This is a genomic window from Stenotrophomonas sp. GD04024, assembly GCF_029837545.1.
Classification (GTDB): Bacteria; Pseudomonadota; Gammaproteobacteria; order Xanthomonadales; family Xanthomonadaceae; genus Stenotrophomonas; species Stenotrophomonas forensis.
The window spans coordinates 54,607-100,781 of sequence record NZ_JAOEDV010000006.1 but is presented as its reverse complement, the minus strand read 5'-3'; the positions used below and the strand labels follow the sequence as shown (position 1 = coordinate 100,781).

Genomic DNA, 46,175 nt, shown 5'->3' with positions numbered 1-46,175 from the left:
GCCCATGGGTCAGCGCAGCCAACTCGGTACCCAGCCGGAAGGCGTCTTGGGGAGATTCGTACTGACGCAGGCGCCAGGCGAACAGGCCGACCGGCGCAACCCGCATGACGCCGCCGCAGCCCTTGCTGTCGTTGCGGGCCGGCTCCCCCAGGGAGTTCATCGCCCGCAGGGCCGATAGGCAGGTGTTGCCCGGTGCGCGACGGCTGTGCAGCTGACGCTGCTGAAACAGCCAGCCAGGCTCATCGGTGCCGAAGTCGATGTCGCATGTCGGGCGTTCGCCTTGGGTTTGCAGCCAGCGCAAATAGGCGTGCGCCGTTACCCCGGAATAGGTCGTGATGCCTTTGAAGCAGCCGCGCACCCAGCCTCGGATCAGGCCCTCGGCGGTGAACAAGGTCATCTGCGTGTCGTCGGTGATCGTCCCAAGACCACCATAAGCCGCTGCATATTGGGTGATTCCCTTCGGGCCGAAGCGACGCAGAATCTCGGCCCGCTTCATGAACTCAACCGGTGCGCCCAGCGCATCGCCGACTGCACCACCTAGCAGGCAGCCCAGAAACCGCCCCTGGGCCGTGCGTTTTAGCTGGCGCTTGCTGCGCCAGGCCGGAGGTGCCGGCGTCTCGGATCGTTCCGCCGCGCCCGCATCGGCAACAGGCTCCTCGTCCTCATTGCCGGACAATGTGTAGTAGACGCCCAACTCTGCGACTACGCGGGCGACGGGTCGGGCGACGAGGTCCAGCTGCTTGCGCCACTCGGGCACATCGGAGCCGTCCCAACTGATGCCCAGGCCTTTCTCCCAGTAGGACAGGTAGGCCTCGCCCCGGTCGGCAGCGTAGTAGTTGCCGTTGCCGGCGGAGCAGTCGAGCGCGTACTCCCAGTTGTTCTCGCGCATGCAGACACCGTGCTCAGGGTGAGGCACTTGCCCCAGCCCGATCAGGTATTCCGCGCTCTTGGCGTCCAACGGGCGAAACACCGCCACCCGCAAGCGTCCGTCGTCCCGAGCGGTGATGGCAGCGATCAGAGCATCGCCACGTTGGATGGTGACCAGTTTGCCGCCGAGGTCCACGGGCTCGACCTCGAGCCACCAGTGGTCCCCGGCCGCTGAAATGACATCGCGGGCATCGTCGGGCGCCAACAGCTCGGCAAGCCGATCCATTGCGGGTTCGACCTGCTGCCATTCGGCCTCCCCATCCCGGCTACGCTGCTGCAGACCGTGCAGCATCACAGCCAGCGGCAGGTCCCCGTTTTCGAGCAGGGCCGACTTCAGATCGGTCGCTGGGACGGGGTACGGGATGTCCGGCAACCCGTACTGCGCCAGCGTCTCTGGCTTGAGGTGAAGCTCTGCGAAATTTTGCATGGCGCCCGTACCGATCCTTTTATCGCTGCGCCGCTTGTGGTTATCACAATACGACGGACACACAAATCAAAATAGAGTCATGGACAGATTCTAGGGCAGGCCATATACTTTCCGCAATAACCCGTACAAGCATTCGCTAACCCGAACGAGCCAGCCAGGATGTCGAACGAACAGCTTGCAGATCTAACCCAGCCACAACGCGACCGGCTCGCGTTTGTGGAGTTGCGCGTGCGCTTCATCGGGGAGATACGCCGCCAGGACTTGGTCACGCGGTTTGGCATCCAGTCCGCCGCCGCATCCAGGGATCTGGCGCTGTACAAGGAGTTAGCCCCGGGCAACATCGATTACGACTCCAAGGGCAAGTCCTACGTCCTGGGGCCGGACTTCCGGCCGGTCTTCGACTTCCCCCCGGAGCGGGTGCTGTCGTGGCTGACCCAGGGCTTTGGCGACGGCGAGCCGATGCGACTCAAGGTGTGGGTGGCTAGCGAAAGCCCCTCACGGCTTACACACCCGGATCTCGATGTGCTGGCCAGCGTGACCCGGGCGATCCATCAGGGGTGTCCGCTCCGCGTCGAGTACTACTCAATATCTAGCGGCTGTACTGAGCGGGAAGTCGTCCCCTTTGCGCTGATCGACAACGGCCTGCGCTGGCATGTCCGCGCCTTTGACCGGAAGTCTCAGGAGTTCCGGGATTTCGTCATCACCCGGATCAAGAACCCTGTCGTGCTCAAGGGGCAGCCAGTTGCAGCCCATGAGATGAGCGATCAAGACATCCAGTGGACGCGGATCGTCGAACTGGAGTTGGTGCCGCACCCGGATCAGCCCCGGCCGGAGATCACCGAAATGGATTACGGCATGCGCGACGGCGTGCTGCGGATGAAGCTGCGCGCTGCCACGGCTGGATACATCCTGCGCAAATGGAGTGTGGACTGCTCCCCGGATCACAGCTTGCGCGGATACGAATTTCGGCTCTGGTTGAGGGACCACCTAGCGCTTTACGGCGTCAAGAATGCGGTGTTAGCGCCGGGCTATGCAGCACCGGGGCGAGAGTTGGATGGAGGTCAGGGTTGATCTCCGCCTACCACGCCAAGTACTACGCCCACGAGCTGACGCGGCGACACGCCGCCGATGGCGTTGATCGCCTCTCCCAATCGCTGTTCGATGCCAGCGTCGATCTGAACCCGCATCAGATCGAGGCGGCGCTGTTCGCACTTCGGAACCCGTTGCAGGAAGGCGTGCTGCTGGCCGACGAGGTTGGGTTGGGCAAAACCATTGAAGCCGCGCTGGTGGTTTGCCAGTACTGGGCTGAGCGCCGTCGTCGGCTGCTAGTCATATGCCCGGCTAGCCTGCGCAAGCAATGGGCGCAGGAGCTGCACGACAAGTTCGCCGTGCCCACTACCGTGGTGGATGCCGTTTCTCTGCGCAAGCAGTCCGCCGGCGACATGCTCGCCACCCTGCAGCGGCAGGTTGGCAAGGCGGTCGTCATCATGTCCTATCAGTTTGCCGCCAAGCTGGAAGCCGAGCTGCGTGCAGTTCCTTGGGATGTAGTGGTCATCGACGAAGCGCACAAGCTGCGCAATGCGCACCGCGCCAGCAACCGCACCGGGCAGGCGCTCAAGCGTGCGCTGCAAGGCCGCAAGAAGCTTCTGCTCACTGCCACGCCGTTGCAGAACTCGCTGATGGAGCTGTACGGCCTGTCGACGCTGATCGACGAACACATGTTCGGCGACGAAGCTGCCTTCCGCAAGCAATTCATGAACAGCGGAACGGGGCTTGACGAACTGCGTGAGCGCCTTGCCAGCTTCGCCAAACGGACACTGCGCCGTGACGTACTGGAGTACATCAAGTACACCGAGCGCAAGGCACTCACCCAGCCATTCAACCCGACTGACGACGAGCAGGCGCTATACGAGCGCATCTCGGCCTTTCTGCAAAAGGAAGACTCCTACGCCCTGCCCAAGCAGCAGCGCCACCTCACGGCACTGATCCTGCGCAAGCTGCTGGCCTCCAGTGCGCCTGCCGTCGCGGCCACGTTGGTCACCATCCGCGAGCGCCTGCAAAACCTGCTGGCGGCAGGCGCGACGGAAGACGACGGCACGGAACTGGTCGAACAGCTCATTGCCGAGGACGACTTGGAGCAGGACTCCCTGGAGGAGGAAGCCGGCGAGGCAGAAGAAAACGCCGAAGTCCCGACGCCTGCGCCAGCGGAAGACGACAAGACGGGCGCTGTAAAAGATGCGCATGCCGTCCGCGCCGCCATCAGCGCCGAGATCGCGGAGCTGACTGCGTTCATCGATGCTGCCCAAGCCCTGCAAACCGACACCAAGGCACAGGCGTTACTCAAGGCGCTCAAACTGGGCTTCGGCAAGATGGCCGAGCTGGGCGCGCCACGCAAAGCCATCATCTTCACGGAATCCCGGCGCACGCAGGAGTACCTGCACCGCTTCCTCTCGGCCAACGGTTACGCAGGCAAGCTGGTGCTGTTCAGTGGCACCAACACCCACGAGGAATCCATCGCCATTTATCAGCGCTGGCTGGAGGAGCACAAAGGCACGGACCGCGTCACCGGCTCGCCGCAGGTGGATCGCCGCACCGCGTTGATCGACCACTTCCGCAAGGACGATGGCACCGGCGCGGAAATCATGATCGCCACCGAAGCGGCTGCCGAAGGCGTCAACCTGCAGTTCTGCGCGCTGATCATCAACTACGACCTGCCGTGGAACCCGCAACGCGTCGAGCAGCGCATTGGCCGCTGCCACCGCTACGGCCAGCGTTTCGATGTGGTGGTCATCAACTTCCTCAACACCCGCAACCAGGCCGACCAGCGCGTGCTGGAACTGCTCACCGAGAAATTCAACCTGTTTTCCGGCGTGTTCGGGGCGAGCGATGAAGTGCTGGGCCGTGTCGAGGGCGGCATCGACTTCGAGAAGCGTGTGCTCCAGATCTACGACACCTGCCGTCAGCCCGAGCGGATCGAAGCCGCCTTCAACGCCCTGCAAGCCGAGCTGGAAGAAGTCATCGCCGACCGCATCAAAGACACCCAATCCCAGCTGCTGGAGAACTTCGACCAGGACGTTCACGACCGCCTCAAACTGCGCCTTCAGGACGCCGAAGCGCGGCTGGACAAGCTGGGGCGCTGGTTCTGGGGTGTCACCTGCTTTGCATTGGACGGCCGCGCGCGCTTCGACGAGCAGTCCTACGCGTTTTCTCTGAGCACGCCGCCAACTGGAATCGCCACAGGTCGCTATCAGCTCATTCGCGGTGCGGCGCAGCCCGACATGCTGGCGCACGCCTACCGCCTCAGCCACCCGCTGGGGGAATGGAGCATTGATGCCAGCCTGAACGCGGCCACGCCCGTCGCCACATTGAAGCTCGACTACGGCAAATACGGCGCACGCATTTCCGTGGTCGAGAACCTGCGCGGCAAGTCCGGCTGGCTGACGCTGGCCCGGCTGGAAGTCACCGCATTCGAGACCACCGAGGCGCTGCTGTTCTCTGGCAGCACTGACGATGGTCAGGTGCTGGATCAGGAAGCCTGCGAAAAGCTGATGGCCATTCCAGCAGCAGGCAAACCCACTCCTTTGAGCACCAATGTGCCCGAGACACTGCTGGCCAACAGCCAGCGCGCAGTCGCTGCCACCATCGCCCAGGTACTGGAAGCCAACCAGCGCCTCTTCAATGAAGAACGGGACAAACTGGAACGCTGGGCCGACGACAAGCTGCTGGCCGCCGAGGAAGCCCTGAAGAACACCAAGGCGCGCATTGCACAGTTGAAGCGTGACGCCCGCAAGGCCGCCACCTTGCAGGAGCAGGACGGCATCCAGCGCGAACTGTCTGAGCTGGAGCGCAAGCAACGCCGTCTGCGGCAGGAGATCTTCGCCGTCGAGGACGAAATCATCGCCAAGCGCGACGAATTGATTGCCTCGCTCCAGCAGCGACTGCAAGAAAAGACATCCAGCGAAACCCTGTTCAGCATCCGCTGGCAGGTATCGTGAAATCAGCATCAGAAATTGCGAGATCAGGGAACGCCATGACCCACGCACACAACCAGAAATTCCAGGAACTCGTCGCCAAGCTGCGCGAGATCTTCCAGATCGACCGCCCGGAACTCGACTTCGGCATCTACCGCATCCTCAATGCGCGCGCGGGCGAGATCAACGACTACCTGCAAAACCGACTGGCCGAGAAGGTCGAGACTGCGCTCAGCAGTGGCAACGAGGCCCAGCGCCAGCAAGTGGCACGTGAGCTGAAGGAAAAAGAAGCCCAGTATCAGGCCGATGGCATTGATCCCGGCACGGTGCCCAAGGTGAAGGAGTTGCGCGAAAAGCTGGCGCAGTACACGGCGGGAGCTTCCGAACATGAAAGCGCCGTGTTTTCGCACCTGCTCACCTTCTTCTCGCGCTATTACGAGCAAGGCGACTTCATCAGCCAGCGCCGCTACAAGGGCGATACCTACGCCATTCCCTATGCGGGCGAGGAGGTGATGCTGTACTGGGCCAACAAGGATCAGTACTACACCAAGAGCGGCGAGAACTTCAGCAATTACCGCTTCAAGCTCGATGATGGCCGCAGCGTGCATTTCCGCCTCTCCGCCGCCGACACCGCCAAGGACAACCGCAAGGACAACGACAAGGAACGCCGCTTCGTGCTGGCGCAGCACAAGACCGTCACCCGCGTGGATGAAAACGGCGACGAATACGAAGAAGACATCCTGCCTGTGGAGGAAATCGCCACGGCCGATGGCCAGACCGAACTGGTGATCCGCTTCGAGTACGCCGCCCAGCCCAAAGGCACCAAGCAGGAGGCGCTGGTCACCAAGGCCGTGGAGACTGTGTTGGCCGATGCGGCGGTGAAGGCCCGCTGGCTGGCCCTGGGCAACCGTGCGCCGACGGAAAAGAATCCGCAGCGTAGCCTGCTGGAAAAGCACCTGACGAACTACACCACCAAGAACACGGCGGATTACTTCATCCACAAGGATCTGGGTGGTTTCCTCCGGCGCGAGCTGGACTTCTATGTCAAGAACGAAGTCATGCACCTGGATGATGTGCAGAACGCCGGCGCGTTTGCGGACATCGAAAAGAACCTGCGCATGATCCAGTGCCTGCGCAGCATCGCGCTGGAGCTGATCACTTTCTTGGCCCAGTTGGAAGACTTCCAGAAGAAGCTGTGGCTGAAAAAGAAGTTCGTTGTCTCCAGTCACTACTGCATCACGCTGGATCGGGTACCGGAAGCGCTGTGGCCGGAAGTGGTAGCGAACGCGCAGCAATGGGCGCGGTGGAAACTGCTGGGCGTTTGGGATGGCGATGCGCCGGGGACGGTGGAGGACTTGAAGGCTGCGCAGTATCGGATGGTGGATACGGCACTATTCAATGACGACTTTAAGCATCGCCTTTTGGCAAATATCGACGATATCGAAACAGGCCTCGGCGGCGTCGTCATCAATGGGGATAACTTCCAGGCGCTCAATTTAGCGAAGTATCGTTACCGGGCGAGCATAGATTTCACCTATATTGATCCACCCTACAACACTGTCCATTCGAAGATCGCGTACAAGAACCAGTTCGAGCACTCAAGCTGGTTGGCTTTGATTTCCAACACGTTGCCATTCACTCGCGATCTTTTCGGAGAAGTTTATTCGTTTGGATTCGCCATTGACGATTACGAATATAACAATGCCTTTCACTGTTTGAAGGGGCATTTCACTGAATGCGATGTCTCGACCATCGTGATCAATCACCATCCACAAGGATCGGGTGGAAGGCTGTCACGGACGCACGAATACTACATCGTCGCCTCTCCAAAAGATGCTCCGCAATACCTTGGTTTTCCGAAAGAGGACGAGACCGAGGACAGGCAGTTCATGCGGAGTGGAACGGCTGACAACAACTACCGCGCGCCGCGTGGCGGGGGAGTTGGTCGTTGGCGTAGCTTCTACGCTCTTCTCGTTGATCCATCTACCAAGAAGGTTGTAGGAGCAGAGCCGCCGCCGCCACTTGGAACCGATTATCCAACCGGGCCAACGGCGGAAGGATTACAAAGAATCTATCCAATCAATACCACGGGTGAGGAGCGCGTTTGGCGGTCATCCTACGAAACCGGCAAGGTGCGTGCAGCAAACGGCGAGTTGATCGTTACTGACCGTGGCGCTGTGAAACAGCTGATCGATCATCAGGACAAGCGGGAGACACTATTCAGTAATTGGATCGGTGCAGACTTCAATGCAGGCACTAATGGCACTAACGTCTTGGATAGTCTCGGGCTCGGTGGAATTTTTGATTACCCGAAGTCAGTCAAAACCCTTGAGCAATCTTTTTGGATGCAGTCATTCGGAAAGGCAAACTTTACTGTTCTCGATTACTTCGCAGGCTCAGGAACAACTGCACATGCAACAATTTCTCTAAATCGCCAGGACAACGAATCGCGCAAGTACGTTCTAGTCGAGCAAGGTGAGTATTTCGAGACCGTTCTCAAGCCAAGAATTCAGAAAGTCGTCTTTTCAGCTGATTGGGCTGGCGGCAAACCGACTTCGTCAGAGGCAGGCATTTCGCATTGCTTCAAAGCAATCAAACTCGAAAGCTACGAAGACACCCTGAACAACCTGCAACTGCGCCGTACGTCCGCGCAGGGCGATCTGCTGAACACTCTGCCGCAGCAGGCCAAGGACGACTACCTACTTAACTATCTGCTGGACGTGGAAAGCCGTGGCTCGCTCCTGTCGGTGGATGACTTCAAAAAGCCCTTCGACTACACGCTCAACGTGGCCGTAGATTCGGCGGGCGCGTTCGAGCCGCGCAAGATCGATCTGGTCGAAACCTTCAATTTCCTGATCGGCCTGCGCGTCAAGCACATCGACGCCCAGCCGCAGCGCGGCTTTGTCACCGTTACCGGCACGCTACCCAGCGGTGAAAGCTGCCTCGTGCTGTGGCGCGATTGCGATGTGCTGGACTACGAAGGCATCAGCAAGCTCTGTGACAAGCTGGCCATCAACCCGGCGGACAACGAGTTCGACGTGGTCTACATCAATGGCGACCACAACATTCCCACCGTGCTGACGCAGACGGCCGAGGAAGGCGGCGCCACCCGCGTGCTCAAGCTGCGCCAGATCGAGCCGGAGTTTCTGGAGCGCATGTTCTCCGTGGAGGACATCTGATGGCACGGCCACGCAAGACCCCTGTCGCTGGTTCGGGCGCAAGCGGCGCAGCCGGTTCCACTCGCGGCGGCAAGAAGCGCAGCTTCCATCGGGAATTGGTGCTCAACCGCTGGGTGCTGGGCTTCTTTCAGGGCGGCACGCTGGCGGCACTCAAGATGCGCTTGGGCGATGACCGCTTTGAGGGAATCGACGAGGACGGCCAGACCAAGTTCTTCCACGAACTGATCCGAGGCTTGTTCGATCCCAACAAGGTGCCCGAGGCCGACCTGCGGCGCTACGACTTGAACGTCGTCGCCCACTGGCAGGCTATCACCGCCCAGCGCAACAAGCTGGAAGGCCACGAACTGCAGATGAAGTACTTCCAGTACCTCTCGCTGCTGTTCACCGAGCTGTATCTGGACTGGTACTTCAACCACCGTCAGGACTTGCTCGACGGCCTGAACGAGGAAATGACGCGCTACCGCGCCGAGACGGGCGCGGAACCGTTCCGCGATTTCGAAGCGGACGACCTCAACAAGATCGCCTTCTGGAATGCCACCGGCAGCGGCAAGACCCTGCTGCTGCACGTCAACATCCGCCAGTACCTGCACTACTTCCAGGCGGGGCGCAGCGATCACTTTCCCGACAAGATCATCCTGCTCACGCCCAACGAAGGCTTGAGCGGTCAGCATCTGGAGGAGCTGCACCTGTCCGGCTTCGGGTTCGCGCAGTTCTTCAACAAGGCCCAGTCACCCGCGCGCGGCACCATCGAAATCATCGACATCAACAAGCTGGGCGACGAGATGGGCGACAAGACCGTCGCCGTGGATGCCTTCGAGGGCAACAACCTGGTGCTGGTGGACGAAGGCCACCGTGGTACGGGCACGGCGGCGGGCGCGTGGATGGCGCGACGCGATGCACTGGTGCGAGGCGGTTTTGCCTTCGAGTACTCGGCCACCTTCGGACAGGCAGTGGCCAAAGGCTTTACGGTGGTGCAGGCCGAAGAAGACATCCAGAAGAAGCGCGCCAAGATGCTGTTCGAGACGACCAGCCTGAAGAAGCTGGACGAAGACCAAAAGGCGCAGTTGGCGCTGACGGAGGAGGACAAGCGCCGTGCGCGTGTTATCGCCACGCGCGAGATCTACGCCAAGTGCATCCTGTTCGATTACTCGTACAAGTTCTTCTATGAGGATGGCTACGGCAAAGAGTCGCTGATCCTCAACATGAATGGCGCCGCCTACGAGCAGGCGGACAACGCGCGCAAGTATTTCATCGCCTGCTTGCTGGCCTATTACCAGCAGCTTTGGCTGTGGAGCACTCACCGCTCGGCGCTTGCCGACTTCAACATCGATAAGCCGCTGTGGGTGTTCGTGGGCAACACCGTGTCAGGTGAGGAGTCGGACATCCTGGAAGTGATGAACTTCCTCGCCGACTTCCTGAACAGCGAAGCGCAGATCAAGCGCTGGCTGACCGACCTGATTGCGGACAAGGCGCAGATTCTGGACGCCAAGGGCAACAACATCTTCAGCGGGCGCTTCACGCCCCTGATGGACTTCGGCGGCCGCGTGGATGAGCTGTACGCCGACATCCTGCTGCGCGTGTTCAATGCCCCGGCCCGCCAGCGCTTGAAACTGGTCAACATCAAGAGCAGCAAGGGTGAGCTGGCGTTGCGGGTGGGCGATGCAGAGCCCTTCGGCCTGATCAACATCGGCGACGATGCGGGCTTTTTCGGCATGGCGGAAAACGCTGAGGCCTTCGACAGCGAGCGTGACGACTTTGGCGGCGCGCTGTTCGGCACGCTGAACAACAAGGACAGCCGCCTCAATGTGCTGATCGGCTCGCGCAAATTCACCGAAGGCTGGAGCAGTTGGCGCGTGTCCACGATGGGTCTGCTGAACATGGGCCAAGGGGAAGGCTCGCAGATCATCCAGTTGTTCGGACGCGGGGTGCGCCTCAAGGGCAAGGGCTTCTCGCTCAAGCGCACCCTGCCGCAAGACAGGCCCAAGGGCGTGCATCTGGACAAGCTGGAGGCGCTGAACATCTTCGGCGTGCGCGCCAGCTACATGGCCGCGTTCAAAGACTACCTGCGCGAGGAAGGCATCACGCCCAGCGATGAAGTGCTGGAACTGGACTTCCCAACGCGGGCCAACCTGCCCAAAGGCAAACTCAAGACCTTGGCGCTGAAGGATGGCTACAAGGACAACCAGAAACTCGGGTTCAAGCGCACGCACTTTCCGTGGCTGTACGAAATACCCGCGCAGTTCCAGGGCAAGATCAAGCCCCCCCATGTGGTACTCGACCTGTACCCGCGTGTCGAAGCGCTGTCCAGCAAGGACAAGGGCACAACCCCCACGACGGAAGCCCGCAACAGGGGCAAGCTGAATCAGACGCTGTTCCCGGCATTCAATTGGGATCGCATCTATCTGGCCTTGCAGGATTACAAGTTGCAGCGCAGCTGGAGCAACCTGCGGCTGGAACAGCAGAAGCTGATCGACTTCTGTGCGGACACGCAGGATTGGTACACGCTGTTCATCCCGGCGGCGGAACTGAACGTGACGACCTTCGCCGACATCCGCAAGCAGGAAGACATCCTGCTTCGACTGCTTACGGACTACACCGACCGCTTCTACAAGGCCCTGAAGACGGGCTACGAAGGCCAGTTCTACGACATCACCCACATCGATGAAGATCACGGGTCGATGCTCAAGCTGTACCAGTTCGAGATCGAGAACAGCGACGACGGTCTGGAGTATCAAGCGAAGCTGGAAGTGCTGAAGAAGCTGGTGGCGGACGGCAAGATCGGCGAGGCCAGCAAATGGAACGCACCACACATGGTCGCCATCAGCTTCGACCGCCACTTGTACTACCCACTGCTGGCATTGGAGGACAAGGATGCAGTGCCGCTGAAACTGCGTCCGCTGGCTTTTGACGCGCCGAGCGAATGGGAGTTTGTCCGCGATTTGGAGGCGTTCTACAACTCAAGCGAGGGCAAGGAAGCGATTGGCCCGCGCAGTCTGTACCTGCTGCGCAATGCGGATCGCGAAGAGAAGGGCCTGGGCTTCGCGTTAGCAGGCAACTTCTATCCGGACTTCCTGCTGTGGTTGGTGGACGATGCCAGCGGCAAGCAGTGGCTGACCTTTGTTGATCCGAAGGGGTTGCGCAATCTCGACCTGTCGCACCCCAAGCTGGGGCTCTACAAGGAAGTGAAGACGCTTGAAACTACGTTGGCATCGCAGGCCAAGGCGGGCGAAGCGCCGCTGGTCTTGAATGCCTTCGTACTGTCACCGACGAAATTCGCCGACCTGCTCAACGTCGGCGACCCAACAAAGAAGGCCGATCTGGAAAGCCGCAACGTGTTGTTCATGGAAGATGGTGCCAGCGCCTACCTGAAGAAGTTGTTCCGGGTGCTGGTCTGAGCGATTCGCTAGTTTCCAGCTTTGGCATTGAAGAACTTAGAGAAGACGAGATATGGCCCGCATCGAAAATCACAAATACAGCATCGAGGAAGCCTTCAGGGAGTGCTTCTACATCGTCCCGGACTACCAGCGCGAGTACGTCTGGACGGACAAGGAAGTGCATCAGCTACTGGAGGACATCGGCGAGCAGATCGATGCGGGCACCACGCGGGAATACTTCATCGGCACCGTGCTGGTGTCGCCGACCGAGCAGAAGAACCATTACGAGGTCATCGACGGCCAGCAGCGCTTGACGACGTTCTTCCTGCTACTGTGCGCGCTCAAGCATCTGTTCCAGGGCGAGCCACAGCGCCAGATGATCTCCGGGCTGATCTCGACCAGCTACGTGGACAGCGACGGCGAGGTGCGCACCACCCTGAAGCTGGAACCGCGTTACGAGAGCGCAGGCGAAGTGATGGCCAAACTGGTCGAGCTGGATGCAGAGCCACAGACCGTGCGCGCTGGCATCCAGTCTGCTGGCATCACCAGCTTCGGGTCGCTAGAGAACTTGGTCAATGCTTACAGTACGCTGTACCGCTATCTGAAGGACAACTACGACGACACGGCCAAGCTGAAGAAGTATTGGGGCTATCTGGCCAACAACGTGGTGTTCATCCAGATCTCCACCGACGTCAGCAGCGCGCTGAAGATTTTCGAGACCATCAACGAGCGCGGCGTCGGTCTGAACCCGATGGACTTGCTCAAGAACCTATTGTTCACGCAGGTCAAGCAGACCCAGTTCACCCAGCTCAAGGACGAGTGGAAGAAGATAACCAAGCCGCTGGAGAAGGAGAAGGAAAAACCGCTGCGATTCTTGCGCTACTTCCTGATGGCCAACTACGTCATCAAGAACGAGCGCGGTGATGCGGTGGTGCGCGAGGACGAGATCTACGACTGGTTCATCGCCAAGGACAACGCGGCGCTCTGCGATTACGCAGGCAAACCCTTCGAGTTCGTTCGCAAGGTGATTCGCAACGTCGAGCACTACTTGGCCTTCGCCAACGGGCTGGGGAATGACGGCAAGCCCAGTCTGGCGATGGACAGCCTCAAGCGGCTTGCCGGTGGGGCGTTCAGCTTGCACTACGTCCTGCTGCTGGCAGCCGCGAATTTCCCCAAGCCGCTGTTCGATCACTTCGTGGCGCAGCTTGAGAGCTTCCTCTTCTACTACATCTTCACCAAGACGCCGACCAAGGATCTGGAGCGGAGCTTCTCACAATGGGCCGACGAGCTGCGTGCGATTGCGGAGACAACTGATCCGGTGAAGCAGAAGGTTCAGCTCAACACCTTCGTGGCCGACCGTTTCGAGAAGAACATGGCGGGCAAGTCGCAGGAGCTCGCCGATGCCCTCAAGCGCTTCACGCTGTATTCGATGCAGCAGTACCGCACGCGCTACCTGCTGGCGCGGCTGACCCAGCACGTCGAGATGGCGTTCAGCGGCCTGAAGACTCCAGGCAGTCTGGAGCCATTCACCAAGCTGGAAATCGAGCACATCCTGCCCGACAACCCGAAGGCGGAACTGCGTGCGACGTGGGCAGCAGAGAACCCGAATGCGGTCTACGACGACTACAAGAATCGCCTCGGCAATCTGACCTTGCTGGAAAAACCGATCAACATCGTCGCGGGCAACGACTTCTACACTGCTAAGCAGGTCGAATACGGCAAGAGCGGCAACTACCTGACCCGCAGCTTGGTGGCGCTGACCGAGGTCGGACAAAATACTTCCATCTCGCGAATTAATGAGAAGCTGTCGGCGTTTCCTGTGTGGGATGCTTCATCCATCGAGAAGCGGCACGACATACTTTTGACGTTGGCTCGTGATGTTTGGAAAACTAGGCCTATCGAGATCTGACGAGCGAGCGCAATCATCAGGCAGCGCCCCCGCATCCTGTATGAAAAATGCCCGGCAAACGCCGGGCATTTTTGTTTGCTCTGTGACAATTACCGCCACGTAATGTTGCGCGATCGCGAGAACATCTTCATGCAATTGATAAACGTTGTCTTGCCGCCGCACAGCTCGATCAGGTCTCGTTGCTCCATGCGCAGAAGGGCGGCGCGCAGGCGGTTGCTGGGAATGGCAAGCAACAGGCCGATGGGCTCCGTGGGAACTTCCTTGTAGTCGGTTTCAAAGCGATAGATCTTCAAGTGCTCGATTACTGCTGCCACGTCGGCCTCCTGTTGGGGCAGGGGCGGCGGCGGGACGAACACGAGTTCGTACTGAGTGGCATGCCAAGAAACAAGCGCCCAAGCACGTTGGAGGCAGGAGTTTGAGACGTAGTGGGTCTCGCTTTCCCATACATGCAGCACCGCAGCCAGGCGGGCGGTCAGATTGAGCATCTTCGAGACGAAATCTGCGATATGCGCGAGTTGCCCGAACTTGAGATTGTTGGTGATGCGGCACAGCTCGTCCCAATAGCCCAGCGCGTCAGGTGCGAAGGCGAGTTCGATGGGGGCAATGCCACCGGCCTCCAGGTTATTCCGATGCAGGTCGTAAAGCTCCCTGAGCGCCTCGTGGAGATCGGAGATGGCCTCGTCATCCCCGCTGGTGGGAACGTACTGGTTGCCCATCGGCAACGATTGCGCAACGCAGACGAGAAAGCGCGAGAAGAAGCCGAGCTTGACGGCTTTGTGCTCGTTGTACTCGTTGCGCTTGCACTGAGGGCGGTACGGTGCAATAGCGGCGGACTGCGCCAGCAAGCCGAACGTCCCACGCGGATGGCTGGCGTAGAGATGCTTCTTCTTCTCGCGTCGGTACTCCAATGCCTTGCCGTCAATCAGATCGACCATGTCAGATACGTGACGCATCAGACTGGAGCTAAGCAGCTTGTCGCCTTCATCGGTGATGAAGTCAACGGCTTCGTACTCGCCGTCCAGCTGGTGGAGCAGGCTTTCCAGGTCAAGGTTGCTAGCCAGGCGTGGACGATGTTTTGGGTTCACCGAAGGCGTCCGGTTCAGCTCGGCCAGCGTGGCGAGGAATTCTTGCGCCGAATCGTTTTTCCGCAGGCAGCGCGCGATCTCCGCCTTCAGCAGCTTGACGTGGAATTTTGTTTCGTCCGAAGCCGCGTTCGCTTCGATCGTTGCGGCCTCGTACCGCGCGAAGCTTTCCTTGGCATGGTCCTTGAGCGGCCGGATCAGGAGCTCATGCACCGGACTCTTGCTCCCACCGACATCAGCGACGCACAGGGTGCTCACGCCAATCGGGATGGGCGTCCAGTTGGGCGGGATCACCGTGTAGAGGGGCGCCACTGCCGAGGACAGGATCGACAGCAGGTGCGTCCGCACCATGCTCGGACAGGCCTCCTGGACCTTGGCGCACACGGCGCGCGCGGCAGCTTCGGCCAGCGGCGGGAGCATGCTGAAATTGGGGTCCGGAGCTTGAAAGGTGTGGAACGGCCCGAGCATGTTCATGCTGCTGCCCCATCGCGACGACCGCTAAGCGCGGCTGCCATTGGGTGGATGTCTTGTTTCGTTACCGAGTCATCGCCCTCGTTGGCCGAAGCATCGAGTTCGGACTTGGCCAGACGCCCCCGCAACTCCTTGAGCTTCGCCGGATAGAACTTCTCTCGCAGGCCCAAGGAATTGATCAGTTCGATCAATTCCTTGTCGCTGATGCCATCCGCCTTGGCGGAAAGGATCTGCGGTTTGATGAGCGCCAGGAGACGCTCGATGTCCTTCTTGTCTTTAAGGGTCTGGTACGCCGCGATGAACTGCGCGGCCATTTCGTTAACGTTGCTGGGTGGCATGTGCTTCTCCTCCATTGGACTTGCCGGAATGGCGGTCCTGAGAAGGCATGCTGAGCAGATGCGGAGACGTTGAATAAGGAGCGGATTTCCCCGGAGTCGTCGAAAAACCGCGACGGAAATTCAGCCGAAGGCTGCGCGGCAGATCAGTGGCGGGGGAGGATTGCCAACACCCCTTTGGGTGAAGCCCCGTCTGCACGAGGTGGTGCCGTACTGCCTCCCCCCAGCTCCGCTGGCCGGTGCTGCACAACACCTCACAAGGGGCCCCAACCGTAGCCAATGCGCTGTGGCATACTGGATGGCATACTGGAGCGAGCAGAAAAGAAAAAAGCCCCTAGAAATCAGGGGCTTAGTTCAATTAACTGGCGGAGAGAGGGGGATTCGAACCCCCGAAGCGCGGTTTAGACGCTTACACACTTTCCAGGCGTGCTCCTTCAACCACTCGGACACCTCTCCGGATCCCTGCCATCGGCAAACGCCTCAGCAGGGGCGCAGATTCTAGCGGGCCGCGCGGCACTTCACAAGCACCCTGGTCAGGAACCTGCGAGGGGCGTGCCGGGGGCGAGGGGGCTGGACAGGCATGGCACAATGGAACATCCGATGGAAGACGGTGGCCTGATGTCCTATCTCGTGCTTGCCCGCAAGTGGCGTCCGAAGCGTTTTGCCGAGCTGGTGGGCCAGGAACACGTGGTCCGTGCGCTCAGCAATGCGCTGGACAGTGGCCGGGTCCACCATGCGTTCCTGTTCACCGGTACGCGTGGCGTGGGCAAGACCACCATCGCGCGCATCTTCGCCAAGTCGCTGAACTGCGAGCAGGGCACCAGCGCCGACCCGTGTGGCCAGTGCGCGGCCTGCCTGGACATCGACGCCGGCCGTTACATCGACCTGCTGGAGATCGACGCCGCGTCCAACACCGGCGTGGACGACGTGCGCGAGGTGATCGAGAACGCGCAGTACATGCCGTCGCGCGGCAAGTTCAAGGTCTACCTGATCGACGAAGTGCACATGCTGTCGAAGGCGGCGTTCAACGCGCTGCTGAAGACGCTGGAAGAGCCGCCGGAACACGTCAAGTTCCTGCTGGCCACCACCGATCCGCAGAAGCTGCCGGTGACCGTGCTCAGCCGCTGCCTGCAGTTCAATCTCAAGCGCCTGGACGAGGATCAGATCCAGGGCCAGATGACCCGCATCCTGGCGGCGGAAGACATCGAGGCCGACGACAGCGCGATCGTGCAGCTGGCCAAGGCCGCTGACGGCAGCCTGCGCGACGGCCTGTCGCTGCTGGACCAGGCGATCGCCTATGCCGGCGGCGCGCTGCGCGAGGACGTGGTGCGCACCATGCTGGGCACGGTCGACCGCACCCAGGTGGCGGCGATGCTTGATGCACTGGCCGAGGGCGATGGCCCGCGCCTTTTGCAGGTGGTGGCCGCGCTGGCCGAGTTCTCGCCGGACTGGAGTGGCGTGCTGGAAGCGCTGGCCGAAGGCCTGCACCGTATCCAGGTGCAGCAGCTGGTGCCGGGGGCGGCCGTTGCCGAAGGCCTGGATGCCACCGCCTTTGCCGAGCGCCTGCGCCCGGAAGTGGTGCAGCTCTGGTACCAGATGGCCTTGAACGGTCGTCGTGACCTGCCGCTGGCGCCGAGCCCGCGTGCCGGCTTCGAGATGGCGGTCCTGCGCATGCTGGCGTTCCGTCCGGCCGCCGCGGTACCGCCGGTACCGAAGTCGGTGGAAGGTGCCGCAGGAGGCAACGTTGCCGGTGGTGGCAGCGGCGCCGGGACCCACGATGCGACGCCGGCCGCTGCCGCCGCTTCGGCAGGCCCGGCCGCGACGGCACAGGTGGCTGCCCCAATGCAGGCCGCACCGCGCGAACCCGATCCCGAACCTGAGCCGGCCCCGCAACCGGAGCCGGACCCGACGCCGGAACCCGAGCCGGTGCCGGTGCAAGAGCCCGTGCCGCCGCCGCCGATGAAGGCCGACGTGGAAGCGCAGATGCCGCCGGCTGAGCCAGCGGCGAGCGACGACCTGCCGCCGTGGGCCACCGATGAGGCCGAGGCCCGCGACGAGGCGCTGGCGGTCGAGATGGCCGGCCCGGACGCGGCCATGGTGGCGCCCTGGCAGGAACCGCCAACCCCGGTGGCAGCGCCGGCTGAAGCGGAACCTGCCGAGCGGGAGCGTCCATTCCGCACCGAAGGCATCGTCATCGCCCCGGCCGAGCCGGCTACGGTGCGCGACGCCGCGCCGCTGGAAGGTGTCAGCGAACTGGCCAGCGCCGAGGACTGGCTGGATCTGGTCGCCAACAGCGGCCTCAGCGGCCCTTCGCGACAGCTGGCCGCCAACGCCGCCTTCATCAGCTGCCAGCACGGGACCTTGAAACTGGGCCTTTCGCCCGGATTTGAATACCTGCGCTCCGAGCGCGCGCTGGCTGCCCTGGGCGAGATGCTGCAGAAGGCTCTTGGCCAGGCGCCGAAGATCGTGGTCGAGACCGTGGAAACCGAACACGTTCCGGCCGAGACCCTGCACCAGCGGGCCGACCGCCAGCGTGGCGAGCGGCAGCAGGTGGCAGAGGCCGTTTTCATGGACGACCCGGAAGTGCAGGTGCTGATCCAACAGCACGGCGCGCGGGTTGTTTCCGATTCCATCCGTACTTTTGACGAGTAAGACACCATGCGCGGAAACATCGCCCAACTGATGCAGCAGGCCCAGAAGATGCAGGAGAACCTGCAGAAGGCCCAGGAAGAAATCGCCAAGATCGAAGTGACCGGCAGCGCCGGTGGCGGCATGGTCAGCGTGACCCTGACCGGCGCCAAGGAGTGCCGCAAGGTGCGCATCGACCCGTCGCTGGCCAGCGACCCGGAAATGCTGGAAGACCTGATCGCGGCCGCCTTCAACGACGCTTCGAACAAGATCGATGCCGAGTCGAAGTCGAAGATGGGGTCGGCCACCGCCGGCATGCAGCTGCCGCCGGGCATGAAGCTGCCGTTCTGATGCGTGATATGGCACCCGGTTATCGGGTGCCATCGACCGCGTAGAGTCGAGCTTGCTCGACTGCTTCAACCTCCAGTCGAGCATGGCTCGACTCTACAAAGCATGCCGCCGTGTCCGCACCCCTGCTTGAACAATTGATCGACGCACTGCGGGTGCTGCCTGGCGTGGGCCAGAAGACCGCGCAGCGCATGGCCTACCATCTGCTCGAACGCGAGCGCGAAGGTGGCCAGCGCCTGGCCGAGACCCTGGCGCTGGCGGTGGAGCGCATCGGCCACTGCGCGCAGTGCCGCGACTTCAGCGAAACCGAGCTGTGCCCGACCTGTGCCAACAGCAGCCGCGAACGCAGCCAGCTGTGCGTGGTCGAATCGCCGGCCGACCGCCTGGCCATCGAGAACGCAACGGGGTTCCGTGGCGTCTACTTCGTGCTGCAGGGCCGGTTGTCGCCGCTCGATGGCATCGGCCCGCGCGAACTGGGGCTGGAGCAGCTGGAGAACCGCCTGGCCGAAGGCGAGGTGCAGGAGTTGATCATCGCCACCAGCGCGACCGTTGAGGGAGAGGCCACCGCGCACTACCTGGCGCAGCTGGCACGCGCGCGCAAGGTGCAGCCCAGCCGCCTGGCACAGGGCCTGCCGCTCGGCGGCGAGCTTGAATACGTTGACCGCGGCACGCTGTCGCACGCGTTCGGAACGCGCAGCGAGTTCCGCGATTGAGCAGGCGCTGGGCATGGCCCGGCGCGGCCGGCCTACAATGCGGACGATATCCCCGCCGAGGCCGACCATGAGCACCGAAACCCTCTTCAGCAAGATCATCCGTCGCGAGATCCCGGCCACCATCGTCTACGAGGATGACGAGGTGCTGGGCTTCAAGGACATCGCGCCGCAGGCGCCGGTGCATGTGCTGTTCATTCCGAAGAACGAGATCATCCCGACCCTGGACGACCTGCAGCCGTCACAGGCGCACCTGATCGGAAAGCTGGCACTGGCCGCGGCCGGGTACGCGCGCCGCGAGGGTTTTGCCCAGGACGGCTACCGCATCGTGATGAACTGCCGCGAGCATGCCGGGCAGACCGTGTTCCACATCCACATGCATCTGCTGGCCGGTGGACCGCTGGGCCATTTCGGTTCGCCGGGGCGCTGAATCCCCCGTCCACGCCCTGCGTGGATGAAAAAAGGCCGCCCGAGGGCGGCCTTTTCCGTCATGCATGCCGGCTGGCGATCACCACCAGCCCCAACGGCCGTAGCCGCCCCAGTACGGGCCATACGGACCCGGGCCCCACGGACCATAGGGGTAGGGCACCACATCGACCTGGCGCTGTTCCGGCCACAGGTAGATCACGTCGGCCGACAGCTTCGGCAGGCGATAGTCGTAGTCGCCGATGCGGGTGTTCTGGTAGCCATCGATCTTGCCGATGAAGGTCACGTCGCGGCCGGCTTCAAACACGGCCGGGTCGTAGAAACCGGCGCGGCAGGCGATGAAGCGGCCGTCGCTGGCGTCGGACGAGGTGGTGTTCGGGCGGCCACTGGCGTTGAGCGGGCGCGAGATCATCTGGAAGCAGGTCTCGCCCTGGCCAGGCTTGGTTTCGATGATGCGACCGCCCCAACGGACCGGCGTGCCGACCTGCTGGGTGGCGACCGAGTCGCGGGGGGAGACCAGGCTGAATTGTCCCTGCAGCGGCTTGGGAGCCGTGGCGCAGGCCGACAGGGCCAGCGTGGCCACAGCGGTGAGGAGGAACTTGGTGTTCATGGGGAGGCTCCGGAAGTCGGGCGATGCCTGCGCAGGTCCCGCAATAATGAAGCGAGGTCGGTGCAAGTTCCAGCGTAACGCGCGTCGGCGAAACGCTGGCTGAGTGCGAGGAGAGCAGGGTCGGGCCGCTGGGCGTGTACCCGATGCGCCCAGTCCCGTGCGGTTTCATGCGGCTCCCGGGCCAGGCCGAGGCGCGCATAGCGCCGGCCCAAGCGGTGCCAGGCGCGCAGCAGCGGATCACGTTCGCGTTCGCCGCGGGCCAGCAGCCAGGCCATCCAGGCCAAGGCCAGCAACGCGGCGATCACGAAGCCGGCGGCCAGCTGACCGGGGCCCAGATCAGCCAGCCCGAACGGCTTGAGCAGCTGCTGCTGGCGGCGTGCGTCGAAGGACAGCACCAGATCGTTCCAGCCGCGGCGCAGCCAGTCGCCCATCTGCCCCAGTTCCAGCAGGCGCTGCTGCATCGGGTTGTCGGTGCCAGCCTGCAGGCGGTCGTCGAGGGTATCGAGGATGCGTTCGGGCGCCACCGCAGCGGTGGGGTCGACCCGCACCCAGCCGCGCTGCGGCAGCCACACCTCGGCCCACGCATGGGCATCCATCCGTCGCACGACCCAGTAATCGCCAAGGCGATTGCGGGTGCCGCCGGCGAATCCGGTGACCACCCGTGCAGGAATGCCGGCATTGCGCATCAGCACCACGAAGGCGGAACTGAAGTGCTCGCAGAAGCCGGCCTTGTAGCCGAACAGGAACTCGTCGACCGGGTCGCGCCCCGCCTGGGGCGTTTCCAGCGTGTAGGAGAAATCGGTGGTGATCCATTGCAGCGCGCGGCGGACGATGGCCGCGTCATCGTTGCCTGCGTCATGCCGCCATTGGCGTGCCAGGGTGGCGGTGCGTGGATTGAAGCCATCGGGCAACTGCAGCGCCGCGCGCCGCAGATACGGCGACAGGGTGCTGTCGAAGCGCCGTGGTGGCGCCGATTGCAGCCGCCAGCGGCTGAGCGAGGCCAGCGCTCGGTCGCTGCTCAGGCTCATGTCCGCATCCAGCGTGCTGCCTGCGGGCGCCTGGCCCGGCAGATCCAGCGCGACCAGCTGGCGACGGTCGGTCGGCTCGTAATCGATCTGGTAGTCCCAGCGCTGCGTGCCGGCCTCCACCACCGCGGGCGTCCGCCGCGCGCTGGCAGGGTCGCGCATCCAGCGTCGTCCATCGAATGCGGTCAGCACCGACCCACGCCAGTAGCGCTGCGCCGCTTCGGGTACGGCACCGAAGAACTGGACGCGAAGTGCGGGCGTGTCGTCGGCCATCAGGTCCAGCCACTGGCCCGGTTCCATGCTGTCGGACAGCCCCGGGGTGCCGACGGCGCGCTCGGGGACCCCCCACAGTGGCGTCGCCAGGCGCGGGAACAGCCAGAAGCAGGCCAGGGCCAGCGGCAGCCCGATCGCCAGCAGGCGACCCACGCCGCGCAACTGCCCGTACAACGGCACTCGGCCTGTATGGCCTTCATCCTGGGCCAGGCGTTGCAGGGCCAGCAGCGCGCTGATGCCTGCCAACGCCGCCAGCACGGTTGTCAGCGGTCCCTGGTCGAGCAGGAACGCCGCAAACGGCGAGAACAGCGCGAAGCCGAGCAGGCTGCGGGCATCGCGAAGGCTGCGCAGCTCGCTGGACTTGATCGCCAGCATCGCGGCCAGCAGGGCACAACCGGTATCGCGCCCGGGGCGCACCATGCCCATCTGCCAGACGATGGCGGCGAGCATGCCGAGCACCAGCAGCAGGCGTACCGGCATTGGCAGCACCTTCCGCCGTGACAGGAATGCAGTCACCACCGCTGTGGCTGCGATGACGCCGGCCAACAGCGGCGGCAGCTGCAGCAGCAACGGCAACAGCGCCAGCGCCGCGCTGGCCAGGGTCCAGCTGCGGGCAGTGCGATCGATCAGCGCAGGGGTCTCAGCCATGCGGCAACAACGCCAGTGCACGCAGGCACAGGTGGTGATGGCCGGCCCCCTGGCCAGGGCCGATCGCCGGATGTGCGGGCAGCAGCAGGGTGTAGCGCCGGCCCTCGCGCTCGGCCACATCAACCCAGCGCGCCAATCGCGCGATGCGGGCTTCGTGCCCCAGCGACGCCAGCGTGCGCCAGTCGAGGATCACTTCGATGCCGATCGGCTTTTCATACTCGCGTACCAGCAGGCTGTCGCGGCGCGCGGAGTGCTTCCATGAAATGCTGCGCGGCGCATCGCCTGCACGATAGGGACGCAGCTGGTGCAGTTCTTCGCCACTGGCATGGGCACGCGTGTGCAGTGGATCGTTGCCGCTCTCCGGCAACGCCGGGGCCAGCGCCTCGGCCAACGGATAGACCAGCAGCGGCTGTTCCGGCCACACCCACGACCAGGCCCGCACCAGCCCCAGTGGCTGGGTGGTGGACAGACGGATGCGCGGCAGTTCCAGCCATCCGCGGCGCTCACTGGGGACTTCCAGCTCGACCTCGCCACGCCCCTGTGCCGGCAGTGAGGTCCAGGCTTCGCTGTCACCCAGTTGCAGGTGCAGCCCATGCCGCGCACGCGGATCACGCAGCGACAGGTCCACGCGCAGGCGCAGCGGTTGCCCGGCCGCAACCGGTTCGGCCGAGATCGCATCGACCTGCACACCGGAGAGCTGCAGGTGCGCGGCGATGGCACTGGCGATCGCCGCGGCGGCCAGCAGCAGGGCCAGCAGCAGGGCCGGGTTGTTGTTGTAGTTCAACGCACCCAGCAGCATCGCGGCCAACAGGGTGGCCACGAACACCCCGAAGCGGGTAGGCAGCACATAGATGCGATGGCGGTCGAGCCGCTGCGGCAGCGATTCGGGCCGGCGCGGACGTGCCAGCAGCCGTAGTCGAGCCCAGCGTGTGGTCACCTTCAGTCCACCGCGACGGTCTGCAGGATCGCCCGCGCCAGTGCCGGTCCCGAACTGGACTCGGCCTCGGCCACCAGGCGATGCCCGGCCACCGCCACGAACAGCGTCTGCACATCCTCGGGGACCACATGGCTGCGGCCCAGCAGCAGCGCGTGCGCCTTGGCCGCGCGCAGCAGCGCCAGGCCGGCGCGCGGTGACAGGCCCACCCGTACGCCCGCGTGCTGGCGGCTGCGGGTCAGCAACGCCTGCACATAGTCGACCAGCGCGTCGCTGGCATGAATGTGGCCGACCGCCTCACGCAGCGCGCGGACCTGCGTGTCATCCAGCTTCGGTACCGCGCGCGCGATCAGGTCACGACGATCGGTTCCACGCAGCAGCTCGCGCTCCGCCTGGGCGTTGGGGTAGCCCATCGCCAGGCGCAGCAGGAATCGATCCAGCTGCGAATCGGGCAGCGGGAACGTGCCGGACAGGTCCACCGGGTTCTGCGTGGCGATCACGAAGAAGGGATCGGGCAGGGGATGGGTCTGTCCGTCCAGGGTGACCTGCTGTTCGGCCATGGCCTCCAGCAGCGCACTCTGCGTGCGCGGGGGCGCGCGGTTGATCTCGTCGGCCAGCAGCACATGGGTGAACACCGGTCCGGCGTGAAACTGGAACTGACGGCTGCCGGCCTCGTACACCGACACGCCCAGTACATCGGCCGGCAACAGGTCGGAGGTGAACTGCACGCGCTGGAAGGTGAGGCCGAGGCTGCTGGCCAGTGCATGCGCCAATGTGGTCTTGCCGAGCCCGGGCAGATCTTCGATGAGCAGATGCCCGCCGGAAAGCAGGGCGACAAACGCCAGCCTGACTTCCGGCACCTTGCCCAGCACCAGTGCGTTGACCTGATCCTGTGCCTCACGCAGGGCCTGACGCAATTGATCGGTTAGCATGCTGGGATTGGGGGACGAAGCTGGCATGATCGTCTCAGTTCTGAATTTCACTTGATTATCCATAGAGCAATGCAAGGCGAACAGCGCGCACGGGCAATTTTTCTCTGGTTGTGGACGCTGGTCACAGCGGCCAAGCTGGTGGTGGCTGCGCGCCTGCCATTGTTCGTCGACGAGGCGTTCTATTGGCAGGAAGGGCAGCATCTGGCTGCGGCCTATTCCGATCTGCCCGGGCTGACCGCATGGCTGGCACGGCTGGGCGTGGAGATCGGCGGCCATCACGTGCTGGCATTGCGACTGCCGTTCCTGGCCATCGGTGCGCTGCTGCCATTGCTGGTGGTGCGCACGGCCACGCGCTGGTTCGGCAACGTGGCGGGCTGGCAGGCGGGCAGCCTTACGCTGTTGATGCCGTTGTCGGCGACGCTGGGCCTGCTGGCGGTGCCGGATGTGCCGATGGCGCTGGCGGCGGTGATCTGCCTGCATGCCGGTGCGCGCCTGCTGCACAACGTGGATGCATCATCGGCGATGAAGCTGGCGCTGGGCCTGATGATCGGCGCCCTCAGCCACTACCGTTTCATCGGCGTCATCGGTGTCGGCTTCATTGCATTGCTGGCGCTGCCACAGGGCCGGCGCATGCTGGCCGATCCGCGCGTATGGGTTGCGTTGGCAGTGGGTGTACTGGCCTGGCTGCCGTTGCTGGCATGGAATGCCGACAATCACGATGCCGGCCTGAAGTTCCAGGTGGTCGAGCGGCATCCCTGGACGTTCGAGTGGAACGGGCTGTGGTTCCTGGTGATCCAGCCGATGCTGGTCACGCCGATCCTGTGCATGGCGATGTGGAAGGTGGCGCTGGCCGGTACCCGCAGCGGCGGCGGTACGCGCGTGCAATGGCGCTACTTCGGCCTGGTGGGCGGTGTATCCACGCTGGGCATTTTCCTGCTCGGCTTCTTCACCGACGTCGAGCGCATCAGTTTCCACTGGCCGCTGCCGGGTTACCTGGCGCTGCTGGTGGCGGTGCCGGTGGTGCTCAACGGCTGGCCACGCTGGCTGCGCCGCACCGGCTGGTGGCTGGCGGGCGCGGGCATGGTGCTGGCCTTTGGCTATTACCTGATGGCCTCCACGCCATCGCTGCGCGAGCAGCTGGCAGGCAGCAAGTACTACCCGCGCAATTTCGCAGGCTGGCAGCCGCTGGCCGCCGCCGTGCGCGAAGAACTGCAGCAGATGCCGGCGGGAACGCGCGTGCTGGCCGGCAACTTCAAGGTAGGGGCCGAACTGGGCTTCCAGCTGGGCGACGGTGACATTGAAGTGCTGCCGCACCCGCTCAACGACAAGCATGGGCGGACCGCGCAGCTTGCACAGTGGGACCTGCTGCACGCGGGTACACGCGCGGCGCCGATGCTGCTGGTGCTGTCGCCCAGCGATCAGCGCTACCGCGACCTGCTGGCGCGCTATCACGCCATCTGCGAACAGGTGGGGCCCTTGCCTGCACCGCGCGTGGTCAGCAGCGATCATGGATTCCAGCGCTTCCTGCTGTTCCGGTTGCCGCCGCAGCGTGCCTCGGGCGCATGCGTGACCCCGGCGATGGCGTGGCTGGATGCGCCTGCCAATGGCGAGAAAGTGTCCGGCACCCTCGCCATCCGCGGATGGGCCTTCAAGGATGGCGTCGGCCTGGCAGGTGTCGAGGTGCTGGTCGATGGACGCTCGATCGGAAGCGCGCGCTATGGCCGTGTCTTCGATGTTCGCCAGACCTGGCCGGACAGCACCGATCCGCAGCATCCGGCCGTGGGCTTTGATGCCACCCTGGACACGAGCACGCTGGCACCGGGCCGGCACTGGATGGGCCTGCGCCTGCACGGCCACGATGGCAGCGTGGAGGAATGGCAGGAGCAGCCGTTCGAGGTTCGTTGAGGCCCTGCTTTTGTAGAGTCGAGCCATGCTCGACTGCTCTTACCTGGCCTCCTGCCATCTACAGCAGAAGCAGTCGAGCATGGCTCGACTCTACAGGTCATGGCACTGCGAAACCTGCTTTGCGCAGCAACCCGCACAGTGCGATCAGCGGCAGGCCGACCAGCGCGGTCGGGTCGCGGTTGTCGATCGCCTCGAACAGGCTGATGCCCAGGCCTTCGCATTTGAAGCTGCCGGCGCAGTCCAGCGGCTGTTCGGCTGCGACGTAACGGGCGATCTCATCCTGTTCCAGCGCGCGGAAGCGCACTTCGGTCAGGTCGATGGCCGTGAAAGATTCTCCGGCGCGGCTGAGACAGATCGCGGTATGGAAGCGCACCGTCCGCCCGGACATCGCCGCCAGCTGCGCGCAGGCCGCCTCGACCGTGCCCGGCTTGCCCAGCGGCTGCCCGTTCAGGTCGGCCACCTGGTCCGAACCGATCACCCAGGCACCGGGATTCCGGGCGGCGACCTCGGCGGCCTTGGCGGCAGCCAGGCGTGTGGCCAGGGCCAGCGGCGCTTCACCGTTCAACGGGGTTTCATCCACGTCCGGGCGCGCGCAGTCGAAGGGCAGGCCCAGCCGTTGCAGCAGCTCGCGGCGGTAGCGGGAGGTGGAGGCCAGGACCAGTGGCATGCGACAATACCGGGGCAGGGCGGGGCAGTCTGGCCGCCCGCGCTGCCAGCGGCAAGGCCCGTATGGCAGGCATTTGACACCGGCCCTCCCGATCCTTAGTATTCAGCGGCTTATGTCCGCGAACGTGCCCGAAACGCTGGATGCCTGGCGGATGGTTGTAGCGCGAAGGCGCTTCGACGGTCAGGTGTCCCTGGCTGAATTGACCCGCCTGCAGGGGTTGGTCGCAGATACCGACGGCGAGTGTGCCTACTCGCTTGAGTTCGGTCGCGACGACGTCCTGCGGGTATCCTATGTGGAACTGACCATCGATACCGCGTTGCCGCTGACCTGTCAGCGCAGCATGCAGCGTTTCCTGTTGCCGGTGAAGATGACCCAGAGGCTTGGCCTGATCCGCGACGAGGACGAGGAATCGTCCCTGCCGGAGGAGTACGAGGCGCTGCTGGTGCCGGAAGACGGCCAGCTGCGTCCGCTGGACCTGGTCGAGGACGAGTTGGTGCTGGCAGTGCCGGTTGTACCGCTGTCGCCCGATGGCGAAGCAGTCGACAAGGACTGGGCGCCGAGCGAAGAAGAAACAAAGCAGGCCAACCCGTTTGCGGCGTTGGCAGCACTGAAGAAACAATAGCAGCCGGATTGTCGTCGGCGGCTGCGGCGAAAGCGAAAGTGTGCTGGGCGCTGGCGTCCTGCGCGACGATACGACGAAGCAAAACGAACCGAGTTTGGAGCAATCCCATGGCTGTCCAGAAATCCCGTGTCACCCCGTCCCGCCGCGGCATGCGTCGTGCCCATGACGCCCTGAGCGCCAAGCAGCTGTCGACCGACCCGACCACCGGCGAAGTGCACCTGCGTCACCACATCACTGCTGACGGTTTCTACCGCGGCAAGAAGGTCATCCAGACCAAGACCTCGGCCGTCGAAGAAGATTGATGTGCCGGGAAGGCCGCTGCCTGCGGGCAGCGGCCTTTGCCTTCTTTCCCGGGCGTGCCGGTGATCGGCGGCCCGCGCAACAGGAAACATGATGAGCAAGCGGATCTATTCGAGGATCGCGGGCACCGGTAGCTATTTGCCGGAAAAAGTCCTGACCAATGCCGACCTGGAAAAAATGGTCGAAACCTCGGATGAGTGGATCCAGTCGCGCACCGGAATTCGTGAACGGCACATCGCGGCCGAAGGCGAAACCACCAGCGACCTCGGCTACCAGGCCGCGTTGCGCGCACTTGAAGCGGCCGGTATCGACGCTTCGCAGCTCGACATGATCGTGGTCGGCACGACCACGCCTGACCTCATTTTCCCCTCCACCGCGTGCCTGATCCAGGCCAAGCTCGGTGTTGCAGGGTGCCCTGCCTTTGACGTCAATGCGGCCTGTTCTGGCTTTGTGTTCGCGTTGGGCGTGGCCGACAAGTTCATCCGTTCCGGCGACTGCAAGCACGTGCTGGTGATCGGCACCGAAACGTTGACCCGCATGGTCGACTGGAACGACCGCACCACCTGCGTGCTGTTCGGTGATGGCGCCGGTGCCGTCGTGCTCAAGGCCGACGAAGAGACCGGCATCCTCAGCACCCACCTGCATGCCGATGGCAGCAAGAAGGAGCTGCTGTGGAACCCGGTGGGTGTCTCGACCGGCTTCAAGGACGGCGCCAACGGTGGTGGCACGATCAACATGAAGGGCAACGACGTGTTCAAGTACGCCGTCAAGGCGCTGGACTCGGTCGTGGACGAAACCCTGGCCGCCAACGGCCTGGACAAGTCCGACCTGGATTGGCTGATTCCGCACCAGGCCAACCTGCGCATCATCGAAGCCACGGCCAAGCGCCTGGAGATGTCGATGGACCAGGTGGTGGTCACCGTCGACAAGCACGGCAACACCTCCTCCGGCTCGGTGCCGCTGGCGCTGGATGCGGCGGTGCGTTCGGGCAAGGTCGAGCGTGGCCAGCTGTTGCTGCTGGAAGCCTTCGGTGGCGGCTTCACGTGGGGTTCGGCCCTGCTGCGCTATTGATAGTGCAAGTTACGACAACGTGAAGCTTGTCGTTACGGCCCCTCTGGGGCCGTAACGCGTTGAGAGGAGTACCTGTCCATGGTTGAGCCCATCGTCATTGAAGGGCAGCGCGCCTGGCTGAAGCAGTACGGCAAGGGAAGCCGCGCACTGGCCCTGGGCCTGCTCAATTTCGTTGCCCGTCGTTTCCATCTGGACGCCTTGCGCCCGCCACCGCACCGCGGCGGTGATGCCGCACGCGAAACCGAAGCCCGTCGCCTGGCAGAACTGCACGCGCAGGGCGTGAACGTGCCTGACGTGCTGGGCACCGGCCATGCGGCGCTGGTGATCGGCGACAACGGAAGTTCGTTCAATACCTGCCTGCGCGAGGCCGATGAGGCCGGTCGCGACCGGCTGGTGATGGCGGCGATGCAGGCCATCGCCGAGGCGCATGCGCGCGGGGCCTATTTCGGCCAGCCGCTGCCACGCAACCTCACCTGGGATGGCCAGAAGGTGGGCTTCATCGACTTCGAGGAAGACCCGCTGGAAGTGATGGATCTGGCCGAGGCGCAGGCCCGCGACTGGCTGATGTTCGGCTATGGCGTGGCCAAGTACTACGCCGACCGCCCCGAGCAGCTGCAGGCGATGATGGCCGAGGCGATGGGCGACGCCCAGGCGCCGGTGCGCGAGCATGTGCATGCGGTCAGTGGCCGCCTGCACGGCCTGGCCCGGGTGTGCATGAAGCTGGGCCGTTCCGCGCGCGCGCTGGCCCATTCGATCTTCATCGCCCATGGCGCCAGTACCGCCGGCGTGCTGATGCTGGTGGGCCTGTGCGTGGATTTCCTCGCCGACGGCGACCTGGACGTCCTGCAGCTGTTCTGCTGAGTGATGCGTCCGCCGGGCCATGTCCGGCGGACTGTTGGCCGGTAGCTCCATACGCCTGCATACGCGCACGTACAGACGACACAGCGGATTCGCCCTTATCATGGCCCGCTTCGATTGCAACAAGCGGATGACCGCGTGACCGTATCCACCCTCGCTTTTGTCTTCCCCGGCCAGGGCTCGCAGTCTGTGGGCATGGTGGCCGAGCTGGCTGAACTGCACCCGCAGGTGCGTGAAGCCTTCACCGAGGCATCCGATGGTGCCGGCGTCGACCTGTGGGCGCTGTCCCAGGGTGGCCCGGAGGAAATGCTCAACCGTACCGAATACACCCAGCCGGCCCTGCTGGCCGCAAGCATCGGCGTGTGGCGCGCCTGGAACGCCGTGGGCGGTCCGCGCCCGTCGGTGCTGGCCGGCCATAGCCTGGGCGAATACACCGCGCTGGTCGCTGCCGGCGCACTGAGCCTGCATGACGGTGCGCACCTGGTGCGCCTGCGCGGCCAGCTGATGCAGGAAGCCGCGCCGGCCGGTGTCGGCGCCATGGCCGCCGTGCTGGGCGCCGAAGACCAGCTGGTGCTGGATGTCTGCGCCGAAGCCGCAGGCAGCCAGGTGGTGGTGCCGGCCAACTTCAATTCGCCGGGCCAGATCGTGATCGGCGGCGACGCTGATGCAGTCGACCGCGCGCTGGCACTGCTGGCCGAGAAGGGCGTGCGCAAGGCAGTCAAGCTGGCGGTCAGCGTGCCCTCGCACACCCCGCTGATGCGCGAAGCCGCCAACCGCCTGGCCGAAGTGATGGCCGGCCTGTCCTGGCAGGCACCGCAGCTGCCGGTGGTGCAGAACGTCGATGCCAAGGTGCATGACGGCGTCGACGCCATCCGCACCGCGCTGGTGCAGCAGCTGTACCAGCCGGTGCAGTGGACCGGCTGCGTGCAGGCGCTGGCCGCGCGCGGCATCACCCAGATCGCCGAGTGCGGCCCGGGCAAGGTGCTGACCGGCCTGGTCAAGCGCATCGACAAGGCCATCGACGGCCGTTCACTGGCCACTCCGGGCGACTTCGAAGCCGCCCGCGAGGCATGGTCGGCCTGACCCCCCTGTTCCTGCCGACCGTGCCGGTGGCCGCTGCAAGCGGCACGGGCGCGGCGGCCGTCCCAGCCTGAGGAAAACATCATGAGCAAGCCCCTGCAGGGTGAAATCGCACTGGTCACCGGCGCCAGCCGTGGCATTGGTGCCGCCATTGCCGATCTGCTGGCCGCCCAGGGCGCCACCGTCATCGGCACCGCCACCACCGAATCCGGCGCTGCGGCGATCGGCGAGCGCCTGGCTGCCCACGGTGGCCACGGCCGCGCGCTGAACGTGACCGACGCGGCGGCGCTGGACAGCGTGCTGGACGGCATCGCCAAGGAGTTCGGCCCGATCTCGATCCTGGTCAACAACGCCGGCATCACCCGCGACAACCTGCTGATGCGCATGAAGGACGAGGACTGGGCGTCGATCATCGACACCAACCTGACCAGCGTGTTCCGCACCAGCAAGGCGGTTATGCGCGGCATGATGAAGGCGCGCAAGGGCCGCATCATCAACATCGCATCGGTGGTGGGCGTGACCGGCAATGCTGGCCAGGCCAACTACGCGGCCGCCAAGGCCGGCATCATCGGCTTCAGCAAGTCGCTGGCCAAGGAAATCGGTTCGCGCGGTGTCACCGTCAATGTGGTCGCTCCCGGCTTCATCGACACCGACATGACCAAGGCGTTGCCGGAAGAAGCGCGTACCGCGCTGATCAACGACATCGCCCTCGAACGCCTGGGTTCGCCGGAAGACATCGCCCATGCGGTGGCCTTCCTGGCCGGCCCGGCTGCCGGTTACATCACCGGCGAAACCCTCCATGTGAACGGTGGCATGTACATGCCGTAAGCAAGGGGCGCAGGGATTGCGCCGCAAGTGGTTGATCTGCCGGGTTTTTTGCTGCGATGCAAGGCCGCGCCGGTTTCCACTACACTATCCCACGGCCATCGCCTTTGATGGCGACCACTTTTGAACCACAACTCCATCTGGAGCGAGATCCCATGAGCACCATCGAAGAACGCGTCAAGAAAATCGTCGTCGAACAGCTTGGCGTCAAGGAAGAAGAAGTCACCAACAGCGCATCGTTCGTCGATGACCTGGGCGCTGACTCGCTGGACACCGTCGAGCTGGTGATGGCCCTGGAAGAAGAATTCGAGTGCGAGATCCCGGACGAAGAAGCCGAGAAGATCAGCACCGTGCAGGCCGCCATCGACTACGTCAAGGCCCACGTCAAGGCCTGATGTCAGACGGCAGTGCGCGCGCGGGTTGATCCTCGCCGCGCACCGCACCCCATGGGGCCGCTGTTGCGGCCCCGTGTGTTTGGGCATCACATCGAAGCAAACCGAGTTACCCGTAGAAATCATCCGGGTCAGGAGAAACAGCAATGAAGCGTCGCGTCGTCGTAACCGGCCTGGGTATCGTCTCGCCGTTGGGCAATGATCTGGCCAGCAGCTGGGAGGGCATCACCCACGGTCGTTCGGGCATCGGTCCGCTGACCAACGTTGCTGATGCCTATCTGGACCGGTTCACCACCAAGATTGCAGGTGAGGTCAAGGGATTCGACATCACCGCCGACAATGAACTGTTCGGCAAGTTCCGGGTCAGTGGCAAGGATGCCAAGAAGATGGACCCGTTCATCCATTACGGCCTCGGCGCCTCGTTCATGGCCCTGCATGACTCGGGGCTGGAGATCACCGAGGCCAATGCCGATCGCATGGGCGCCATCGTCGGCGCCGGCATCGGCGGCCTGCTCGGCATCGAAGAGCAGACCATCGAGTTCCACGAGGGCAAGAAGATCTCGCCCTTCTATGTGCCCAAGACCATCATCAACATGCTGCCGGGCCAGCTGAGCATCATCACCGGCCTGAAGGGCCCGTCGTTCTCGGCGGTGTCGGCCTGCGCGACCTCGAACCATTCGATCGGTACCGCGATGCGCATGATCCAGTACGGCGATGCCGACGTGATGGTGGTGGGCGGTGCCGAGCGTGGCTCCTCGCCGACCGCCGTGGGCGGCTTCTGTGCGATGAAGGCCATGAGCACCCGCAACGACGCCCCGGAACAGGCCTCGCGCCCGTGGGACAAGGACCGTGACGGCTTCGTGCTGGGCGACGGTGCCGGCATCCTGATCCTGGAGGAGTACGAGCACGCCAAGGCCCGTGGCGCGAAGATCTACTGCGAACTGGCCGGTTTCGGTGCCAGCTCCGACGCGTACCACATGACCGCACCGAGCGAGAATGGCGAAGGCGCCGCGCGCTGCATGGTGATGGCGATGAAGGACGCCGGCGTGACCCCGGAACAGGTGGGCTACCTGAACGCACACGGCACCTCCACGCCGCTGGGCGACCTGGGCGAGACCATGGCGATGAAGACCGCCTTCGGCGACCACGCCTACAAGATGATGGTCAGCTCTACCAAGTCGATGACCGGCCACCTGCTCGGCGCCGCCGGCGGCGTGGAAGCGATCTTCTCGGTGATGGCGCTGCAGGACAATGTGATCCCGCCGACCATCAACCTGCAGCAGCCGGGCGAAGGTTGCGACCTGGACTACGTGCCGAACGAAGCACGCCAGGCCAAGGTCGACGTGGTGATGTCCAATGGCTTCGGCTTCGGCGGCACCAACGGCACGCTGATCTTCAAGCGCATCTGACCGAGTTGTAGAGTCGAGCCATGCTCGACTGAACGTGCGTCACGCACGAGGAGGCCGCCGCAAGGCGGCTTCCGTGCATCTGAATCCCTGAACTGGCCGCCATGACCCACGCACCGCTGATCCACCCGCTGCCGCACCCGATCGACCTGCTGGCCCTGCAGCAGCATGACCCGGTGCGCTTCCCGCTGTTGATGGAGTCCACCGCCTCGGGTACCGCCCAGGGCCGCTGGAGCCTGCTGCTGGCCGCACAGGGCGATGTCCTGCGCTTGGATGCCGATGGCCAGGTGCGTGATCAGCACGACGCCGTGCAGCCCGGTACGTTCCTGCAGGTGCTGGACCGCGCCTGGCAGGCCGAACGCCTGCCGCACGACGGCAGCCACAGCCTGCCGTTCCGTGGCGGCTGGGCGCTGATGCTGGACTACGAAGTGGCCAGCCAGATCGAACCGGTGCTGCCGGCGCGCGCGCGCGACGACGGCCGCCCGACCGCGCTGGCGCTGCGCTGCCTGGCGGCGGTGCTGCACGACCACCACAACGATGCCAGCTTCGTCATCGCAGAAGCCGGGGAGCAGGCGCTGCTGGATGCACTGGTGGCACAGGCCTTGGCCACGCTGCCCGAAGCCGGGCTGGGCTGGCAGCCGCCGCAGTCGGTGGGCGAGGATGCACCGCAGCGCTTCACCGACGGCGTACGCCGGGTGATCGAGTACCTGCGTGCCGGCGACGTGTTCCAGGTGAACCTGTCACGGCGCTGGAGCGCCCGGTTCGCCGCGCCGGTCAGTCCGCAGGTGCTGTACGCGCAGCTGCGCCGCGCCAACCCGGCACCGTTCGCCGGCCTGTTCAGCGCGCATGGCCGCCACGTGGTCAGTTCCTCGCCGGAGCGGCTGGTGTCGGTGCACGCCGGTCACGCGCAGACCCGGCCGATCGCCGGTACCCGTCCGCGGTTTGAAGGCGATGACGATGCCGCACGCATCCAGGAGCTGGTCGGTCACCCGAAGGAGCGTGCCGAGCACGTGATGCTGATCGACCTGGAGCGCAACGACCTGGGCCGCATCTGCCTGCCCGGCACCGTGGTGGTCGATGAGCTGATGACCGTGGAGAGTTACGCCCACGTGCACCACATCGTCAGCAACGTCAGTGGCCATCTGCGCCCGGAGGTCACCCCCGGCGAGGTGATCGCCGCGACCTTCCCGGGCGGCACCATCACCGGCTGCCCGAAGGTGCGCTGCATGCAGATCATCAGCGAGCTGGAGCAGGTGCCGCGCGGCGCCTACACCGGGGCGTTCGGCTGGCTGAACCGCGATGGCGACCTGGACCTGAACATCCTGATCCGCACCGCCGAAGTGGAGGGCCACGAGGTCAGCTTCCGCACCGGCGCCGGCATCGTGGTCGATTCGGACCCGGACAAGGAACTGGACGAGACCCGGGCCAAGGCGCGTGGCCTGCTGCGCGCACTGGGCCAGCAGGGGTAGGCGCACTCCGGTAGTGCCGGCCGCTGGCCGGCAACCTCATGCACCCATGATCCGCGCGACTGCCGGCCAGCGGCCGGCACTACCGGTACCAGTGGGGGCCATTGTTCGGATGGGTGCCGACGGTGGGTCGGCACAGGCGCATGCCACCCCCGGTCATGACCCCAATCCACCGGCACGGTATCCTGCACGACGGAATCGAGTTCAGAGGTAGTCCATGGCGGGAGCCAAGCGCGGGTGTCTGTTCGTGGTAACGCTGGTGGTGGTGCTGGCCGCCGTCGTGGCCGGTGCGGGCGCGTGGTTCTTCTACCAGCAGACCCAGTTCGCCGACGCGCGGATCACCCCGACCGCCGAGAGCGTGGTCATCGCCAGCGGCGATGGCATGAACAGCGTGCTGCGCAAACTGCGCGAGGCCGGCGTGGATGAAGGCCAGGATGCGCAGTGGCAGCTGCTGGCGCGCCAGCTCGATGCCGCCGGCAAACTGAAGGTGGGCGAATACGCGCTCAGCACCGACCTGACCCCGCGCGAACTGCTGCTGCGCATGCGCGCCGGCAAGGTGCTGCAGCACCGCGTCACGATCGTCGAGGGCTGGAACATCCGCCAGCTGCGTGCGGCGCTGAAGCGCGCCGAGCCGCTGCTGCACACCACCGACACGCTTGATGACGCGGCCCTGATGCAGCGTCTCGGTTTCGGTGGCCAGCATCCGGAAGGCCGCTTCCTGCCGGAGACCTACGTCTACCAGCGTGGCGACAGCGATCTGGACGTACTCAAGCGTGCCCATGCCGCGATGGAAAAGGCGCTGGACGAGGCGTGGGAAAGCCGCGCGCCGGACCTGCCGATCAACACGCCGTACGAACTGCTGACGATGGCCTCGATCATCGAGAAGGAAACCGCGCTGGCCAGCGAGCGCCCGCAGATTGCCGGCGTGTTCATGCGCCGCCTGAAGATCGGCATGCGCCTGCAGACCGACCCGACCGTGATCTATGGCATCGGCACCGCGTACGACGGCAACATCCGCCGTCGCGACCTGACCACCGACACGCCCTACAACACCTATACCCGTGCCGGCCTGACCCCGACCCCGATCGCCATGCCCAGCCGGGATGCGCTGATGGCGGCCGCGCAGCCGCTGTCGGGCGACGCGCTGTACTTCGTCGCCGTCGGCGACGGCAGTGGCGCGCACGTGTTCTCGTCCAGCCTGGACCAGCACAACGCCGCAGTAGCCCGCTACCTGCAGCAGCTGCGCCGGCAACGTACCCAGGAGACCCCGGCGCAATGAGTCCCGCGCTGCTTCGCCACCCGCGTTTCGTCAGCCTGGAAGGCGGCGAGGGCGCGGGCAAGACCACCGCCATCAATGCCATCCGTGACTGCCTGCGCAGCCACGGTCATGAGGTGGTACTGACCCGCGAGCCGGGCGGTACGCCGCTGGCCGAGCGCATCCGCGGCCTGGTGCTGAAGCCCGATGCCGAGATCGCCGCCGAGCCGCTCAGCGCCGAGGCCGAGCTGCTGCTGGTGTTCGCTGCACGTGCGCAGCATGTGCGGCAGGTGATCCAGCCGGCGCTGCAGCGCGGCGCCTACGTGCTGAGCGATCGCTTCACCGATTCCAGCTACGCCTACCAGGGCGGTGGCCGTGGGCTTGATCCGCAGTGGATTGCCGATCTGGAACGTCGCGCGGTCGGCCTGCTGCCCGGCCTGACCCTGCTGCTGGACGTGGATGTGGCGGTAGGCCGCGCGCGCGCCAATGGCCGCGACCTGTGGCCGGACCGCATCGAGAGCGAACAGGATGATTTCTTCCAGCGTGTGCGCGCCGTGTTCCGCAGCCGTGCGCAGCAGGACCCTCAGCGTTTCGCGCTGATCGATGCCGGCCAGGTGCAGGAACGCGTCGCCGCTGATGTGGTCGCGCGCGTCGAGCGCTGGCTGCAGGACGGGGAGGGCGCATGAGCACGTTCTCGCCATGGCAGCAGCGCGCGTTCGAGCAGACCGTGGCCGCGCTCGATGCCGATCGCCTCGGCCACGGCCTGCTGATCTGTGGCCCGGCCGGTCTGGGCAAGCATGAGGTGACGCTGGCGCTGGCTGACCATGTGCTGGCACGTGGCGACGCTGCACATGCCACGCGCACGCGCCAGCTGATCGCCGCCGGCACGCATCCGGACCTGCAGCTGGTCAGCTTCATTCCGAACAAGAGCGGCGACAAGCTGCGTACCGAGATCGTCATCGAGCAGGTGCGCGAGATCACCAACAAGCTGGCGCTGACCCCGCAGTACGGCGTGGCCCAGGTGGTGATCGTCGACCCGGCCGATGCGATCAACCGCTCGGCGGCCAATGCGCTGCTGAAGACGCTGGAAGAGCCGCAGCCCGGGCGCTACCTGTGGCTGATCAGCAGCGACCCGGCACGCCTGCCGCAGACCGTGCGCAGCCGTTGCCAGCGACTGGAGTTCAAGCTGCCGCCGCGCGATGAAGCACTGGCGTGGCTGCAGCAGCAGGGCCACAGCGAAGCATCGGCGCGCGAAGCGCTGGACGCCGCGCGCGGCCATCCCGGCCAGGCCGACAACTGGCTGCGCGAAAATGGCCTGAGCCTGCGCCGCGAGGTAGGCCGCGAGCTGGAACAGCTGGCGGCCGGCAAGACCGGCGCGGTAGAGCTGGCGCAGAAGTGGTGCGGTGATGACAACGCGGCGCTGCGGCTGCGCTTCGCTGCCGACCTGGCGCTGGCCCAGGCCAGCACCGATGCCTTGACCACGCCGGAGCGATTGCACAAGCTTGCAGCCTGGTTCGATGCGGCCAACCGCACCCGCGACCTGCTGCGCACCACGGTGCGTGCAGACCTTGCGGTGGTCGAGTTGCTGCTGGCCTGGAACAAGGTGAACGAGCGGCCTGCCGCAAGGGGAAATCGATGAGTGCCAGCAACGCCCGCCAGGGCATCCTGTCCCTGGCCGTGAAGGACAAAGCCGCGCTGTACAGCGCGTACATGCCGTTCGTGAAGAACGGCGGCATCTTCGTGCCCACGCCCAAGCGCTATTTCCTGGGCGACGAGGTGTTCCTGCTGCTGACCCTGCCCGATTCCAGCGAGCGCCTGCCGGTGGCCGGCAAGGTGATCTGGGTGACCCCGGCCGGTGCGCAGGGCAACCGCACCGCCGGCATTGGCGTGCAGCTGGCCGATGGCGCCGAAGGCGAGGGCGTGCGCCACAAGATCGAGACGATGCTGGCCGGCCTGACCAGCTCGGACAAACCGACCCATACGATGTGAGGTGCCGCTGGGCGGTTCTGTAGAGCCGAGCCATGCTCGGCTGCGTGCCCCGGAAAACGCCCGTGAACACGAATGTGAAAAATGGTTGACGGCCTCTGAAAAGCCCCTATAATGAGCGGCTCAGCAACACACCGGGCGGTTAGCTCAGCGGTAGAGCATTGCCTTCACACGGCAAGGGTCACAGGTTCGATCCCTGTACCGCCCACCATGTTGCAGAACGAAAAAAGTCTCCAGCAATGGGGGCTTTTTTGTTGTCTGGGGTTCCGTGGCGCCCGCCGAAGCAGGCTCCGTCTCAGCCCGGATCCTCCAGCCGTTCGCGGGCCATCATCGCCACGCCATCCAACAGGTCGTAGCCGCTGCCGGCCTGCACCACCACCGCCAGCAGGCTGCGGCCCACCTCGGCATTGCCGCCGCTCAGTTCCATCTCGCCTTCGAAGCACACATCGCTCAACCATTCATGCGCCTGCTGCAGCCCGCGCTTGCGCGCGCGGCTGAACTCCGCAAGCAGCTTTGCCCGGCCCGCTTCGTGTTCGCCATCGGCAAGCAGGCCGATGGCGCCGCCGTGCGCCGCGCGCCACACCGAAGGCAACGGACGGCCGTTCTCGTCCACCACGTCTGCTGACAACTGCGCGCAATACACCTCATAGCGCTTGCCCGCCGTGCTGGCCGGCACGACGCCGGCTTCGGCCAGCAGGCGCTCGGCTTCATGCAGGTGATTGAACTTCAACCGCAGCAGGGCAGGGCGGCTCACCTGCTGGGCGAGCGCCTGCTGGTTGGCGGCAAACCAGACATTCCAGCCGACCGTTGCGCGGCCTTCCAGGGCGGCCTTGAAGTACTCCAGGTGTTCGGCGTCCATTGCGGTCTCCTGCGATTCCCTGCGCGATTGTAGCCACGTCGCGCCCAGGCGCTCAGGCGGTTCCACCTTCCAGGCAATGGTTGGCTTCGCGCACCAGTTGCCGTGCGGCCACGATCAACCCGTCGGTGTGGAAGGCGCCCAGCTGTTCATCCGGGCCGGCCTCGCTACGCGCGCGGTCGGCGGCCTGCAGCAGATCGAGCACTGCGGTGAGCCCTGCCATCGACCGGCGCAGCGACGCGTGATGGCTCGCGGCAAGGGTGAGGCTGCTGCACGGCTGCCCATCCTCGCCCTCGGCGTTGCTGATGGCGTTGAGGCAGGCGAAGAACGTGGGTGACTGCACGGGCAGGTTCTGTTCGTCCAGCGCGCACTCGATCTCGCGTGCGATGTCGTCGGGAACCTGGATGGCCATGTCGGCAATCAATGCGTACAGGCGTGGAAACGATGCGGCTCGTTTGGTCATGGCGAAACCCTCACTGGCGTAAGGCCACCTTCGGAGTGAAGGTGGCGGACGGTGCGGGTTGGCGTACCAAGGCAAACGAACTTCCATCGAGAAGAAGGCCTGGCGGATCTGTCGATCCCCACGCACCGGCCGCCATTGAAGGCAGTCGGTGCATTCTCTCTGCTGCGGCGTGAATCGCAGCGATGGAAGTTCATTCGTTTATTCGAGACGCCAATCCCGACCAAGGCGTGCTGCCTTGGCGAGGCGATCATCGATCCGCTTAAAGACGGAAGTCATTGAGGAAAGTTGCAACAACGCCAGCCATGACAGGATTCCAACCCCCCATGGGGCAATCCGCGCCTTGTCTGAACGAAGCAGTGCCGCTACACGGCCCAGGTAGATGGCAATCACGTCATCCGGCGCAGGTGCCCTCGAACGTGCCATCCATGAAAGCAGACGTTCCATCCATGCGCTGTGCCGCCGCTCACGACGGGCGTAGTCTCGGCTCACTGCCGTCCCACCTGGCCCTGGAGCCCCGCCATGCCGCTCGCCCGCATCGATCTTCGCAAAGGTAAATCCGCCGACTACCTGCAACGCGTGGGTGAAGCCATCTACCAGGCCATGCGCGCGGTGGGCGTGCCGGAAAACGATCGCTTCCAGATACTCCAGCAGCACGACGCCGGGACGCTGATCTACGATCCCGGTTACCTGGGCGTGGACCGGACCGACGACTTCATCTGCATCCAGATCACCTGGAACGAAGGGCGCACGCTGGAGCAGAAGAAGGCGCTGTATGCGGGCATCGCCGAGGGCCTGCACGCGGCGGTGGGCATCCGCCGCGAGGATGTTTTCATCAACCTGGTGGAAGTGAAGAAGGAGAACTGGTCGTTTGGTAATGGCGTGGCGCAGTACGTGAGTTGATGTGCAAAAAGCATCCACGCATGGCGTGGATCTACTGAGCCTGGGCGAGGACGCTGATGTAGATCCGCGCTTCGCGTGGATCTACACTTCGCTGGCTACCTGCTCGCCTTCGCTGGCCGCGGCACTGCTGGCGGCCTTCACCGCATCGGCACTGTTGGGTTGTTCGCATTCGATGCGGGTGACGTAGCCCTCGCTGCCGATGCTGTGCTCGGCGCGCTTGACCAGCCACTGGCCATCCACGCCCTCGCGGAACCCCTGCATCACCACGGTGGCTTCGGCCATCAGTGTCTCGCGGCCGGGCAGGGTGTAGCTGAGCGTCCGCGTCTGCCGTGCCTGTTCGCGATGCTTGGCGCGTGCCGCCGCCTCTGCGCTCTCCCGGTCGGCATAGGCCATGCGCAGGCGCATGATCGGTTCACCGCTCCCCACTTTCACTTCCTGGCGCTTGGCACTGCGCACGTCGCGGTAGTAGGCAATGGTGGTACCGGCATCTTCGCGTGCGGCAAGGGTTACCCGATAGTCGCTGCCGTCGGCCGGGGTGAGGGTGACATCGGGAATGCGCTCGCCGCTGGCGCTGGTGGATTCGCCCCGCTTCACGAACACCAGGCGCCCGCCTCCGGGCTTGGCGATGGCGTCGTGCTGTTTGGCCAGGCGCAGCAGCAGGTTCATGTCCGACTCCTGCGACTGCACCGTCAGCGGCAGCACGATGGACGCCAGCGATGCGCTCACCGCTGCGTTCAGCCCATGCTCGCCGGCCATGCGCCGCACCATGTCGCCGATCGTGGTGCCCTTCTTCCAGGTGCGTGTCTTCTGCGTCTGCAGGTCGCTCTTGCCCCCCTTGCTGGTTTCGAACGGTGCCGCCCGGGCGCGCAGCGTCATGCTGCCGGGAAAGCCGGAGATCTCCACCTCGTCGCAGATGTACAGGCCCACGCGCCGCACTTCGCCGTCATAGCCGATGAAGGCTTCCAGTTCCGCGCCCACCGGTGGCAGCTGGATCGGGTCGGACGGATCATGGTCGGCCAGCTGCAGTTCCAGCGTGTCGGACGTGTTGCCGGTCTCGTCGGTGATGCGCAGCGACTTGAAGCGCGCCATGATCTTGTCGGTGATGTCCTGGCTGTTGGCGACCACGCGGAAGGCCGGCGCGATGTTCAATCCCACAGGGCGACTCCCTTGCGCTCGCTGGCCGGGCGCTGCACCTCCGGCAGGGTGATCGCCACGCCGGCAGGCAGCACCGGGCCGCGCGCGGCCAGGCCCGGGTTGGCGTCGAGTACCGCGCGCAGGATGGCCGGTGACTGCTCGCCATAGTGCGCATACGCGATACGGTCTACGACGTCGCCGTCGCGGGTGTTATATGTTCGTGCCATCGCTGTGCTTCCGCAGTGAAAGGGTGAATTCCTGTTTCAGGATCGCGCTGTCGGCGGTGAACTCGCTGGCGGTGGCATCGATCTTCTCGATGACCCACAGGCCCAGGTTGCCGCCCTTGCCGGTCAGCAGTCGATGAGGCGTGCCCTGCGCGGCCAGCCTGCGCAGCTGTGCGAGCTCATTGCCGGCGCCGCGGAACTGGTAGTAGATGACGCCAGGCAGGGTCATGCTGGCCGAGCCCGGTCCGGTGTACTGCAGGGCCGCCATCTGGCCGACGCGGTCCTGCGCCTGCCAGCGATACTCGTTGGACTGCTGGATCTCCCGGAAGACCGCGGTGTTGAGGCTGAACTTGAAGCCGCCCAGCATCAGCAGGACCGGGGCGTTGCCGGAGTCGTTGGCTTTGAACTGCGACAGCAGCTTGTCCACTGCGCCGGTTACGAATTCGCGTTTCATGCTCAGTTCCTGTCTGCCAGGCCACCACGGGCGGTCACCGCGCTGCGACGCTGCAGCTCGTCGGCCGTGCGGCGCGCCACCGCTTCGCTGGATTCGCCTGGCTGCTGGTGGATGGTGATGTTGTTGGTCTGCTGCTGCTGCACCGTGGTGGCGCTGCGCGGTGTGGGCGAAGGCATCTCCGGTGCGGCACGCCCGGCCGGTGTACCAAAGGCATTCGGCATGCGTGGCTGCACGCTGGCGCTGTGCATGCTGGCGGGCGCGAGCATCACCGGCGGGAGCTGTATGCCGCCGTTTGCGCGTATCGCGCCGTAGGCATCGGCCGCGGTGTTCACACCGAACGCGATCTTGTCCTTGGCGGTGCCCAGCACGCCCCCGACCTTGTCCATGATGGTGCCCACCACCTTCATGAAGGGGGCCATCTTGGTCATCATCGTGTCGATCACGCTGCTGACCTTTGCTGCAACCCAGTCCCAGGCGCCGCCGAAGGTGACGACGATGAATCCGGCCACGGTGCCGATGACCTCACCGATCATCCTGAAGACCTCGGCGACGAAGCCAGCGACATGGATGACGGCGCGGAAGTTGAGCATGAGTGCTTCGCCCACCAGCTTGCCGATCTCGCCCACGCGGGAGAGTTCGTTTCCGGTGTACTGCGCCGGGGCCAGCATCCGCGACAGCCAGTCCCAGGCCTGCCCCAGCAGGGCACCCACGGCCTCCCACGCCGGACGCAGCGGCGCAACGGCATTCACCAGTTCTCCCATCGCGGAGGTGCCCGCACTGCTGAGACCTTCCCATACACCGCCGAGGAAGGCCTTGATCGGCTCCCAGTACTTGCGGACAAGCAGGGCACCGGCAGTGAGCGCGGCCACAGCTACCGCGATAGGTCCGCCACCAATGGCCCCCACTGCGGTGGCGACGACGCGGAACACCGAGGCGATACGCATGGCCATCGGGCCGAAGCGCCCCAGCTGGGCCAGCAGGTTGCCGGCACGGAACAGCTGGAAGACCTTCTGCACGCCCAGGATCGGACCCTTCACGAACGTCCAGGCGTAACGGGCACCGAGTACCGCGCTGCGCATGGCGAGCATGCCCACCACCACCTTGGTGGTATTGGCGATCAGCTTCGGATTCTCGGTCACGAAGGTGGTTACGCCGTTCAGCAGTTCGGTCAGTTTCACCGCGGCGTCGCCGACCGCGGGCAGCAACGCCGCACCAAAGGCCTTGGACAGGTTGTCCACGGCGATCTTCGCGCCCTGGATCTTCTCCGGGTCGGTCTGCATGGCATTGGCGTAAGCCGCATCGGTGGTTCCGGCAGAGCCATTGAGCGCCTTGTCGCGGATCCGGATGTACTGGTCCCAGTTCTGGATCATCGGGCCGACGAAGTTCTTCGCCTGTGCATCGCCGAACAGCTTGCCGATCTTCTGCTGATCGCCGGCCGTGGCCTGGATGATGGCCTGCATCGCAGCGTCGAACGGGTTGCCACCGCTGCTCTGCGCGTCGCTGATGACCTTGCGCAGGTCGAGGCCGAATCCCTTCTTGGCCTTGGCCTGGAGCTCCGGCGACATGATCGATGTCATGAAGCCCTTCATCTGGGTGGCTGCCTGGTCAGCGCCGCCCGCGGACCTGCGCGTGGCTTCCAGTGCCGCGCCCATGGTGGCCGCTGCGGCGTTGCCCTGCAGCTTCAGCGCCTGGAACGACGTTCCCAGCACCGGCATTACCTTGGCCATGTCCTTCAGCCCCAGCCCGCCCTGGCGGCTGCTGACGACCAGGACATCCAGCGCCGACTGCATGTTGGCAGGGTCGATGTCGAATGACTGCTGCAGGCCAACGGCGGCGCTGGAGACGTCGTCGATCCCGGTGCCGGTGACGGTGGCGGTGCGGCCGATGGCGCGCAGGCTGGTCTGCGCCGACTGTGCATCCATGCCGGCGTCGACCAGCAGCCGGATGGCGCGCTGCAGGTCATTCGCCTTCTGGTTGGTGTTGCCGGTCTCGGCCAGGATTGTCCTTCCCAGCGCCTTGACCTGGCCGTTGTCCAGGCCCGCTGCGCTGCCGATCTGCTGGTTCTGGCGGGCGAAGCTGGAGGCGTTCTCGACCGGCTTGGCCAGCTGGGTCACTGCGCTGCCGAGCAGGGTGCGTGACTCCTTGAAGGAGGTTCCCAGCTTCTTGCGGCTACGCAGATTGGCGGTGCTCGCCTTCTCGACGCGCTCCAGGCCGGTCTGCACCTTGCGCAGGCGATCGCCCTCGCTGGAGAGCCTGGCATACTCCTGGCGCAGCCCGGCAACGTTCTGCTTGAGCTTCACCAGCGAGGGGTTCGCCTTGCTCATGGAGCGCTGCTTGCGCTCCAGCCTGTCCAGTTCGCTGCCGATCTTCTTCAGTCCATCCTCGGTGGAGGACAGTGCGGACTTCAGCGAGCCCGAGATCGAGCCACCGATCGTGATCGTTGTCGTTTGAACGTTACTCGCCATGTACCGGCAATCCTTGTATCCACCAGATGAACTTCGACACCCGCAGCGTCATGATTTCGCGCAGGCCCCAGCCGGTATGGCCGGCCAGGGCGAGCACTCCCTGCCTGATCTGCGGCAGGGTCAGGTGGTAAAAAGCGCGACCCCCGACTGCAGGCGGGCGTAGTCGCGCAGCGGCAGCTTGCGCAGGTCGTCCGGCGGGATCTCGCACAGGTTGGCGATCATCCGGACCTCACGCTGTGCATCGCTGCCCTTGTCATCCTGGAACCGCTCCATGTCTTCCACGGTGGGTTCGCGCATGCGCAGCACGGCGGTCTCCACGCCATTGACCTGGCGCGGGCGGGTGAGGGTGACTTCGGCATAGCCATCGCGTTCGATGACGTGGTCGTTGGCGGTCTTGGTCTTGCTGGACATGGGTGTGTTCCTGGAAATCGAGGGAGCGCGATGAAGGCGGGGGCGCGAGGCGCCCCCGGTGCTGTGGAGATGCGTGCGGGGTCAGATGCCCAGGGCGCTGCGCAGGCCGGCCAGCATGTCCACGCCGTTCTGCTTGGCGATCATGTTGACCACGTCCAGCTCCTGGACGACCAGCGGTCCGTGGGTGAGCTTGTAGTAGTTCAGCGCGAGCGAGATTTTCACCGTGCCCTTCTCGCCGGACTTGGACTCGCCACGATCGATGGCCTTGACCTTGCCGCGCATGTTGTGGACCACGGCGGTGATGCTGCCGTCGCTGGATTCGAGTGCCTCGCGTGCGGTGAAGGAATACTCCTTGCTCTCCACAACATGGAACTTGCCCATGATGTCCGGGTCATCAGCGATGAGGACGGCCTCGGCTTCAAGCTTCTCGTGGCCCAGGGTGATTTCGGTCGGGGCGAACATGCCACCCGCCTGGAAATCCTCGGTCTTCAGCGTCAGCTTCGGAGCGGTGAAGGATTCCACGTTGCCGGCATAGCCCTTGCCATCGACGTAGAAGTTGAAGTTCTTGCGGACGTTGCGCGCCATGCTTAGAAGATCTCCGAGACGTAGTTGTTGTTCATGTGCATGCGGAAGGTCAGCTGTTCACCCGGGTAGGTCGGGGTGAAGTCGAAGTCCCAGTAGAAACGGCCCTGGGCCACGCTGTCCGCTGCGTTCAGATCGGGGTCGATCCAGCAGTTGCCGCCGAGGATCGCGCCCTGGGTCTTCAAGCCGCGCAGGAAGGCATTGACGCCTTCGCGCACGTCATCGACGTAGGTCTTGCTGATGCCGCGGTCGACAGCCCACAGATGAGCGGCCTCGAGGCTGTCGGCGATGATGTCGGCGGTGCGCACCACGCACAGGAACTGCCACTTCTGGTCGCTGCTGGCGGTACGGTTGCCCCACAGGCGGAAGCCACCTTCGCGGATGACCGTGGCCACGTTGGCCTGGTTCAGCAGGTTGGCGCGGCTGGTGGTGTCGGACAGGCCGAAGTCGATGGCACGCGCGGTACCGACCACGCCGTTGAGTTCCAGGTTCGACGGCGACGCCCACCAGCCGCGCTCGTTGTCGCTGCGGGCGATGGCGCCGGCCACGGCACCGGAGGCGTAGCGGATGACGATGGCATCACCGGACTGCACCAGCAGCGCCGGGTCGACCACGTAGACGCGCTTGGAACCGGTCAGGGCGGT

42 protein-coding genes and 2 tRNA genes (1 of these 44 running past the window's edge) are annotated in these 46,175 nt (G+C 64.5%); 25 read left to right on the top strand and 19 right to left on the bottom strand.

Going from position 1 to position 46,175, the window contains the following annotated elements; genetic code table 11:
- The coding region (locus N7590_RS03620; protein ID WP_279935164.1) for an ADP-ribosylglycohydrolase family protein at positions 1-1,354 on the bottom strand (1,354 nt) is incomplete at its 3' end.
- Positions 1,355-1,513: 159 nt separating this feature from the next.
- Between N7590_RS03620 and N7590_RS03615 the strand changes: the two genes are divergently transcribed.
- From N7590_RS03615 to N7590_RS03595, 5 genes are read left to right on the top strand one after another with little or no spacing between them, the layout of a single operon-like run.
- Positions 1,514-2,425, top strand: a complete 912-nt coding sequence (locus tag N7590_RS03615; protein WP_088024713.1) for a WYL domain-containing protein — start codon at positions 1,514-1,516, stop codon at positions 2,423-2,425.
- The gene (locus N7590_RS03610; RefSeq protein ID WP_088024715.1) at positions 2,422-5,349 is read left to right on the top strand and encodes an SNF2-related protein; all 2,928 of its coding nucleotides are present in this window, start codon (positions 2,422-2,424) and stop codon (positions 5,347-5,349) included. Before N7590_RS03615 ends, N7590_RS03610 begins: the two co-directional genes overlap by 4 nt.
- Positions 5,350-5,384: 35 nt before the next feature.
- Positions 5,385-8,504, top strand: a complete 3,120-nt coding sequence (locus N7590_RS03605; protein ID WP_197650560.1) for a DNA methyltransferase — start codon at positions 5,385-5,387, stop codon at positions 8,502-8,504.
- Complete coding sequence (locus tag N7590_RS03600; RefSeq protein ID WP_088024719.1) at positions 8,504-11,899, top strand: DEAD/DEAH box helicase family protein; 3,396 nt, start codon at positions 8,504-8,506, stop codon at positions 11,897-11,899. Before N7590_RS03605 ends, N7590_RS03600 begins: the two co-directional genes overlap by 1 nt.
- Before the next feature lie 52 nt (positions 11,900-11,951).
- Positions 11,952-13,787, top strand: a complete 1,836-nt coding sequence (locus N7590_RS03595) for a DUF262 domain-containing protein (RefSeq protein ID WP_088024721.1) — start codon at positions 11,952-11,954, stop codon at positions 13,785-13,787.
- 89 nt (positions 13,788-13,876) lie between these two features.
- On the opposite strand, the gene N7590_RS03590 is transcribed toward N7590_RS03595, so the two are convergent.
- The 3 genes from N7590_RS03590 to N7590_RS03580 form a co-directional block, all read right to left on the bottom strand.
- Positions 13,877-15,343 carry a YfjI family protein gene (locus N7590_RS03590; protein ID WP_088024722.1) on the bottom strand — a complete coding sequence of 489 codons (1,467 nt, stop codon included), beginning with the start codon at positions 15,341-15,343 and terminating at the stop codon, positions 13,877-13,879.
- A complete protein-coding gene (locus N7590_RS03585; RefSeq protein WP_088028263.1) occupies positions 15,340-15,678 on the bottom strand; it encodes a hypothetical protein in 339 nt (112 codons plus the stop codon). The genes N7590_RS03590 and N7590_RS03585 overlap by 4 nt, the downstream gene beginning before the upstream one ends.
- 360 nt (positions 15,679-16,038) lie before the next feature.
- Positions 16,039-16,131: transfer RNA gene (locus N7590_RS03580), tRNA-Ser, on the bottom strand.
- A 144-nt stretch (positions 16,132-16,275) separates the two neighbouring features.
- On the opposite strand from N7590_RS03580, the gene dnaX reads away from it, so the two are divergent.
- The 4 genes from dnaX (at position 16,276) to N7590_RS03560 (ending at position 19,791) form a co-directional block, all read left to right on the top strand.
- Positions 16,276-18,327 carry a DNA polymerase III subunit gamma/tau gene (gene dnaX / locus N7590_RS03575; RefSeq protein ID WP_164240597.1) on the top strand — a complete coding sequence of 684 codons (2,052 nt, stop codon included), beginning with the start codon at positions 16,276-16,278 and terminating at the stop codon, positions 18,325-18,327.
- 6 nt (positions 18,328-18,333) lie between these two features.
- Positions 18,334-18,654 (top strand): YbaB/EbfC family nucleoid-associated protein, encoded by a 321-nt coding sequence (locus tag N7590_RS03570; RefSeq protein WP_004154630.1) that lies wholly within the window; start codon positions 18,334-18,336, stop codon positions 18,652-18,654.
- Positions 18,655-18,764: 110 nt separating this feature from the next.
- Positions 18,765-19,364, top strand: a complete 600-nt coding sequence (gene recR, locus N7590_RS03565) for a recombination mediator RecR (protein WP_008267969.1) — start codon at positions 18,765-18,767, stop codon at positions 19,362-19,364.
- Between the two features lie 67 nt (positions 19,365-19,431).
- Positions 19,432-19,791, top strand: coding sequence for a histidine triad nucleotide-binding protein (locus N7590_RS03560; protein ID WP_053508668.1), 360 nt, complete (start codon positions 19,432-19,434; stop codon positions 19,789-19,791).
- Between the two features lie 78 nt (positions 19,792-19,869).
- Here N7590_RS03560 and N7590_RS03555 read toward each other — a convergent pair whose 3' ends face one another.
- Genes N7590_RS03555 through N7590_RS03540 form a run of 4 tightly spaced genes read right to left on the bottom strand, consistent with a single transcriptional unit; the run spans position 19,870 to position 24,236 of the window.
- Positions 19,870-20,397 carry a Slp family lipoprotein gene (locus N7590_RS03555; protein ID WP_008265847.1) on the bottom strand — a complete coding sequence of 176 codons (528 nt, stop codon included), beginning with the start codon at positions 20,395-20,397 and terminating at the stop codon, positions 19,870-19,872.
- Positions 20,394-22,343: a DUF3488 and transglutaminase-like domain-containing protein gene (locus tag N7590_RS03550; protein WP_279935162.1), complete on the bottom strand. Its 1,950-nt coding sequence runs from the start codon at positions 22,341-22,343 to the stop codon at positions 20,394-20,396. Before N7590_RS03550 ends, N7590_RS03555 begins: the two co-directional genes overlap by 4 nt.
- Entirely contained in the window at positions 22,336-23,280 is a 945-nt protein-coding gene (locus N7590_RS03545; protein ID WP_164240580.1) for a DUF58 domain-containing protein, read from the bottom strand. The genes N7590_RS03550 and N7590_RS03545 overlap by 8 nt, the downstream gene beginning before the upstream one ends.
- A gap of 2 nt (positions 23,281-23,282) precedes the next feature.
- The gene (locus N7590_RS03540; RefSeq protein ID WP_164240578.1) at positions 23,283-24,236 is read right to left on the bottom strand and encodes a MoxR family ATPase; all 954 of its coding nucleotides are present in this window, start codon (positions 24,234-24,236) and stop codon (positions 23,283-23,285) included.
- Positions 24,237-24,278: 42 nt separating this feature from the next.
- Here N7590_RS03540 and N7590_RS03535 point away from each other — a divergent pair, with 42 nt between their 5' ends.
- Positions 24,279-26,114 carry a glycosyltransferase family 39 protein gene (locus tag N7590_RS03535; protein WP_164240576.1) on the top strand — a complete coding sequence of 612 codons (1,836 nt, stop codon included), beginning with the start codon at positions 24,279-24,281 and terminating at the stop codon, positions 26,112-26,114.
- 97 nt (positions 26,115-26,211) lie between these two features.
- Here N7590_RS03535 and N7590_RS03530 read toward each other — a convergent pair whose 3' ends face one another.
- Positions 26,212-26,781 (bottom strand): Maf family nucleotide pyrophosphatase, encoded by a 570-nt coding sequence (locus tag N7590_RS03530; RefSeq protein ID WP_164240574.1) that lies wholly within the window; start codon positions 26,779-26,781, stop codon positions 26,212-26,214.
- Positions 26,782-26,893: 112 nt separating this feature from the next.
- Here N7590_RS03530 and N7590_RS03525 point away from each other — a divergent pair, with 112 nt between their 5' ends.
- The 14 genes from N7590_RS03525 (at position 26,894) to N7590_RS03460 (ending at position 38,253) form a co-directional block, all read left to right on the top strand.
- Complete coding sequence (locus N7590_RS03525; RefSeq protein ID WP_049457624.1) at positions 26,894-27,403, top strand: YceD family protein; 510 nt, start codon at positions 26,894-26,896, stop codon at positions 27,401-27,403.
- 107 nt (positions 27,404-27,510) lie between these two features.
- Positions 27,511-27,705 carry a 50S ribosomal protein L32 gene (gene rpmF / locus N7590_RS03520; protein ID WP_004154640.1) on the top strand — a complete coding sequence of 65 codons (195 nt, stop codon included), beginning with the start codon at positions 27,511-27,513 and terminating at the stop codon, positions 27,703-27,705.
- A gap of 91 nt (positions 27,706-27,796) precedes the next feature.
- Entirely contained in the window at positions 27,797-28,774 is a 978-nt protein-coding gene (locus N7590_RS03515; RefSeq protein ID WP_004154642.1) for a beta-ketoacyl-ACP synthase III, read from the top strand.
- Between the two features lie 78 nt (positions 28,775-28,852).
- Positions 28,853-29,635: a serine/threonine protein phosphatase gene (locus N7590_RS03510; RefSeq protein ID WP_053508659.1), complete on the top strand. Its 783-nt coding sequence runs from the start codon at positions 28,853-28,855 to the stop codon at positions 29,633-29,635.
- Positions 29,636-29,770: 135 nt separating this feature from the next.
- The gene (gene fabD / locus N7590_RS03505; protein WP_008268782.1) at positions 29,771-30,715 is read left to right on the top strand and encodes an ACP S-malonyltransferase; all 945 of its coding nucleotides are present in this window, start codon (positions 29,771-29,773) and stop codon (positions 30,713-30,715) included.
- An 81-nt stretch (positions 30,716-30,796) separates the two neighbouring features.
- The gene (gene fabG, locus N7590_RS03500) at positions 30,797-31,540 is read left to right on the top strand and encodes a 3-oxoacyl-ACP reductase FabG (RefSeq protein WP_004146899.1); all 744 of its coding nucleotides are present in this window, start codon (positions 30,797-30,799) and stop codon (positions 31,538-31,540) included.
- Positions 31,541-31,692: 152 nt separating this feature from the next.
- Complete coding sequence (acpP, locus tag N7590_RS03495) at positions 31,693-31,932, top strand: acyl carrier protein (RefSeq protein WP_005408313.1); 240 nt, start codon at positions 31,693-31,695, stop codon at positions 31,930-31,932.
- A 143-nt stretch (positions 31,933-32,075) separates the two neighbouring features.
- Positions 32,076-33,338 carry a beta-ketoacyl-ACP synthase II gene (gene fabF / locus N7590_RS03490; protein ID WP_049457622.1) on the top strand — a complete coding sequence of 421 codons (1,263 nt, stop codon included), beginning with the start codon at positions 32,076-32,078 and terminating at the stop codon, positions 33,336-33,338.
- Between the two features lie 101 nt (positions 33,339-33,439).
- Positions 33,440-34,804: an aminodeoxychorismate synthase component I gene (locus tag N7590_RS03485; RefSeq protein WP_164240572.1), complete on the top strand. Its 1,365-nt coding sequence runs from the start codon at positions 33,440-33,442 to the stop codon at positions 34,802-34,804.
- A 214-nt stretch (positions 34,805-35,018) separates the two neighbouring features.
- Positions 35,019-36,080 carry an endolytic transglycosylase MltG gene (gene mltG, locus N7590_RS03480; protein ID WP_164240570.1) on the top strand — a complete coding sequence of 354 codons (1,062 nt, stop codon included), beginning with the start codon at positions 35,019-35,021 and terminating at the stop codon, positions 36,078-36,080.
- Positions 36,077-36,742, top strand: a complete 666-nt coding sequence (gene tmk / locus N7590_RS03475) for a dTMP kinase (RefSeq protein WP_053448942.1) — start codon at positions 36,077-36,079, stop codon at positions 36,740-36,742. The genes mltG and tmk overlap by 4 nt, the downstream gene beginning before the upstream one ends.
- Entirely contained in the window at positions 36,739-37,695 is a 957-nt protein-coding gene (locus tag N7590_RS03470) for a DNA polymerase III subunit delta' (RefSeq protein ID WP_279935157.1), read from the top strand. The genes tmk and N7590_RS03470 overlap by 4 nt, the downstream gene beginning before the upstream one ends.
- The gene (locus tag N7590_RS03465; RefSeq protein WP_004154652.1) at positions 37,692-38,045 is read left to right on the top strand and encodes a PilZ domain-containing protein; all 354 of its coding nucleotides are present in this window, start codon (positions 37,692-37,694) and stop codon (positions 38,043-38,045) included. The genes N7590_RS03470 and N7590_RS03465 overlap by 4 nt, the downstream gene beginning before the upstream one ends.
- Before the next feature lie 133 nt (positions 38,046-38,178).
- Positions 38,179-38,253, top strand: a tRNA-Val gene (locus N7590_RS03460).
- 84 nt (positions 38,254-38,337) lie between these two features.
- On the opposite strand, the gene N7590_RS03455 is transcribed toward N7590_RS03460, so the two are convergent.
- The 3 genes from N7590_RS03455 to N7590_RS03445 all read right to left on the bottom strand — a co-directional run bounded on the left by N7590_RS03455 (position 38,338) and on the right by N7590_RS03445 (position 39,850).
- Positions 38,338-38,901 (bottom strand): hypothetical protein, encoded by a 564-nt coding sequence (locus N7590_RS03455; RefSeq protein ID WP_164240548.1) that lies wholly within the window; start codon positions 38,899-38,901, stop codon positions 38,338-38,340.
- A 52-nt stretch (positions 38,902-38,953) separates the two neighbouring features.
- Positions 38,954-39,361, bottom strand: coding sequence for a hypothetical protein (locus N7590_RS03450; protein WP_164240546.1), 408 nt, complete (start codon positions 39,359-39,361; stop codon positions 38,954-38,956).
- A 198-nt stretch (positions 39,362-39,559) separates the two neighbouring features.
- Positions 39,560-39,850 carry a hypothetical protein gene (locus N7590_RS03445; RefSeq protein ID WP_164240545.1) on the bottom strand — a complete coding sequence of 97 codons (291 nt, stop codon included), beginning with the start codon at positions 39,848-39,850 and terminating at the stop codon, positions 39,560-39,562.
- A gap of 30 nt (positions 39,851-39,880) precedes the next feature.
- Here N7590_RS03445 and N7590_RS03440 point away from each other — a divergent pair, with 30 nt between their 5' ends.
- Entirely contained in the window at positions 39,881-40,261 is a 381-nt protein-coding gene (locus tag N7590_RS03440) for a tautomerase family protein (RefSeq protein WP_053508647.1), read from the top strand.
- A gap of 81 nt (positions 40,262-40,342) precedes the next feature.
- Here N7590_RS03440 and N7590_RS03435 read toward each other — a convergent pair whose 3' ends face one another.
- The 7 genes from N7590_RS03435 to N7590_RS03405 all read right to left on the bottom strand — a co-directional run.
- A complete protein-coding gene (locus N7590_RS03435) occupies positions 40,343-41,416 on the bottom strand; it encodes a contractile injection system protein, VgrG/Pvc8 family (protein WP_164240542.1) in 1,074 nt (357 codons plus the stop codon).
- On the bottom strand, positions 41,407-41,622 hold the full coding sequence (locus tag N7590_RS03430) for a tail protein X (RefSeq protein ID WP_053508642.1): 216 nt from the start codon (positions 41,620-41,622) through the stop codon (positions 41,407-41,409). Before N7590_RS03430 ends, N7590_RS03435 begins: the two co-directional genes overlap by 10 nt.
- Positions 41,606-42,073 carry a phage tail protein gene (locus tag N7590_RS03425; RefSeq protein WP_053508640.1) on the bottom strand — a complete coding sequence of 156 codons (468 nt, stop codon included), beginning with the start codon at positions 42,071-42,073 and terminating at the stop codon, positions 41,606-41,608. Before N7590_RS03425 ends, N7590_RS03430 begins: the two co-directional genes overlap by 17 nt.
- 2 nt (positions 42,074-42,075) lie before the next feature.
- Complete coding sequence (locus N7590_RS03420; RefSeq protein ID WP_279935155.1) at positions 42,076-44,538, bottom strand: phage tail tape measure protein; 2,463 nt, start codon at positions 44,536-44,538, stop codon at positions 42,076-42,078.
- Positions 44,539-44,658: 120 nt separating this feature from the next.
- On the bottom strand, positions 44,659-44,949 hold the full coding sequence (locus N7590_RS03415; protein ID WP_004154663.1) for a phage tail assembly protein: 291 nt from the start codon (positions 44,947-44,949) through the stop codon (positions 44,659-44,661).
- Between the two features lie 81 nt (positions 44,950-45,030).
- A complete protein-coding gene (locus N7590_RS03410; protein WP_004154666.1) occupies positions 45,031-45,534 on the bottom strand; it encodes a phage major tail tube protein in 504 nt (167 codons plus the stop codon).
- A gap of 2 nt (positions 45,535-45,536) precedes the next feature.
- Positions 45,537-46,175, bottom strand: partial view of a phage tail sheath C-terminal domain-containing protein gene (locus tag N7590_RS03405; protein ID WP_164240538.1) — the 3' portion only. The gene runs 564 nt beyond the window's last position; only the last 639 of its 1,203 coding nucleotides appear in the window; its start codon lies off the right edge, out of view; its stop codon occupies positions 45,537-45,539.

What these genes read in the sequence shown, in the direction of transcription:
- N7590_RS03530 (WP_164240574.1), bottom strand. Translation starts at nt 26,781, where the DNA reads ATGCCACTGGTCCTGGCCTCCACCTCCCGCTACCGCCGCGAGCTGCTG.
- N7590_RS03540 (WP_164240578.1), bottom strand. Translation starts at nt 24,236, where the DNA reads ATGCCAGCTTCGTCCCCCAATCCCAGCATGCTAACCGATCAATTGCGT.
- N7590_RS03415 (WP_004154663.1), bottom strand. Translation starts at nt 44,949, where the DNA reads ATGTCCAGCAAGACCAAGACCGCCAACGACCACGTCATCGAACGCGAT.
- N7590_RS03425 (WP_053508640.1), bottom strand. Translation starts at nt 42,073, where the DNA reads ATGAAACGCGAATTCGTAACCGGCGCAGTGGACAAGCTGCTGTCGCAG.
- N7590_RS03450 (WP_164240546.1), bottom strand. Translation starts at nt 39,361, where the DNA reads ATGACCAAACGAGCCGCATCGTTTCCACGCCTGTACGCATTGATTGCC.
- tmk (WP_053448942.1), top strand. Translation starts at nt 36,077, where the DNA reads ATGAGTCCCGCGCTGCTTCGCCACCCGCGTTTCGTCAGCCTGGAAGGC.
- N7590_RS03605 (WP_197650560.1), top strand. Translation starts at nt 5,385, where the DNA reads ATGACCCACGCACACAACCAGAAATTCCAGGAACTCGTCGCCAAGCTG.
- N7590_RS03465 (WP_004154652.1), top strand. Translation starts at nt 37,692, where the DNA reads ATGAGTGCCAGCAACGCCCGCCAGGGCATCCTGTCCCTGGCCGTGAAG.
- N7590_RS03440 (WP_053508647.1), top strand. Translation starts at nt 39,881, where the DNA reads ATGCCGCTCGCCCGCATCGATCTTCGCAAAGGTAAATCCGCCGACTAC.
- N7590_RS03590 (WP_088024722.1), bottom strand. Translation starts at nt 15,343, where the DNA reads ATGAACATGCTCGGGCCGTTCCACACCTTTCAAGCTCCGGACCCCAAT.
- N7590_RS03510 (WP_053508659.1), top strand. Translation starts at nt 28,853, where the DNA reads ATGGTTGAGCCCATCGTCATTGAAGGGCAGCGCGCCTGGCTGAAGCAG.
- N7590_RS03595 (WP_088024721.1), top strand. Translation starts at nt 11,952, where the DNA reads ATGGCCCGCATCGAAAATCACAAATACAGCATCGAGGAAGCCTTCAGG.
- N7590_RS03535 (WP_164240576.1), top strand. Translation starts at nt 24,279, where the DNA reads ATGCAAGGCGAACAGCGCGCACGGGCAATTTTTCTCTGGTTGTGGACG.
- N7590_RS03585 (WP_088028263.1), bottom strand. Translation starts at nt 15,678, where the DNA reads ATGCCACCCAGCAACGTTAACGAAATGGCCGCGCAGTTCATCGCGGCG.
- N7590_RS03410 (WP_004154666.1), bottom strand. Translation starts at nt 45,534, where the DNA reads ATGGCGCGCAACGTCCGCAAGAACTTCAACTTCTACGTCGATGGCAAG.
- N7590_RS03455 (WP_164240548.1), bottom strand. Translation starts at nt 38,901, where the DNA reads ATGGACGCCGAACACCTGGAGTACTTCAAGGCCGCCCTGGAAGGCCGC.
- fabF (WP_049457622.1), top strand. Translation starts at nt 32,076, where the DNA reads ATGAAGCGTCGCGTCGTCGTAACCGGCCTGGGTATCGTCTCGCCGTTG.
- N7590_RS03570 (WP_004154630.1), top strand. Translation starts at nt 18,334, where the DNA reads ATGCGCGGAAACATCGCCCAACTGATGCAGCAGGCCCAGAAGATGCAG.
- N7590_RS03420 (WP_279935155.1), bottom strand. Translation starts at nt 44,538, where the DNA reads ATGGCGAGTAACGTTCAAACGACAACGATCACGATCGGTGGCTCGATC.
- N7590_RS03485 (WP_164240572.1), top strand. Translation starts at nt 33,440, where the DNA reads ATGACCCACGCACCGCTGATCCACCCGCTGCCGCACCCGATCGACCTG.
- N7590_RS03560 (WP_053508668.1), top strand. Translation starts at nt 19,432, where the DNA reads ATGAGCACCGAAACCCTCTTCAGCAAGATCATCCGTCGCGAGATCCCG.
- N7590_RS03555 (WP_008265847.1), bottom strand. Translation starts at nt 20,397, where the DNA reads ATGAACACCAAGTTCCTCCTCACCGCTGTGGCCACGCTGGCCCTGTCG.
- N7590_RS03470 (WP_279935157.1), top strand. Translation starts at nt 36,739, where the DNA reads ATGAGCACGTTCTCGCCATGGCAGCAGCGCGCGTTCGAGCAGACCGTG.
- fabG (WP_004146899.1), top strand. Translation starts at nt 30,797, where the DNA reads ATGAGCAAGCCCCTGCAGGGTGAAATCGCACTGGTCACCGGCGCCAGC.
- N7590_RS03600 (WP_088024719.1), top strand. Translation starts at nt 8,504, where the DNA reads ATGGCACGGCCACGCAAGACCCCTGTCGCTGGTTCGGGCGCAAGCGGC.
- rpmF (WP_004154640.1), top strand. Translation starts at nt 27,511, where the DNA reads ATGGCTGTCCAGAAATCCCGTGTCACCCCGTCCCGCCGCGGCATGCGT.
- N7590_RS03525 (WP_049457624.1), top strand. Translation starts at nt 26,894, where the DNA reads ATGTCCGCGAACGTGCCCGAAACGCTGGATGCCTGGCGGATGGTTGTA.
- N7590_RS03550 (WP_279935162.1), bottom strand. Translation starts at nt 22,343, where the DNA reads ATGGCTGAGACCCCTGCGCTGATCGATCGCACTGCCCGCAGCTGGACC.
- mltG (WP_164240570.1), top strand. Translation starts at nt 35,019, where the DNA reads ATGGCGGGAGCCAAGCGCGGGTGTCTGTTCGTGGTAACGCTGGTGGTG.
- dnaX (WP_164240597.1), top strand. Translation starts at nt 16,276, where the DNA reads ATGGAAGACGGTGGCCTGATGTCCTATCTCGTGCTTGCCCGCAAGTGG.
- acpP (WP_005408313.1), top strand. Translation starts at nt 31,693, where the DNA reads ATGAGCACCATCGAAGAACGCGTCAAGAAAATCGTCGTCGAACAGCTT.
- N7590_RS03615 (WP_088024713.1), top strand. Translation starts at nt 1,514, where the DNA reads ATGTCGAACGAACAGCTTGCAGATCTAACCCAGCCACAACGCGACCGG.
- N7590_RS03515 (WP_004154642.1), top strand. Translation starts at nt 27,797, where the DNA reads ATGAGCAAGCGGATCTATTCGAGGATCGCGGGCACCGGTAGCTATTTG.
- N7590_RS03430 (WP_053508642.1), bottom strand. Translation starts at nt 41,622, where the DNA reads ATGGCACGAACATATAACACCCGCGACGGCGACGTCGTAGACCGTATC.